We start from the raw sequence: 45,168 nt of genomic DNA, 5'->3' as shown, positions 1-45,168 counted from the left end.
CACCTCGCTGCGTTGTCGAATCGTCCGAGTAGCCCACTACGAGGACGACTCTCCGCCTTGCGATGCACCGCACCAGACGCCGCTGGGCCCGCCCTCCGGGCGGCCGACGGGCATGTGACGACACGACCTAGGACCGTGCGCGACCGGTACGGCCGGTTCGCCGGCACGCCAACGGCACAGGTGCTCGTGGCGGGGCCGGCGAGCACTCCCGGTAGCTGGGCGAGAGGCACCCGGGTAGCGTGGCACGTGGAGCGGACGAAGTGTGACGCTCACCCGTGGGGGGCCGGCGTGGCCGGAATGACTCATGGACGACCGCACTGCCCCTGACCCCGAGGCTGCCCGGCCGGACGGCCGGGAGCGCGAGGGTGCCGGGACCGGTCGCGGTGCGCTGACGGCGGTGTTGCACCGTACCGTCCACCAGGCCGCCCACCGCCTCCACGCGGTGGCGGCCGCCGTGTATCTGCTGACCCCGGACGGCGGCGAACTGCGTGCCGCCATGATCGGTGGCAGCCCGCCATCCGTGCTCACCCTGCCCGGCCGGATGGGCTTGGACTCCTCTTACGCCTCCGCGCGCGCCCTGGCCGAGCACGAGGTGGCCTTCCTCGCCGAACCGGACCCGTTCGCCGACCCGGAGCACGGCGCCCTGGCGTATCCCTACACCGTCGCCTCGATCCCTCTGGAGACCGAGGAACGCCGATATGGCGCGTTGACCGTGCTGCGCACCGAGAACCGGGGTGGCTACAGCGACGCCGACTGCGACACGCTCGCCCGGATCGGCGACCGTCTCGTCGATCTGCTGTCCGGTCTGCATGCCAGGGGCGTCGCGATCGCGCCCGGGAATCTGCCCGTGCTGATCCCCCTATTCGGCACCGAGCCACCGGCCGAGGACGGGGACCCGGTGGTCTGGGGTGTCCCGGGCCTGCCCGGCTCCGCGGGGATGAGCCTGCTGTACGCGCTCCAGCGGTTGACCGACATGCTGAACCGGGCGACCACGATGGAGCACGTCATCGGGGTGGCGGAGTTCTGCGTCATGGCTCCGCTGGGCGCTCGCGCGCTGGCCCTGGCCTCGGCCGCCGACGGCCGGATGTGGGTGCTGGGCCACAGCGGGGCCTCCGCGCGCTTGGTGCGCGAGTTGCACGGCATCGCGGTGCACTCGGGTACCTCCGCCGCACGGGCCCTGCTGGGACGGCCGCTGTTCGTCCGCGGTGCGCCGGCCACCCTGTCCGGCCCGTCCGATCGCTCCCGCTCCGGTCCGTACGGCGGTGACCGCCGTTCCGAGCGCGAGGGCAAGCCGGAGGCCGCCGCGGCCTATCTGCCGCTCGTCGGCAGCCGGCACGTCGTGGACCTGCCGATGGCGGACGCCGCACCCGTCGTCGGCGTCTGCTGTCTGTCATTCGACGGGCCGCGGACGTTTCCACCCGAGGAACGGGCCGTGCTGTCGATGATGGCCGGACGCCTGGGCTCGGCCGTCCAGCGCATCGAACTGAGCACCGGCCGTCAGGCACTCGCCGAGAGCATGCAGAAGCGGCTGCTGCCCGCGGTCCTCGCGGAGGCGCCGAGGCTGACCACCACGGCCCGCTACCGGTCGGCGCAGACCCCGGGCGAGGTCGGCGGGGACTGGTACGACGTGCTCATGATGCCGGACGACCGGGTGCTCCTCGTTCTCGGGGACGTCGAGGGTCACACGTGGGAGAGCGCCGCCGTCATGGGCCAACTGCGCACCGCGGTGGCCGCCTACGCCACCGAGGGCCACGGGCCGGCCGCCCTGCTGGGCCGCACGGACCGGTTGCTGTCCCGGCTCGGCACCGAACTCCTGACCACCTGCTGTGTGCTGGCCGTGGACACCGGGACCGGGGCGGTCGAGGTGGCGCTGGCCGGACACCCGGCACCGCTCGCCAGGTTGCCCGACGGCACCGTCCGCCGGCTGTGGGCACCGGCCAACGTGCCGCTCGGACTGCACGTGCGTGACCCCTACCGCCCCCGAGAGCACACGGTGCCGCCCGGCACCGTGCTCGTGCTCTACTCCGACGGGGTGCACGAACGGGACGACGACGACGTCCGCGAGCGCCTGGGCAGGCTCGACCGGCCGCCGGGTATCGATCTGGAACACCTGGCGGACCGGCTGCTGGAGAGCATGCCCGGCCGGCGGGACGACGCGGCCCTGCTGCTGGCCCGTTATGAGGGGACGGAGGACGGCACGGCACCGCGCGTCGCGCATCTGCACATTCACCGGCGCGACCTGAGCGGCGTCCGGCAGGCGCGTGGGTTCGTGTCCGAGTGCCTGCACGACTGGCGCCTGGCGGAACTCGCCGAGGACCTCGTGCTCATCACCTCGGAATTGGTCACCAACGCCCTCGTCCACGCGGGCAGCGACGTGGACCTGCGGCTGCGGGCGTTCGGCGACCGCGTCCGGCTGGAGGTGCGGGACTCCGGCAGCGACCCGCCCGTCCCCACCGCGTACTCGCTCACCGAGGAGGGCAGCGCGCAGGCCGAACACGGCCGCGGTCTCTACCTGGTCGACGCCCTCGCGCGGATCTGGGGCACCTCGCCCAGCGGCCGGGGCAAGACCGTGTGGCTGGAGATGGGCATCCCCGGACCGGCGGGGCGGTGAGACGGACGGTCGCGCAACGGCCGTCGTACGACACCTCCTTACGCCCCCCGACCGGTGAGGAGCCCCGGTGGATGTGCCCGGTCACCGCGACGAACCCGTCGTTCCACCGCGGCGGTCCCTGCGGCCCGGCACCCCGTCACAGCACGCGTTGCCCCTTGCCCAGCGCGATGATCCCGTTGGCCGAGGCGTGGTAGAGCTCGCGGTCGCGGTCCGGGTTGACGCCCACGGTGGCGCCCGCGGGCACGACGACGTTCTTGTCGAGGATGGCGCGGCGTACGACCGCGCCGCGCCCGATGCGCACGTTGTCGTGCAGCACCGACCCCTGCACCACCGCGCCCTCCTCCACCACGACCCCCGGCGACAGCACGGACTGCGTGACCTGCCCGGAGATGATGCAGCCCGGGCTGACCATCGACTCGCTCGCGATGCCGCCGGCCACGAACTTCGCCGGGGGCAGCCGCAGCGAGTGCGTGTAGAGCGGCCACTGGTCGTTGTAGAGGTTGAAGACCGGGTGGACCGAGATCAGGTCCTGGTGGGAGTCGTAGTACGCGTCCAGAGTGCCCACGTCCCGCCAGTAGCCGTGGTCGCGGGCGGTCTCGCCGGGGACGTGGTTGTCGTCGAAGTCGTAGACCTGGACCTGCCCCTTGGCCGTCAGCAGCGGGATGATGCTGCCGCCCATGTCGTGCACGGACGAGTCGTCCTCGGCGTCCTGCGCCAGGGCGTCCAGCAGCACCTTCGTGGTGAACACGTAGTTGCCCATGGAGGCGTACACCCGGTCGGGGTCACCGGGCAGGCCCGGCGGATCGGCGGGCTTCTCCAGGAACCGCTCCACCCGCACCCCGCCGGGGCCGGGCGTGATGATCCCGAACGAGGGCGCCTGCTCGCGCGGGATGCGGATGCCCGCCACCGTGGCCCCCGCGCCCGCCTCGATGTGCTGGCGCAGCATCTGGCGCGGGTCCATGCGGTACACGTGGTCGGCGCCGAAGACGACGATGTAGTCCGGCTGCTCGTCGTACACCAGGTTCAGCGACTGGTAGATGGCGTCCGCGCTGCCCAGGAACCAGCGCGGTCCCAGCCGCTGCTGCGCCGGGACGGGGGTGACGTAGTTGCCCAGCAGGTTCGACATCCGCCAGGTGGTGGTGATGTGCCGGTCGAGGGAGTGCGACTTGTACTGCGTCAGCACGCAGATGCGCATGATGTCGCCGTTGACGAGGTTGGACAGGACGAAGTCCACCAGCCGGTAGGCGCCGCCGAACGGCACCGCCGGTTTGGCGCGGTCGGCGGTCAGCGGCATCAGCCGCTTCCCCTCCCCGCCCGCGAGTACGATTCCCAGCACCGAAGGTCCGCCGCGCATCACTGCCCCCTCTGCCGTTACCGCCCCTGCGACGTGCAGATCTCCTCGTACACGGCGACGGTCCGGCGGGCCACCGCGTCCCAGCCGAACTCCGCCACCGCCCGTTCCCGCCCCGCCGCCCCCATCCGCGCGGCCGCCGCGGGGTCCCCGGCCAGCGCGGTCACCGCCGCCGCCAGGTCCGCCTCGAAGGCGTCCGGGTCCTTCTCCTCGTACGGCACCAGGAGTCCGGTGACGCCGTCCTCCACCACTTCCGGGATCCCGCCCACCGCGGACGCGACCACCGGGGTGCCGCACGCCATCGCCTCGAGGTTGACGATGCCCAGCGGCTCGTAGACCGACGGGCACACGAACACCGCCGCGTGCGTGAGTAGTTGCACCACCTCGGGGCGGGGCAGCATCTCCGGGATCCAGACCACCCCGCCACGCACCGCGCGCAGTTCCTCCACCAGGTCGCGGAACTCGCGGTCGATGGCCGGGGTGTCGGGCGCCCCGGCGCAGAGCACGATCTGCAGGCCGGGATCGATCCGCCGGGCGGCCCGCAGCAGGTGCGGAACCCCCTTCTGCCGGGTGATCCGGCCGACGAACAGCGCGTACGGGCGCTCCGGGTCGACGCCGTGCGCGGTCAGGGCGCCGGTGGCCGCGTCGGGGCGGTAGAGGCGGGTGTCGATGCCGTTGTGGACGACGTGCACACGCGCCGGATCGAGGGCGGGGTAGCTGCGCAGGATGTCCGCGCGCATCCCGTGCGAGACGGCGATGACGCCGTCCGCGGCCTCGACCGCCGTACGCTCCGCCCAACCGGACAGTGCGTACCCGCCGCCGAGCTGCTCGGCCTTCCAGGGACGCAGCGGCTCCAGGGAGTGCGCGGTCATCACATGGGGCACGCCGTACAGCAGCTTGGCCAGGTGGCCGGCGAGGTTGGCGTACCAGGTGTGCGAGTGCACCAGGTCCCGGCCGGCCAGCGCGGCGGCCATCGACAGGTCCACCGAGAGGCTGCGCAACGCCTCGTTGGCGTCGGCGAGCTCCGCAGCGGCGGCGTGCCGGACCACGCCGGCGGCGTCGTCCGCACCCTCCGCCGCGGCCCAGCAGTGCACCTGAAGATCCGTCAGCTGCCGCAGTTCGCGGGCGAGGAACTCCACGTGGACGCCGGCGCCCCCGTAGACGTAGGGCGGGTACTCCCGCGTGAGCAGTGCCACCTTCACGGGCGCCTCCCGGGTCCCGTCGCCGTGTTGGGACATCCATGCCCCGCAAAACGGTGTTCGATCCGTCTTCCCCGCCTTTCGCCGCGTGATGCGCCGCGCGGAATTCCCTCGACGTCGCGGTCCGCTTCGTGGATCGTCGGCCACATGCGACAGGACGAGATCTGGGGCGAGGAGACCGCCCGGAACTACGACACCCCCGGCACCGGCATGTTCGCCCCGGACGTACTGGGCCCGGCCGTGGACCGCCTCGCCGAACTGGCCGACGGCGGGCGGGCGCTCGAGTTCGCCATCGGCACCGGCCGCGTGGCCGTGCCGCTCGCGCGGCGGGGCGTGGCCGTCAGCGGCATCGAACTGTCACCGCCGATGGTCGACCGGCTGCGCGCCAAGGCGGACGACGCGACGATCCCGGTCGTCACCGGCGACATGGCCACCGCCCGCGCCCCGGGCACCTTCCGGCTCGTCTACCTGGTCTACAACACCATCTCCAACCTGCTCACCCAGGCCGAGCAGGTCGCGTGCTTCCGCAATGCCGCCCGGCATCTCGAGCCGGGCGGGCGCTTCGTGATCGAATTGTGGGTCCCCGAGCTGCGCAAGCTGCCACCCGGCCAGGAGGCCGTCGTCTTCCACTCCGAATCCGGCTACATCGGCCTGGACACCTACGACGTGCTACGGCAGCAGGTCGTCTCGCACCACTTCCGGTTCGCCGAAGGCGGGCGGACCCGGCTGTTCCGCACCCCGCACCGCTACATCTGGCCCTCCGAGCTCGACCTCATGGCCCAGCTGGCGGGCTTCACGCCGGAGTCCCGCCACGCCGACTGGCGCGGCGCCGAGTTCACCGCCGAGTCACGCTCCCACGTCTCCGTCTACCGGCTTCCCGCCTCCGAGCGGTGACCGGGCCCGCCTGGGCGCTGCGTCCTTTGGTTCCTCTGCAGTGTGCCGGTGATGTCCGCGATGACGGCGGTCGTCAGCACCCAGCCGAAGGCGATGAGCGGCACGCCACGGCGCCCGGCTGTGCGGAGTTCGCGCCGAGGAGGAGTGCCACGATCACCGCGGCGCGAACCGTCCGCCCGGGTCCCCACAGCGCACCCTCGGCTGCACGGTCCTCCCCGGGCTCACCGGTGCGCAGGTCGACGCGGCGCCCTTCCGGGAACCCGTTCCAGAGCTCGCGCTCCGGGGGAGCCAACTCGTCGTATGAGAGCACTCGGGCAGGGTGGTGACCGGCTCATCCCGTGAGGGAGCCCTCAGTCCTCCTCGCCGCTGAGGGAGCCCGCCGCGGTGAGGGTCGCGGTCTCCTGGGCCGGGGTGGGTGAGGGGGCCGGGTCGGGGGCGGTGGTCGCAGGCGGGGCGGAGGCCGGGGGGACGAGCTGTGAATTCGTGCCGCCCTTCGGGACGGTCCGGGTCAGGGAGACCGTCGTGGGCCCGGAGGGCGGGGCGAGGGAGCCGGCGAGGTCGCGGTCGAGGCGGCGCATCTGGGACTGCAGATGGGTGGTCAGACGGGCGCGGTAGGCACTCTCGAAGGTGCGGAGGTCCTCGACCTTGCGCTGCAGCGTGGTACGGGCGGAGGCCAGGGAGACCATCGCCTGGCGGTGCTTCTCGCGGGCCTCGTGCTCGAGGGCCAGGGCGCGGTCGCGGGCGTCGCGGCGCAGGCTCTCGGCCTGCCCGAGAGCCTCCCCGACGATCTTGTGGGCCTCGGCGCGGGCCTCGGCGACGGCCTGCTCGGCGGTGCGCTCGGCCAGGGCGAGCAGGCGGGCCGTGCTGTCGACGGCGAACCCGGACCGCTTCTCCTCGGCTTCCCCGGCCTCCTCGATCTCGGCCGCATCCCCGGGCGCCTCGGGTTCCGCGGGCTCCGCCACCTCGGCGGCACGTACGAGGGCGGGAGCCGGTTCCGGCTCCGGCACCTGCTCCGGCTCCCGTTCCCGTTCCTGCTCCGCTTCGGGTTCCGGTTCGGACGCCACCTCGAGCTCGGGCTCCTCGTGCCGACGGGCCGCGGCGGCCTCGGCGGCGGAGAGCTCGGCGCGCAGGTCCTGGTTGATCCGCAGCAGCCGGGTCAGCTCGGTCTGCACCTCGTCCAGGAAGTCGTCGACCTCGCGTTCGTCGTAGGCTTCGCGGAGGCGGACGGTGGTGAACTGCATCCTGCGCACGTTCTCGGGGGTAATCGGCGTCTGTGCCATCTGCTCACCTCGAGGGGTTCGTCGACAAGTCCTGACCGCATCCGTCAACTCCAGCTTGGGCGGCGGGCCGGGCCGGGGCAGCCCGGGAATCCCGCGCGGGGCGGTGCGAGCGGTGCCACCAGCGCCGATCGTGGGACCCGGGCGAGCGGCGTGCATGGGCGCAACTGCGGGCGGCGCAGTGGCATCTGTGATCATCCGCGCTGTCACCGCGTCCGCTGACAGCGTGGATTTCCCTCCGCGCCCGGCGAAAGAGCCGGACGGGTGAATATCGGTCCCCGGGGCGTGGGTACGGACGTGCGCACGGAGACGCCGGGCGGGGACGAAGTGGTCTGGTTCTCTCCTCTCGGGATGGACCATCAGCTGTACGGGGCGCTGCGCGGATACGGCGCCGGCCGGGGAGGGCACCGCCGACGGGAGCGGCGGCGGGAGCCCCGGAAGGTCCTGGACGCGGCCGGGGTGGCGAGTACCACGGGTGCGCCGTCGCCGTCGGTTCGGGAGCCGGCCGACGCCCGTGGTCGCGGCGGGGCGATACGACGGGTGGGCCTGTCGCAGGAGGAGGAGTGGGAGGCCGGGGCCCGTATCGCCGGGCAGGTGTGGCTCGGCGTCCACCTGCCGGACGGCAGCGGTGGCCTTCCCGACGAGGGACCGTACTCGCCGGCACGCGTACGTGACGCGGATCCGTGAGGCGTTGTGCGCCCTGGCGGCAGCCCCCGGCCCGTGATCGGCGCCGCGGGGCACCGGGTTAGGCTCTCGGCCATGTCGGATGTGCTGCGGGGGGCTGGTGCGGGCGGTCCGTGCCGTGGACCGTCTCCTCGGTGGCGAACGGCCGCCGGCCCGCACCCGGAGATTCGCGGCGCGGCATCCGGTCGCTCTGGGGCTGGGCTCGGGCGCGGTCTGGACGGCGTATTCCCTGCTGCTTCCGGAAGCGCGGTCGTCGGACCCGCCCCTCGCGAGCGCCTGTGGCGTCCTGCCGGGCATGATCGTCGGCGCCACGGCCGGCTGCGAGAGGCGGCGCCGGCGACGGCTCCTGCGCCTGGGGCTCCGGGACGGGCGGTGCGCGCCCCGGCCCGCGTCCGCCCGCACGGCACGACACACCACCGAAGGGAGCGTCGATGACGCAGCCTGTCATCATCGGAAGCGAGCGCAGCGAGGTCGGTCTGCCGGCCGGGATGGAGCTACTGCGGCGGGGTGGGACGGCGCTCGACGCCGTCGAGGCGGCGATGCGCCGCTGCGAGGACAACCCCGCCGACCACTACGTCGGCACCGGCGGGCTGCCCAACGCCCAGGGCGATGTCGAGCTGGACGCTTCGGTGATGACCGGCTCGGACCGCCGGTTCGGCGCCGTCGGCGCGCTGCGCGGGTTCCCGAACCCGATATCGGTGGCGCGGGCGGTGATGGAGCGGCTGCCGCAGCACTGCCTGCTGGTGGGGGAGGGCGCGGCCCTGTTCGCCCGTGAGAACGGGTTCACCGAGGCCGAGTTGATCACCGAGGAGTCCCGTGCGATGTGGCGGGAGCAGCTGCTGACCGCCGCCGAGGCCGTGGAGGGGGAGAACACCCGGGCCGTCGACGGTGACCACCGCTACCGGCGGGCGGCGCTGGAGCTGGTGCGCCGGATGGCGCCGCACGAGGGGCCGTGGGGGACGATCAACATCATCGCGCTGGACGCGCACGGCGAGATGTGCGTGGGCGTCTCGACCTCCGGCTACCCCTTCAAGTACCCGGGCCGGGTCGGCGATTCCGCCGTTCCGGGCGCGGGCAACTGGTGCGACCTGCGCGGCGGCGGCGCGGCCTGCACCGGTCGCGGTGAGCTGAGCCTGCGCGGCGGGACCGCGCGTACGGTGGTCGACCTGCTGGCGCTGGGCAAGGAGCCCGCCGACGCGTGCCGGATCGCCCTGGAGGAAACGGCGGGCCTGCCGGACGCGTACCGGTCCGAGCTGCGGGCGCTGGCGCTCACCCCGGACGGCCGGCACGGTGGCGCGGCCGGGCAGGAGGGCAGCGTCTACGCCATGATGACCGACGCCTCCACCGAGCCGGAGCTCCGCCCGCGCACGCTGGTCTGAGGGCCGCCCGGGCTCGCGGCGGGCCCGCGCCGTGCCCACGACGGTCCGGCGACGTGCCTACGACGTGCCTACGACGGTCCGGCGCCGTGCCCACGACGGTGCGGCGGCGGGCTGATGGCGGGCCTCCACGACGGGCCTCCTCGACGCGCCTACGGCTGGGGCGCGATCAGTTCCCCGCTGGCCGCGTCCCGGATGGTGATGGCCTCCACCGGGCAGGACTCCGCGGCGTCGACCAGGAGTTCGTCCGGTTCTGCCGTCGGGTGCAGGGGGCATGACGTACGGTCGCGGAGCTCGAAGTGCTCGGGGGCGATGCCGGCGCAGGAGCCCGTGCCGATGCAGGTGTGCGGGTCCACTTCGATCTGCCAGGTCATGATGTGTGTCCTCCGGTCTCGTCACGGCCGGTCCCAGGTGACCGGCATCCGTTCGGGGCCGCGCAGCGCGACCCCCGACTTCCACACGACGGCCTCCTCGGGTCCGGCGAGACGGAGCCCGGGCAGCCGGCCGAGCAGGGTGGCGAGGGCCACCTGCAGTTCCATGCGGGCCAGTTGGGCGCCCAGGCAGTGGTGCGGTCCATGCCCGAACCCGATGTGGGAGGCCTCCTGGCGCAGCAGGTCGAGCCGGTCGGGGTCGGTGTACACGGACTCGTCGCGGTTGGCCGACACGGGGCAGACGACCACCGCCTCCCCGGCCCGCACGGTGCCGCCGCTGAGCTCGACGTCGTCCACCGCGTAGCGGGGCATCCCGGCGCCGTTGCCCAGGGGGACGTACCGCATGAGTTCCTCGACGGCGGCGGGCACCAGGCCCGGGTCGGCGCGCAGTGCGGCGAGCTGATCGGGGTGGGTGAGCAGGGTGTAGACGAAGTTGGGGATCTGGGTGGCGGTGGTCTCGTGGCCCGCGACGAGCAGCGACACCGCCAGGACCCGCAGTTCCCGCTCCGACAGCCGCTCGTCGCTGTCACGGGCGTGGACGAGCGTGCTCAGGAGGTCGTCGCGGGGTGCGGCGCGGCGTTCGGCGATCAGCCGGGCCATGTACTCCATGAGCCGGTCCGTGCAGTCCTCGACCTCTTCGGGGGTGTACTTGGTGGTGGAGAGCAGCGCGTCGGACCAGGTCCGGAAGTCGGCGCGGTCGGTCACGGGGACGCCGAGCAGTTCGCAGATGACGGTGACGGGCAGCGGCAGGGCGAAGTCCGCCACGAGGTCGGCCGGGGCGCCGCGGGCGGCCATGCCGTCGGCCAGTTCGGTCGCGATCCGCTCGGTGCGGGGTCGCAGCCGTTCGATGTGCCGGGCGGTGAAGGCCTTGGCCACGATGCGGCGCAGCCGGGTGTGGTCCGGGGGATCGAGGTCCAGGATGCTGCCCTCCAGCCCCCGGTGCGGCCGCAGGCGCGGCTCGTCGCGGCGGGCGGCTTCGGCCCGGCTGAACCGGGGGTCGCCCAGCACGGTCTTGACGTCCTCGTACCGGGTGACCAGCCAGGCGGCCTCACCGTAGGGGAACCGGACCCGGCACAGCGGGTCGGTCCTGCGCAGTTCGGCGAACGCCGGGTCGACGGTCAGCCGGTCGGCGTCGGTGAAGGGGTAGTTCCGGGGCTCGGTCGCGGCCATGGTCGATACCTCCACAGGACTCGGGATCTTGGCACCGGTTCCTCACGACGGTCCGCGGGGAAGGCGCGGACGGGCGGAATCAGCGGAATCAGCGGAATCGGCGGAATCGGCGGGCCGGGCGGTGTGCGACGGAGTCGCCGCCCGGGGGGCCAGGGCGGGGCCGAGCAGGTGGCACAGATCGTCGGTGAGGAGTTCCAGCGGGTCGTCGGTCTCGACCGGCAGGCCGCCGGCGATCCAGGCGGTGAGGAACGAGCCCGTCTGCAGCACCGCCATCAGGGCCCGCTGCCGTGCCTGCGCGGCCGGTACGCCCCGCCAGCGCCGTGGCTCGGCGGTCAGCAGGGTCACATAGCGCTGGTGTGCCGCCAGGTACCGGTCGCGGGCACTGCCGTCGTCACCGGCGGCCGACGGGGTGGCGGCCAGCAGCACGCGGATCGTCGGGGAGAGCGCCCGCCACCCCGCCGCGGCGCGCTCCAGCCAGGCGCGGACGCCGGCTCGGGTCCACTCCGGGGCGGCGGCCAGTTCGGCGTACAGGCCGTCGGTGACCTGGTAGACCCGGTCCGTCAGGGCGGCGATGACCTCCGCCTTGCCGCGGAAGTGCGCGTACACCGTGGCCCGGGTGACACCGGACGCGCGGGCGATGTCCTCCATGGTGGCGCCGACGAACGACTTGCCGGCGAAGACCTCGACCGCGCCGTCCAGGATCCGGTTGCGCGTCAGGTCCCGCTGCTCCGCGCGCAGGCTCACCCGCGGTGTGCCCACCGCGGACCTCGGAACGGCACCGGCCGGTTGACGGCGATCCATAGGGAAAGCATACAAAAGGGATCGAGTCTGTACATTTTGTGTACGCGCGCCAGTGGGGCGCGGCGCGGCCGCTCAGCCGCGGTTGCGGGCGTGGGTCCGGGCGGTGCGCTCGTTGCCCCGCCTGTAGTTGCCGGTCCAGCGGGCCATCACCAGTTGGGCGTCACCGCGCTCGGCCTCGGCCAGGAACCGCTGCGCACGGTCCCCGCGCAGCACGGCCGCGGTGTGGGCGCCGTGGGTGATGACGACGGTGCCGTCGGCGCGCTGCCGGAAGCTGAATCCGTGGGGTCGGGGCATGACCGCGAGCGTAGGGCCGCGCCGCGCCCGCGCGACAGCGAATTTGAGGCCGCGCGGAGAGGCGGGGCGGAGCGAGGAGCGCGTCGAGGTCCGGGCCTGGCGAGGCGGAGGAGGGAGGCGCAGCCGAGCCGCGGTGACCGACGGCAACGCCGCCGGGCCGGAGGTGTCGGCGAACGACGCCGTCCCGCCCGTCCGCGCGGTCTCTCACCCGGGGTCGCGGGCGATGACGCGCGGGCAGCGCACCGCGAGCGCGGCGATGTCGTCGTTCAGCCGCCCGCCGCTGTAGTGCACCAGCTCGCGGTGCAGTCCGTCCAGCAGTTCGCGGGGCGACGCCGGGCTCTGCTGCCGCAGCCATTCCGGCAGGGGGAAGAACGCCCCGGCCCGGTCGCGGGTCTCGGTGACGCCGTCGGTGTACAGCAGCAGCTGGTCGCCGGCGGAGAAGGCGAAGGTGTCCACGTGGTACCGGTCGCCGATGAGGTCGGCGAGGTGCAGCGGCGGGGAGGCGCGGGACGGCTCCAGGGCCTGGACGCGGCCCGCGTGCACCAGAAGCGGCGCCGGGTGCCCGCAGTTCAGCAGCCGCAGGCCGCCGCCGTGCGGGATCTCGGCGATCACCGCGGTGGCGAAGCGCTCCGGGAGGTCCTGGCCGGGATAGCCGGAGCTGTGGCGGACGATGCTGGTCTCCAGGCGGTGGATGATCCCCCTGAGGTCCGGCTCGTCGTGCGCGGCCTCGCGGAAGCAGCTGATCAGCGCGGAGGCCGCCCCGACCGCCGAGAGGCCCTTGCCGCGCACGTCGCCGAGGAGCAGCCGGACCCCGTACGGCGTGTCGGCCACCTCGTAGAAGTCGCCGCCGATCCGGGCCTGCTCCTGTGCCGCCAGGTACAGCGACTCGATCTCCACGCCCTGGATGTGCTTCGGCAACGGCCGCAGCAGCACGGTCTGCGCCGCGTCGGCGACCATCCGGACGTGGAACAGCGCCTCCTCGCGCTGGATCCGCACATGGCTCGCGTACGCCGCCGCCAGGGTGACCGCGATGATCGCGGCGCCGGTGTACGGGGTGCCCAGGTCGGTGTAGACGAAGCTCAGGCCCACCATGACCAGCAGGCAGAACAAGCCCAGCAGCACGGTCGGCAGCACCGGCCACATCGCGGCGGCCAGGGCGGGCGCGACGGGCAGCAGGCGGCTGATCGCGATCTCCCGCGGGGTGGAGAACGCCAGGGCGGCGATGAGCACGGTCAGGATCACCGGGGCCAGGGAGGTGGCCTCCCGGCGGCCGTCGCGGTGAGCGGGACGGCGCCGCGGCCATCCGGACATGATCACGAAGCGCATCATACCGGGGCAAAAGGGATGCCCGGTGGTCGTTCCGGCCGGACGGACCATCCGGCACCGGAACACCCCGCCCCGCCCCGGCCACCCCGGGGCCGCGTGCCCGCCTCGGGGCGGCCGTGGGCGGCCGGGGCGGAGCGGGGCGGTCGGGGAGGCGCCGGCCCGCGTCAGTGGTCGCCGCGGCGCCCGGGCAGGACCTGGATGGTGTCGCCGACGGCCCGCTCACCGGTCGCGTCGGAGGGGACGTTGACCAGGGCGCCCTTGACGACCATCGCCGACGAGCCGCCCCCGTCGAGGTTGAGGGCCTGCACGGCGCCCAGCGACCGCATGAACCGGGCCGCCTCGCCGAGGGTGAAGCCCTCGCTCACCCCGGGCTGCCGCCCGTCCACGGTGACCAGCAGCAGGCGCCCGTGCCGGTCGACGCCGGCCATCGTGCGCGGCTGGCGCACGTTGGACCACGCGAACCCGAACGACAGGTCGAGTGGGTCCAGGGTGCCCTCGGTGGCGGCGTCGATGTGGACGCGTCCGTCCTCCACGAGGGTGGGCGCGGCGCTCACGATGCTGTCGTCGGGGCCGAGCCGGACCCGACGGCCCTCGGCGTCCCGCACCACCTCGCTCAGGGCCAGCCGCTCGCCGACCCGCGCGTGCTCGGTGAGCCACGTCGCCGCCGCGCCGGTGCCCTGCAGGACCGCCCCGCGCTCGGGCGCCGAGCCGCCGCGGGCACCGGCGGAGAGCACGGTCCCGTGTGCGTCGAGCACCACCTGGACGCCGCTCCCCGTGGGCAGCGCGGCGCGGAAGGAGGGGGTGAACTCGACCAGGTCGTCCGCCAGGGTGCAGGTGGTGTCGTGGCGGGGCTGCTCGGTCGGGACGCCGCCGGGGCGACCGCAGTTGCGCACCTTGCCCGGCAGGCGGTTGATGCCCTGCACCGCGTAGGTGGCGGCGCCGGCCCGGACGGTCACGGTGGTGGACAGGTCGGCGATCCGCGGCCGCCGCCCGCCGTCGCCCAGGATCAGCGCGGCACGCGAGCCGACCGCCATCGACTCCAGCCGGCCGTCCACGGCCGACACGCCCGCCACGGTGCCCTGGACGCCGTCGGAGTCCGAGGTGATGAAGAAGCCGCCGTTGACGCCGAGGAGCGACCCCAGCCGGCCGGCGACCGCGGAGGTCTTCTCCCGGTCGGCCACGTTGCCGCCGTCGCTGACCGCGACCGACCCGCGCAGCCGCGCCGGGTCCACCACGGCCACGTGGATGCGCTCGCCGTCCGCGGCCTGCCGGCCGTCGTAGCCGGTCCACTCCGCCGACGTACGGAACCCGGCGGCCGCGACCGCGGCGTTCGCCGTGCCCGCCTCGGCCTGCGTGGCGTAGCGGCCGACCCGGACCTGCCACCCCATCACCCCGCGCGGGGTGTCGGCGTAGGTGTCCCACTCCACCGCCTCCAGTCGCGGCTCGAACCCGGCCTCGCGCAGCCGCCCTGCGGTCGCGTCGGCCCAGGCGCGGTCGCCCAGCGGTGCCCATGTGGCGGCGCCGGTCAGCCGGTTGACGGCAGGCGCCTGCACGGTCACCGTCCACACCCCGGTCGCCTCGGCGTCCCGCAGCACGCCGCTGCGGACCTGCAGGCCGGGCGCCACCTGCTGCGTCGTCCACACGATTCCGCTCGGGCCGGGGCCGGCCGGGGAGTGCGCCCCCGCGACGGCCGGCGGGACGACGGCGACCAGGGTGAGTGCGGCGGCGAACACCGCACCCCTGCGCGCGGTCTGCCTCGCCCGGTCGGTCCTGCTGCGCGGTGCGGCGGCTGTGACGGACATACCTCTCCCGACGTTCGTTCCTCCCGGGCGGCGCGTCCGGCCGCCCGGTGTTTCGATGCGCCATCCCAGACCGGTCCGGGGACGATCACCCCACGCCGCAACGGCCCCTCGGGGAACCCTTGATGACAACCCGACGCGGGCGCCGGACGGTCGCCCGCCGCCGGGCGGCGCCACCTCACGACGGACGACAGGACCGACCCCGGTCGCCGGGCCGGAGCGGCGGCCAGGTATGAACATGGGCGTGACCTCCGCACTCTCCGATCCCCGGTGCCCCTGATGCCGTCGCTCGACACCGCTCAGTGGGCCGTGGCGCTGCTCGCCCTCTTCCTCGTCGGCTACTCCAAGACCGGGGTGTCCGGGGCCGGGACGGTGGGAGTGGCGCTGTTCGCGCTCGTCCTGCCGGCCAAGCTGTCCACCGGTGTGCTGCTGCCGCTGCTGCTGGTCGGCGACGTGGTGGCCGTGGCCGCCTACCGCCGGCACGCCGACTGGGGCCGGCTGGCGCGCCTGTTCCCGTGGGTGGTGGCGGGGGTGGTGCTGGGCGCGGTGGTCGTGGACCGGGTCGACGACGCGCGGATGCGGGAACTCATCGGCGGGCTGCTGCTGATGATGCTCGCCGTCCACTGGTGGAGCCGGCGGCGCGGCCCGGACGACCCGGTCGCCCAGCACCGGGCCGTCGCGGCGGCAGCCGGGATCCTGGCCGGGTTCGCCACGATGACGGCCAACGCGGCGGGGCCGATCATGACGCTGTACTTCCTGGCCGTGGGGCTGCCGATGCTGGGCTTCCTGGGCACCAGCGCCTGGTTCTTCCTGCTGCTCAACGCCTTCAAGGTGCCCTTCAGCGTCGCCCTGGGGCTGATCACGCCCGCCACGCTCGCCTTCGGTGCGATGACCGTGCCCGCCGTCCTGGCCGGTGCCGCCGCGGGCCGTGCGACGATCAGCAGGATCAGCCCCAAGGTCTTCGAGCGCGTCACGGTCGCCCTGACCCTCCTCGCGGCGGTGCGGCTCGTCACGCTCTGAGCCCGGTCCCGCGCAAGCGCGCCGCGCGGGACGTCTCCGCGGATCTCAGGTGACGATCGCGGTGATCAGCCGCCGGCAGCGCTCCGCCATCTCCGGTGCGGACACCTCGGGGTGGTGGATCCACCAGGTGACCAGGGTGCTGACGGTGCCGGTCCACAGGTGCTTGAGCACGTCGGAGTCCAGGGCGTCCTCGATCCCGCGGGCGGCGAGGAACTCCGCGCTCCCGGCGGCGGCGAGTCCGTCGATCGCTTGGCGGTGGCGCTCGGCGGCATCGCGGAGCGGGCCGGCGGCGGGCAGCGTCCGGTCGTACAGCACGAACCAGGCGTGCCGCCCGCCGTCGAGCGTGGTGAAGATCGCGCGCAGCACGGACAGGGGGGTGCCGAGCGAGGTGGCACCGGTGGCGGTCGCCTGTGCGAGCGCCCGCGTCAGCGAGCCCGCCACCCGTTCCAGAGCGGCGGCGTACAGCGCGTCCTTGGACCCGAAGTACTGGTAGAGCAGCGGCTTGGTCACCCCGACCCGCTCGGCGATGGCGGCCATCGACGCTCCGCCGTAGCCGCGGCGCCCGAACTCCTCGACGGCCGCGGTGAGCAACTGCTCCTCGCGTTCCGCGCGGGGGACGCCCTTGGTTCCCGCCGTGCGGGTTCTCGCGCTCGCCACGACGGCGATTGTAGGCAATGAACTGACCTCGGGGTCAGTTAACCTCTCCCCATCAATATGACCGAGTGGTAATTTACCCATCAGTCATATCGATCACGTGAAGGGCGGACGCGCATGCCGGCAGCGGGCACACGGTCGTGGTGGGGATGGGGCACGGTCGGGCAGGCGGTCCAGGGCGCCGAACGCGCCGCGCTGACCGACCGGGTGGCCGGCCTGCTGCCGGACGCCGACCTCACCGTCCACCTCCCCCCGGACGTCGCCTCCCTCACCCTGCCGCCCGTGCGGGTCCGGGCCCCGCGGTCCCTGGCCCACCTGTGCTCCGCCACCCCGTACGACCGCGCCGCCCACACCCACGGCAAGGCCTTCCGGGACGTCGTCCGCAATCTCCACGGCGACCTGCGCCACGCACCGGACCTGGTCGCCCGCCCCCGCACCGAACAGGACGTCGTCGACCTCCTCGACTGGTGCACCGGAGAGCGGATCGCGGTCATCCCCTTCGGGGGCGGCAGCTCCGTCGTCGGCGGCGTCGAACCCCGGCTGGACGACGGCCGTCCGGTGGTGACCGTCGACCTGGAGCACCTCGACCGCGTACTGGAGATCGATCCCGTGAGCCGTTCGGCCCGCGTCCAGGCAGGGGTGCTGGGACCGCACCTGGAGGACCAGTTGCGGCCGTCCGGGCTGACGCTGCGCCACTTCCCGCAGTCCTTCGAGTTCTCCACCCTCGGCGGCTGGCTGGCCACCCGGGCCGGCGGGCACTACGCCACCCTCCACACCCACATCGACGACCTGACCCAGGCGCTGCGCGTCGTCACGCCCTCCGGCACCGGTGAGTCCAGGCGCCTGCCGTCCTCGGGTGCCGGGCCCTCTCCCGACCGGATGTTCCTCGGCTCCGAAGGCACCCTCGGGATCATCACCGAGGCGTGGATGCGCCTGCACGCCCGGCCCCGGTGGCGGGCGAACGCCTCCGTCCACTTCTCCGACTTCACGGCCGCTGTCGCCGCCACCCGCGCCCTGGCCCAGTCCGGACTGCACCCGTCGAACTGCCGGCTGCTGGACCCCGCCGAAGCCCTGATCAACGCGGGCGTCACCACCGGCGGCAGCGTCCTGATCCTGGCCTTCGAGTCCGCCGACCACCCGCTGGCTCCCTGGATGGACCGCGCGCTGGAACTGTGCCGCGACCACGGCGGGCACCTGACCGAGCCCGCCCGCCACAGCGACACGGCCGACGCCGCGGACTCCCGCCCCGCGGCCGACCGGTCCTGGCGCTCGTCCTTCCTCCGCATGCCCTACCAGCGCGACGCCCTGGCCCAGCAGTCCCTGGTCGTGGAGACCTTCGAGACCGCCTGCACCTGGGACCGGTTCGCGGAGCTCCACGCCGCCGTCACCCACGCCGCCGACCAGGCGATCCGCACCATCTGCGGCACCGGCGTGGTCACCTGCCGGTTCAGCCATGTCCACCCCGACGGGCCGGCGCCCTACTTCGGGATCTACGCCGCCGGACGCTGGGGCAGCACGGTCGCCCAGTGGGACGACATCAAGGCCGCCGTCTCCCAGGCGATCGCCGACCACGGCGGCACGATCACGCACCACCACGCCGTCGGCCGCGACCACCGCCCCTGGTACGACACGCAGCGCCCCGATCCCTTCGCCGCCGCCCTGGCCGCCGCCAAGGCCGCCCTGGATCCGGCGGGCATCCTCAACCCGGGCGTTCTCCTGCCCGCCGGCTGAACGCGGCACTCCCCAGGCCACGGGGGGAGACCTGGGGAGTGTGCGGAGATCTTGGCGCTTCGAACGGCCGTACGTCAAGTCGGGTGTGCGGGGGACGTGTTCGCCATGGAACCGCCACAGCGGTCGTTGAAGAATTCAACCTTCCCGGGAGTCGGCAGAGTTGATAGCGTCCGGCTTGCCGGAGGTCGGCAATGTGGCAATGCCGGAGGGGGAGACACGGCCATGCAGGGCTTGCCCGAGGAGGACCTCGAGGCGTACGCGCGGATGCTGGACGACGTCGCGGGGACGGGCCGGCGGCTGCGGCGCGAGGAATTGGAGGCGCTCAGGGAGTCCGGCGAGCGTGCGGCCGGGGCGGGCCGCGGGGTGCGCGGACTCGTCGGCTCCTACCTGACGGCGACCCGCGACGCCTGGCCCGCGCTGCGGGGGGTGGCCGGGGCGGGTACGCCGAAGGACGTGCAGAGGGCCGGCGAGGCGGTTCTGACCGCCCTCGACGCGGCGGTGGCCGCGCTCGGCGAGGGTCATGAGCGGGCCCGCCGGCTCGTGGTCCGGCAGGACGAGGCGGCTCGCGGGGAGTTCGTCGACGACCTGCTGTACGGGCGCAGCGACCCGGGAAGGCTCGCCGAGCGCGCCCAGCGCTTCGGGCTCCGGCTGGGCCGCGGCCACGCCGTGGCGGTGGCGCGCGGCGTGGACGCCTACGAGGACGGCCGTCCCGTGCTGCGGCGCATCGAGCGGGAGTTGGTGGCCAGGTTCGGCGGACGCGACGTCCTGATGGCCGGCAAGGACGGCCGCCTGGTGTGCATCGCCCCCGGCAGCGAGCGTGCCGTCTTCGAGGTGTTCGCCGAGACAGCGCTGCGCCCCGGGGCCGGCTACGGAGCCGCCCGGAGGGTGGCGGTCGGGCGCGTCCACTCCGGTACCGGCGGCATCGTGCGCAGTTACGAGGAGGCACTCGGGGCCCTCGACGTCGCCGACCGGCTGCGGCTCCATCCCGAGGTCCTGCGCGCCGAGGAACTGCTGGTCTTCCCCGTGCTCATGCGGGACCGGGCCGCCATGTCCGACCTCGTCCACAGCGTGCTGGGGCCGCTCGAGCAGGCGCGCGGCGGGGCCGGTCCGCTGCTGGAGACCATCTCCGCGCACGCCGAGGCGGGGCACGTCAACGCGGAGGCGGCACGGCGTCTCGGCCTGGGGGTACGGACGTTCACCTACCGCCTGGAGCGGATCAAGGTGCTGACCGGCTACGACCCCGGCGACCCGCTGCACCGGTACACCCTGGAGACCGCGGCGATGGGCGCCCGACTGCTCGGCTGGCCGGAACGGCCGCTGTAGCGCCCGAGGTTGTGCCGTCAACAGGCCGTCAACATCACGTCAAGATTGCCGGGAACCGGCAATGTGCGCGGGCCATCCGCCCTGCCACCATCGTCATGGCACCGACAACGGGGCCAGAGTACGAAGCGGGGGAGGGCCGGGGTGCGCGAATTCGTCGATGCCGCGCTCGGATACCCCACCGCCCTGTTCAGCTTCGCGCTCGTGGTGGTCATCGGGTACTGGGGGAGTGTCCTGCTCGGTGGCTTGGACGTCGACGCCCTCGACGGGGGACACGGGGGACACGGGGGAGAGGGCGTCGACGCCCACGAAGGCGGGCACAGGGACACGGGCGGTTTCGCCGGCGTCCTGGCCGGTGTCGGGCTGGACGGCGTACCGGTCACCGTCACGGTGTCGCTGCTGATCGGCATCGCCTGGTTCGCCGCCCTGGCCGGGCGGGTCCTCGCCGGGGGAGGCCCGCTGACCGGCACCGCGGTCCTGGCGGGCGCGCTGCTGTGCTCCTGGGCCGGTACGCGGACGCTGCTCCTGCCGCTGCGCCGACTGGTACCCCGAGAACGGGCGCCCTCGCGCTCCGACTTCGTCGGCAGGGTCTGCGTCGTCCGCACCGGCCGCGTCGGCCCCGACTTCGGGCAGGCCGAGGTCACCGCCGCCGACGGATCGGCCGCGGTGGTCCAGGTACGCGTCCTCGGACCCGACGAGGGTCTGATCAACGGCAGTGCCGCGCTGATCTTCGACTACGACGCCGTCCGGGAGTGCTTCCTGGTCGCGCCGTACGACGCCGCGCTCGATCCGGATCGCCGCCCGGCCGGCTGAGCCACCGCGCCCACCCGGACTCCCCCTTCACCTCCTTCACCCCTTTCCACCTCTTCTCCGAGGATTGCTGATGGACGCCATCACCATCGGGATCGGCGTGCTCGTCGCCGTCGTCCTGCTCGTCACCCTGGGCATGCTCCTGATCGTCGGCCGGCTGTTCCGCAAGGTCGAGCAGAGCAAGGCGCTGATCGTCTCCAAGACCAAGAAGGTCGACGTCACCTTCACCGGTGCCGTGGTCCTTCCGGTGCTGCACAAGGCCGAGGTCATGGACATCTCGGTCAAGACCGTCGAGATCCGCCGGACCGGCCGCGAGGGCCTGATCTGCCGGGACAACATCCGCGCCGACATCCACATCAACTTCTTCGTACGCGTCAACAAGACCGTCGAGGACGTCATCAAGGTGGCCCAGTCCATCGGGACGCAGCGTGCCAGCAGCCAGGAGACGATCCAGCAGTTCTTCGCCGCCAAGTTCTCCGAGGCCCTGAAGACCGTCGGCAAGCAACTGGACTTCGTCGACCTCTACACCAAGCGGGAGGAGTTCCGGGACCGCATCATCGCGGTCATCGGGACCGATCTCAACGGCTACCACCTTGACGACGCGGCCATCGACTTCCTCGAGCAGACCCCGATGAGCCAGTTGGACGCGGCCAACATCCTGGACGCCCAGGGCATCCGGAAGATCACCGAGCTGACGGCGATCGAGCATGTGCGGACCAACGAGTACCAGCGCACCGAGGAGAAGGAGATCACGCGGCAGAACGTCGACGCCCGCGAGACGATCCTGGAGCTGGAACGCCGCCAGGCCGAGGCCGAGATCCGGCAGCGGCGCGAGGTCGAGACCCTGCGCGCGACGGAGGAGGCCACCACCGCCCAGGTGCAGGAGGAGCAGCGGCTCAACGCCCAGACCGCCTTCCTGCGCACCGAGGAGCAGTTGGGGATCCAGCGCGAGAACCAGGCCCGCGAGGTCGCCGTCGCCCAGAAGAACCGCGAGCGGGTCATCGCCGTGGAGAACGAGCGGATCGAGAAGGACCGACTGCTGGAGGTCATCGCGCGCGAACGGGAGACCGAGCTGACGCGGATCGCCAAGGACAAGGAGGTCGAGGGCGAGAAGCGGCAGATCGCCGAGGTCATCCGCGAGCGGGTGGCCGTGGACCGCACCGTCGCCGAACAGGAGGAGAGCATCAAGCGGCTGCGCACGGTCGAGGAGGCCGAACGCGCCCGCCAGTCGGTCGTCATCCACGCCGAGGCCGAGGCCCAGGAGAAGCTGGTCAAGGACATCAAGGCGGCGGAGGCGGCCGAGGCGGCGGCGCACCACAAGGCACGCGAGGCGCTGACGCTGGCGGAGGCCCGCCGGCAGGCGGCCGAACTCGACGCCCAGGCCAAGGTCCGGCTCGCGGAGGGTGTTCAGGCGGAGGCCGCCGCCGAGGGGCTGGCCGCGGTGCGGGTCCGCGAGAAGGACGCCGAGGCCATCGAGAAGACCGGCCGGGCGGAGGCCGCCGTGGCGGTGGAGAAGGCGCACGCGGCGGCCACCGAGATCGGCGAGAAGCTGAGGGCGGAGGCGGCCGGCCTCACCGAGAAGGCGGCCGCGATGGCCGCCTTGGACGAGGCCTCGCGCGGGCACGAGGAGTACCGGCTGCGGCTCGCCGCGGAGAAGGACATCCGGCTCGCGGGACTCGACGTCCAGCGGCAGATCGCCGAGGCGCAGGCGGCGCTGGTCGGCGCCGGACTGGAGAAGGCGAACATCGACATCGTCGGCGGGGACAGCGTCTTCTTCGACCGGCTGGTGAAGTCCGTCTCGTACGGGAAGAGCGTGGACGCCTTCGTCGAGCACTCCGACACGGCCCGGGCCCTCGCCCGGCCCTGGCTGAGCGGCGAGTCGAACATCGCCGACGACCTGGCGCGTGTGCTCGGCTCCGTCGACGCCGCCGACGTCCGCGACCTGACGGTCTCCGCCCTGCTCATGCGTCTGATCAGCGCGGGAGGCACCCAGAGCGGGCAGTTCCGGCGACTGCTCGACACGGCGCGGGAGCTCGGCCTCGACCAGACCCCGGTCGCCGGCCTCAACGGCACGGCACACGTCTGACGACCGTCCGGGGACAGTCAAGGAGCGCGCACACCATGCCCATCGAGCAGCCGCAGCCGCAGCCGAAGCCCGAGCCGCAGCCGCAGCCCGAGCCGGAGGCCCTTGTGGAGGCCGGCACCCACGAGGTCCTGCGCGGCCGCCTGATCGCAGCCGCAGGCGAACTCAGGTCCCGAGCAAAGGAATTGAACACCCGGCGCATCGAGACCTTCGGCGGCGGCGAACTGCGGCCGACCGGCAGCGGCCACGCGCTCACCGGCCGGGCGGGCGTACCGGGCGACATCGTCGCGGTGGGCGGCCTACTGCTGCTCGGACTCCACGCGCCGGGCGGCGGCACGATCGAGGACGTGTTCTCGCTCCACGAGGCCACCGGCTTTGAGCGCGTCGGCAGCGACGCCGTCCCCGGACTCCTGGACGACCCCGCCTTCCGGCGGGACCTCACCGAGTTCCACCGCTACTACCGCGACGCGCGCCTCGACCGGCTGCGCGTCGTGGACGGCACCCTGCTGGCCGTCTTCCGCACCGGCCCGGCCGCCACCGACGTACGGGCCCTGCGCTGGCGGCTGGGCGCCGACGGCACGGTCGCCTATCTCGACGCCCGCGGCGAGCGCGACCACGTCCGGCCGCCCGCCCACGACCTGGTCTGGCGGGAGACCACCCGCGACGACCACGTCCTGGGACGCCACCCCCATGTCTCGGTCGAGGGCGAGGTCTTCGTCTCCGCGGTCGGCGGCACGCTCACCGTCAAGGCCGAGAACGACACCGGCTCCCCGGAGGGCGTCCACCGCGAACCGGTGGACGAGCCGTTGCAGTCACTGGCCGACGCCGACATCGCCCACGCGCGCGCCGGGGCGCTGATCCTGCTGCGGGTGCGCCCGTACAACGAGGCCCGCGCACGGCATCTGGTCTTCGACACCCGCACCCGCGGGGTGACACGGCTCGACGCCGTCGGACAGGCGTGCCTCACGCTGCCCGGCGAGCAAGGCGTCGTCTTCCCCGGCGGCTACTGCCGTGCCGGCGGCGCCGTGCGCACCTTCGACATCCCCACCGACGGCCTGGAGTTCGAGCGCCTCATCCGGTCGCCCAACGGTGAGGACCTGCTGTACGTCTTCCACTCCCGCACCGGGGGACGCGCCCTGCTGCAGCCGTACAACGTGATCCGCGGGGAGGGCGCCGGCCCCCTTTCCTGCCGGGGGTGGACGCTGCTCGACGACGGCACCCTGGTGCTGCTGCGCCCCGAGTCCGGTGAGCCCTCCCGCCGCCACCCGCTGCAGGTCTGGCGGACTCCGTTCACCTCCGACGCCCACGCCGCCGCCCGCCCCGCCGCCCCGGGACCGCTCGGCCGCGTGGGGAACGCCGATCTGGTCGCCGGGATCGCCGACTGCCTTTCGGCCGCGCGGCTGGCGGAGGAGACGGGAGCGACCGCCTCGGTGTACGAGGCGATCGCCGCCGCCTGCGAACGGAGCACCGACCGTCACCCGTGGCTCGCCGGGAACGGCCTCGGAGCCCTGCACGAGCCGCTGGAGGAGCTCCGCACCACCGCGCGGCAGGCGCTGAAGGAGTTCGAGGCGGTCACGGCGCTGACCGCGCAGGCGGCCGGCGCCCTCGACGAGGCCGCCGGGCAGGTCGCCGCCCTCGTGCGCGGCGGTCGAGACCGGGAGCCGGACAGCGCGGCCGGCTGGGTGCGGCGGCTCGCCGAACTCCGCCGCGCGCAGGGCCGGTTGCAGTCGCTGCGCGACATGCGGTACGCCGACACCGGCCGCATCGAGCGGCTGGCCGCCGGACTCGCCGACGACCTCGCCGACGCCGCCCGCCGGGCGGTCGCCTTCCTGGCCCGGGAGGACGCCTTCGACGGCCACCACAGGGACGTCAGGGCGCTCGCGGGCGCGGCGGCGGCCATCGCCACCACCGCCGAAGCGGCGCCGGCGGCCGCGCGGCTGGCCGAGCGGACCGAGGACCTGCGCACCGTCGGCGAGGTGGTGGCCGACCTGGACATCGCCGACCCGTTGCTCCGCACCTCGGTCCTGGAACGGATCGGCGCGGTCCTCGCCGAGGCCAACCGGGTCCGGGCCGTCCTCGACGCCCGGCGGGCGGAACTGCTGGAGCGGGAGGGCCGCGCCGGGTTCGCCGCGGAGTCGGCCCTGCTCGCCCAGGCCGTCGCCGCGGGGCTGGCCGCGGCCGGCACCCCTGAGGGATGCGAGGAGCAGCTCGCCCGTCTGCTGCTGCGGATCGAGACGCTCCAGGCCCGCTTCGGCGAGTCCGACGACTTCGCCACCGCACTGGACGACCGGCGCACGGAGGTCCAGGAGGCGTTCTCCGCCCGCCGGCAGCTTCTGCTGGACGAACGCGCCCGCCGTGCCGGGCGACTCGCCGCATCCGCCGGCCGCATCATGGACGCCGTCCGGCGCCGCCTCGCCTCCCTGACCTCACTCGACGAGGTGAACGCCTACGTCACCTCCGACCCCATGGCCGTCAGGCTCGGCCGGGTCTGCGACGAACTGCGCGCACTCGGCGACCCCGTGGGGGCCGAGGAATGGGCCGGCCGCCTCCAGGCCGCCCGCGGGCAGGCGGTCCGGGCGCTGCGCGACCGCGCCGACCTCCAGGACGCGGCGGACGGCGGCGCCACCGTCCGCTTCGGCCGCCACCGCTTCGCGGTCGCCGGCGGGCGCGCCGAGCTGACGCTCGTACCGCACGAGGGGACGATGGCCTTCGCCCTCACCGGCACCGACTACCGCGCCCCGGTCCTCGACCCGGCGTTCGCGGCCACCCGGCCCTTCTGGGACCAGCACCTGGTCTCGGAGACCGCCGAGGTCTACCGCGCCGAGTACCTGGCCGCGGCCCTCCTCGCGGACACCGATCCGCCGGACGCCCTGGACGAGGCCGCGGCCTCCGGCCGGCTCCTCGACGTCGTACGGGAGGCCGCCGAGTCCCGCTTCGACGAGGGCTACGAGCGCGGCGTCCACGACCACGACGCCACCGCCGTCCTCGGCGCCCTGCTGCGGTTGCGGGCCGAGGCCGGGCTGCTGCGCTACCCGGCGGCGGCCCGCGCCGCGGCCCGGTTGTTCTGGGCGTACGGCGCCGACGACACCGCGCGCGCCGCCTGGACCACTCGCGCGGCATCCCTGGGACAGGCGCGCGCCGCGTTCGGACCCGCCCCGGCCGTCGTCGCGCTGTCCGGCGAACTGGCCCGGTCGGTCGCCGGCTTCGCCGCCGCGGCCGGACTCGACCCGGGGGACACGGGGCCGGCGGGGGAGTACCTCTTCGAGGAGCTCGCCCGGACCGGGGACTCCGGGGACTCCGGGGCGGCCGGGGGCTCCGGGGCGGCCGCGGACTCAGAGGACTCGGAGGACTCGGAGGACGTGGGCCGGACGGCCACAGCGGGGGAGGTCTCCTTCGTCACCGCCGCCACCGCGCGCACCCTGCTGGAGAAGTTCCGGACCGCCGCCGACGGCCGGGGTCCCGACGCGGCTCTCGCCGCACTGCCCGACGACCTCGCCTCGCTGCCCGTCCGCCACCAGCTCGCCGAGGCCTGGCTGGGTTCGTACCTCGCCTCCTGCGGCGATGACGCCGCCCCCGGCGACCTGGCCGAGGCCGTCGCCCTGCGGCTGCTGGACGAGCGGCTGCCCCGCCGCGACAGCGGTGCCGACCCCACCGCCCGCGTCGACGGACTGCTCGGCCGCCACCCCCGCCTCCGCAACGGCGCCCTGACCCTCCGCCTCGACGAGTTCCTCGCCCGCACCACCGCCTTCCGCGCCGAGCGCGTGCCCGCCTTCCGGGCCTACCGGCGGCTGCGCACCGACCTGCTCGCGCGGGAGCGCACACGGCTGCGCCTGGACGAGTTCCGGCCCTCGCCGCCGACCACCTTCGTCCGCAACCGCCTGCTGGACGAGGTCTACCTCCCCCTGGTCGGCGACAACCTCGCCCGGCAGATCGGCGCCGCGGGCGAGACCCGGCGCACCGACAACTCCGGCCTGCTGCTGTTGATCTCGCCCCCCGGCTACGGCAAGACCACGCTGGTGGAATACGTGGCCGAACGCCTCGGCATGCTGCTCGTCACCGTCAGCGGCCCGGCGCTGGGTTCCTCGGTCACCTCGCTGGACGACGACCACCCCGAGATCCGCAAGATCCACTTCGCGCTCGCGGCCGCGAGCAACGTGCTGCTCCACCTGGAGGACATCCAGCACGTGTCGCCGGAACTGCTCCAGCGCTTCATCCCGCTCTGCGACGGCCAACGCCGCCTCGGCTCCCACGACCTGCGGGGCAAACGCTTCGCCGTCGTCATGTCCGGCAACCCGTACACCGAGTCCGGGGCGCGCTTCCGCGTTCCCGACATGCTGGCCAACCGCGCCGACGTGTGGAACCTCGGCGAGGTCCTCACCGGGCACGACGACCTCTTCGCCCTCAGCTTCACCGAGAACGCCCTCACCGCCAACCCCGTGCTGGCCCCCCTCGCCGGCCGGGACCGCGCCGACCTCGAACTCCTCCTGCGCCTCGCCCGGGGCGACGGCACCGCCCGCGCCGACCGGACGGCGCTTCCCTACCCGCCGGCCGAACGGGAACGGGTCGTCGCCGTCCTGCGCCTGCTGCTGCGCGCCCAGCGCACCGTACTGGCCGTCAACCGCGCCTACATCGCCTCCGCCGCGCAGTCCGACGACTCGCGCACCGAACCGGCCTTCCGGCTGCAGGGCTCCTACCGGAACATGAACCAGCTCGCCGAGCGCATCTCCCCGGTCATGAACGACGCGGAGCTCGACGCCCTCGTCGAGGACCACTACCGCGCCGAGGCGCGGACCCTCACCTCGGCCGCCGAGGCCAACCTCCTCAAACTCGGCGAACTGCGCGGCACGCTGACGGCCACCCAGGCGGCCCGCTGGGAGGAGGTGAAGGCCGCCCACCGCGGGGACCGCGCCGCCGGTCAGTCCACGGCGCGCGCCGACGCTCCGGGCCGGGTATAGGCCTGCCGCGGGGTGAGCGCCTCGTGCCCGCAGGCGCAGACGACCGCGGCCTCGACGGGTTCCCCGCAGTCACGGTGGCGCACCTCCAGGGGCGGGCCCTGCGGGTCCGCGGTGTAGCGGTCGCCCCACTGCTTGAGGGCGATCATCGCGGGCCACAGGTCCCAGCCCTTGGACGTGAGCCGGTACTCGTTCCGGGTGCGGCTGCCCGGCTCGCGGTAGGGGACGGTGTCGAGGATCCCCGCGGCGACCAGCTTGCGCAGCCGGTCCGCCAGCACCGCCTCGGAGAGCCCCATGTGGCGCCGGAAGTCGTCGAAGCGGCGCACCCCGTTCATGGCGTCGCGCAGCACCAGCAGCGACCACTTCTCGCCGACGAGGTCGAGCGTGCGCTGCACCGTGCAGTTCTCGGTACTGGTCTCCAGCCAGGTCATGAGGTCATCGTAGGCTGGCTTCGGCATTGACATCCAGATGTGCGAGTGGCTAGCTTCGAATGGAGAAGTCAGAGAGTCCGGGAGGAAGCGTCCAATGGCGAGGTCACGCACGTTCGAGTGGGGGGATCCCGGGATCTCCGCGGCCGCGGTCGGCCGGGCGAGCGGTCTGGAGTTCCTCCGGGACGTGCTGGCCGGGCGCCTCCCGGCGCCACCCATCGCCGCGACGCTCGGGTTCACCCTGGAGGAGATCGAGGCGGGTCGCGCGGTCTTCGCGATGGAACCGGGCGAGGAGCACTACAACCCCATCGGCAGCGTCCACGGCGGCGTCTACGCCACCCTGCTGGACTCCGCCGCCGGCTGCGCCGTGCAGTCCGTCCTCCCGGCCGGCATGGGGTACACCTCGCTGGACCTGAACCTGAAGTTCCTGCGTCCCGTCACCGTCGAGACCGGCAAGGTCCGCGCCATCGGCTCCGTGCTCAACCAGGGCCGCCGCACCGCCCTCGCGCAGGCCGAGCTGTACGACGCCGCGGACCGGCTGCTCGCCCACGCGACCAGCAGCTGCATGCTCTTCCCCGTCCCCGCGCACGGTTGAGGAATCGCGCCGCCGCACGGGAGTGGTGATTCCCCGAAAAAAGACAAGCCCCGGATGAATTGACATCCGGGGCTCTGCCCTGCGTATATTTAATCCTTCATGTCTTCGCTCGAGAAAGGCATGAAGGAAAGCCTTCGTTGAGAAGCATATCGCGTCAGGAGTGGAATTGTCAACCGAGGAAATCCGGCGGGAGCAGCAATTCATCACCGGCCTCTACGCCCGGCTCGATCGGCTCAGGGAGCAGGCCGAGGATTCGGTGCGCGGCGCGCTCGTGCAGGTCGGGAACGGTTTTCAGGCCAGGCTTGAACGGGATGTGCTGGTCGCGGAGCAGTCCGGGCTCCTCAGTGCGATCAACGCGGGGGAGAACGGGCTGTGCTTCGGGCGCCTCGACTTCCGGGACGGCCGCACCCACCACATCGGGCGCATCGGAATTCGCGAGGACGACCCGTCCCGTACGCCCATGGTGATCGACTGGCGGGCGGACGCGGCACGCCCCTTCTATCTCGCCACCGGGCATTCTCCGATGGGGCTGCGGCGCAGGCGGCACATCACCACCGAGGGGCGTACCGTCACCGCGCTCCACGACGAGCTGATGGACCTCGGGGACCCGACCCGGACCGGCCACGAGGGCGCGGACGCCGACGAGGTCCTGCTGGCGGCACTGGACGCGGCCCGCACCGGGCGGATGCACGACATCGTCCGGACCATCCAGGCCGAGCAGGACCGCATCATCCGGGCGCCCCACCGAGGCGTCATGGTGGTCGAGGGCGGTCCCGGCACCGGCAAGACCGTCGTCGCGCTGCACCGGGCGGCCTTTCTGCTGTACGAGCACCGGGAGCTGCTGGCCCGCCGTGCGGTGCTCATCGTCGGTCCGAACCCGGCCTTCCTGAGCTACATCGGCGACGTGCTGCCGTCCCTGGGCGAGACGGGAGTGCTGCTGGCCACCATCGGCGAGCTCTTCCCCGGCGTACGCGCCACCGGCACCGACAGCCCGGCCGCCGCCGAGGTCAAGGGGCGCGCCGAGATGGCCGACGTGCTGGCGAAGGCGCTGCGGGACCGGCAGACCGTGCCGGAGCGGGCGATCGAGATCGACCACGAGGGATACGGGACGCTCCTGCTCGACCGGGCGATGGCCGAGGACGCACGCCACCGGGCGCGCGAGAGCAGGCTCCCCCACAACCTGGCCAGGCCGGTCTTCGCGTTCCACGTCATCGACGCGCTCACCGCGCAACTGGCCGAGCGGATCGGCGCCGACCCGTTCGGCGGACCCAATCTGCTGGGGCCCGACGACATCGCCCAGATGGGCAAGGAGATCGCGACGAGCCGCGAGGTCCACGCGGCCGTGGAAGTGCTGTGGCCGCAGCTCACCCCGGAGGAGTTCGTCACCGGCTTCCTCGCGGAGCCGGCCCACCTCGACGACGCGTCGGCCGCGCTGATCCGGCGTCAGGCGGGGGCGTGGACCCAGGCCGACGTACCGCTCCTCGACGAGGCCGCCGAACTGCTCGGCGAGGACGACAGCGCGGCCCGCGCCGCCGCCGAGGCCCAGCGCCAGGAGCAGATCGCCTACGCGCAGGGCGTGCTGGAGGTGTCCGCCGGCTCTCAGACGTACGAGTTCGAGGACGAGGAGTCCGAGGTCCTCGCCGCGCACGACATCATCGACGCCGAGCGGATGGCCGAACGCCACGAGGAGGCCGACGGCCGCAGCGCGGCCGAGCGGGCGGCGGCCGACCGGACCTGGGCGTTCGGCCACATCGTCGTCGACGAGGCGCAGGAGCTCTCGGCGATGGCCTGGCGGCTGCTGATGCGGCGCATCCCCACCCGCTCGATGACGCTCGTCGGGGACCCGGCGCAGACCGCGGAAGCGGCCGGACTCGGCTCCTGGGAACGCATCCTGGAGCCGTACGTGGGCGACCGCTGGGAGCACGTACGACTGGGCGTCAACTACCGCACGCCCGCCGAGATCATGGAGGTGGCGGCCGGATTCCTGCGCGCGCACGACCCCTCGTTCACACCGCCCGGCTCGGTGCGGTCGACCGGGGTCGAGCCCTGGGCGCTGCGCGTCGCCGAGGGCGGCCTCGCCGCCGCCGTGGCGCGGGAGGTGGCGGCGGCCCGGGACGGGGGACGCCTCGCGGTCGTCGCCCCGGCGCCGCTGCACGCGTCGCTGCTCGCGGAGCTCCCGGACGCGGCCCACGGACCCCGGCCCGACCTCACCCGGGACGTGGTGCTGCTGGACGCACGGCAGGCGAAGGGCCTGGAGTTCGACACGGTGCTGGTCGTGGAACCGGCCGGGTACGGGGTGAGCGACCTCTACGTCGCACTGACCCGCGCCACCCAGCGCCTCGGGGTGCTGCACACCGGCGATCTGCCCGCGGCGCTCGGCGGACTGCGGCACGCGGAGGGCGGCTAGACCAGGCCCGGCCTGGCAGCGGACATGTCGGGGGCGAGTGCGGGCGGCGCGCCGTGCGGCGCCACCCCGCCTCCGCGGGGCCGGGCGGGGTGGTCGCCGAGTGTGCGGCCGCGGAGCCCGCGGGTGGCGGCGCCTCCGGCGGGCCCGACGTGCGCCGGAACACCACGGGGCCCCTCGCCGTGCCCCGTTCTCGTCGATCGATTCGCCCGTCAGCGCGGGTGCGGGGCACGGCCGGTACGGCGTACCCGCCCCCGCGGGCGCTTGAGTAGCCGTACTCATGCGTCCGCGCGCCTCCGACCGCGACCCTGGTGCCATGACCGACCTCACCGTCCCCGCCCGGCGCGCCTCGCTGCCCGTACTCGCCGCCGCCGTCGCGCTCGCGGCTCTCGCGGTGTCCGGAATCGGGCCCCGGGACCGCGCCACATGGGTGCTGGAAACCTTCTGGATCATGCTCGGGCTCCCGCTCGCGGTCGCCCTTCGCCGCCGGTTCCCGCTCACCGGGCTGCTCTGCGGGCTGCTGGCCCTGCACGCCCTGGTCCTCGCGGTGGGCGGTCACTACACCTACGCCGAGGTCCCGTTCGGGAACTGGCTGCGCGACACCCTCGACCTGTCCCGCAACCCGTACGACCGGATCGGTCACCTCATGCAGGGCTTCGTGCCCGCCGTGCTGGTACGGGAACTCCTGGTCCGTACATCCCCGCTGCGCGGCAGCCGGTGGCTCGCGCCGCTGACCGTCTGCGCCTGCGTGGCGTTCAGCGCGTTCTTCGAACTGCTGGAGTGGTGGGCCGCGCTGATCGGCGGCCACTCCGCGGACGCGTTCCTCGCCACGCAGGGGGACGTCTGGGACACCCAGTGGGACATGTTCTGCGCCCTGGTCGGGGCCGTGTCGTCGCTGCTGTTGCTCAGCCGGGCGCACGACCGGCAGTTGGCCGTCCTCGCGCCGCCCGGGGACGGGCGGCGCGGGCGAGGGTGACCGGCCGGGCCGGTCAGGCCCGCCGGGCGGGGCGGGCGACGCGGATCAGGGGGCGATTCCCGCCGAGGCGAGCCACCGGGCGGCGACCGTCGCGGGGGCCGTTCCGTCCGCGACCTGGGCGTCCAGGCGGCCCAGCACGGCGGTCGTGAGCTTCGCCGACACCTCGTCGCAGGCGTCCGCCATCGGCTGGGTCAGGACATCCCGCTTGAACAGGGGCACGACGTTCTGCGCGGCGAAGATGTGCTCGGGGTCCTCCAGGGTGACGAGGCCGTGGCGCGCGATGGCGGGGTCGGTGGAGAAGATGTCGGCCGCGTCGACGGTGCCGTTCCGCAGCGCGGTCTGGGTGATGGTCCCCGTGGGCGCCAGGGGTACGAACCGGCCGAAGACGACGCCGTAGACGCGCTTCAGGGCCGGTACACCGTAGGAGACCGTCCGCAGCGGAGCCGGGGCGCCGAGCGTGAGCTTGCCGGCGACGTCGCGCAGGTCGCCGATCGTGCGCAGGTGGTACCTGGCCGCGGTGGCCTTCGTCACCGTGATGGTGTCGGCGTCCTGCGCGGGGGCGTAGGCGGTGACGGCGAGTCCGCGTGCGGCCGCGGCCTGGCGCAGTCGCCCGTAGACCTCGGAGGGTGCCCGCGCGGGGTCCCGGGGCGAGAGGTAGTCGAGGGCGGCGCCCGTGTACTCGGGCACCGCTCCGATGGAGCCGTCCTGCAGGGCGGTCAGGTACGCGGCCCGTTCACCGATGTCGGCGTGGACCCGGACGGTGACTCCGCGCGCCCGCATGGCGCCCGCGTAGAGGTGGGCCAGCAGTTCGGACTCCGGGAAGGCCGCGGAGCCGATCGTGACGGAGCCCGGTCTCCTGGGCAGGGGTGCCTCGTCCGCGGTGGTCGGGGGCGCCGCGGACGCGGGCCCGGCCGGGGCGGACCGGGCGGAACTGCCGTCGGCACCGCAGGCGGCGAGAGCGGCGAGGGCGGTGAGCACGAGGGCTGCGGACAGAATGCGGTTCACGCGGGGTCCTTCGGTGCCGGGGCGCCTGCGGCGCCGTTCCGGCTGACGTGGTGGATGCGGGGACGGTACGACGCCGGCGCGGTGCGTCGGCGCACCGCCGGGTCGGGGGCCGGGACGAGCCCGGGGGAGACGAGCAGCCGACGGGCGCGGCCGAGCAGGGCGTCGGCCGTCACGGCCAGGACCGCGACGGCGATCCCGGCGGCGACCATGGCGGGGTAGCCGTAGCGGGGATCGGCGAGGTTCTGCTGGCCGTCGACGATGAGCCGGCCCAGCCCGCCGACCAGGGGTGCGTAGGCGGCGACGGTGACGGTGGCGATCACCTGGAGCACCGCGCTGCGGACGCCGGAGAACAGCAGCGGCAGGGCACAGGGGAGTTCGACGCCGAGCACCACCTGAAGGGGTGTCATCCCGCTGCCTTTGGCGGCGTCGCGGACCGCGGGGTCCACGGACCTGATGCCGGCGTAGGCCCCGGAGAGGATCGGCGGGACCGCCAGCAGCGTCAGTACCGCGAGAACCGGGAGGAAGTAGGGGACGGCTCCGGGCGCGACGACTCCGGCCAGGCCTGCCCCGATGTGGATGCGCGGGGAGACGAGGACGATCAGCAGGATCAGCAGTCCCAGCGTCGGCACCGCGCGCAGGGCGTTGGCGGTCCCCGCGACGAAGGCGACACCGCGGCCGGTGTGCCCGATCAGTACGCCGGCGGGCACCGCGACCACGGCCGCGAGGACCACGACGACGAGGGTGTAGACGAGGTGCTCGCGCGCGTGCGCGAGAAGACCGCCGGGGCCCCACCAGTTTCCGGGATCGTTGAACCAGATGACGACACGGTCCGGCCCGGGCAGGCCGTTGCCGAGCGCGGGGGTCATGAGCCCGCCGCCGGGCGCCACGGGGTGAGGAGACGGGTGAGGCCCGTGATGGCCAGGTCGAGGGCGAACGCGATGCCGGCGAAGCAGAGCAGACCGAGGACGACGGGAGGCACCGTCCCGGTGCTGCTTCCCGTGAGGAACAACTGGCCCAACTGGGAGGTGCCGATGACGGAGGCGACGGAGACCAGACTGACGTTCGACACGGCGGCGACCCGCAGCCCGGCGCCGATCACGGGCACCGCCAGCGGCAGTTGGACCCGCACCAGGGCCTGCCAGGCCGTGTGACCGGTGGCGGAGGCGGCGGCCGAGGAGGCCGCCGGCACCGACGCCAGCCCGTCGGCGACGCCGCGGACCAGCAGGGCGAGGCTGTAGACGGTCAGCGCGACCACGACGTTGACCGGGTCCAGGATGCGGGTGCCGAGGATCTCGGGGATCACCAGGAACATCACCAGGGACGGAACCGTGTAGAGCACGCCCAGGCCGGAGACCAGGACCGCGTGGGCCCGGCGGCTTCGGTGGGCGAGCCATCCGAGCGGTACCGCCGCGACGAGGGCGACGGCCACGGGCAGCGCCGCGAGCCATACGGTCGTCACCGTCCAGCCCTGGATCTGCCGCCGGTTGGCGGTGAAGTACTCCCACAGGGCCGTCACGACCGCACCCCGGGATCCTCCGCGGCCCCGGCGGCGACCACCCCGGCGGCATCGGCCCGCAGTCGCGCGGCGCGGCTCTCGATACGGCCGAGGACCCGGGGCGCGGTGACCGTCCCGGCGAGCCGGCCGTCCGGGGACACGACCACGCCGCGACCGCTCGGGGACGACAACGCGGCGTCCAGCGCCTCGCGGAGCGAACCGCCCTGCCGGGCGAGCGTTCCGCCGAGGTGCAGCAGGTCGGGCGTCACCGTCGTCCGCCCGCGGCCGCCGCCGGCGAGGGACGCGGCGGCGAACCATCCCTGCGGGACGTCCTGGCCGTCGACGACCAGGACCCAGCCGTCGTGCTGCCGCTCGAGGGCGTCCGCGAAGGAGGCGCCCAGCCGGACCGTGGGTTCGCCGCGCAGGGGCAGCGTCGCGGCGCCGGCGAAGGCCAGCGCGCGGTAGCCCCTGTCCCGCCCGACGAAGCCGGCGACGAAGGCGTCCCGGGGCCGGGACAGCAGTTCGGCCGGTGCGGCGAGTTGGGCGAGGGTGCCGCCGACGCGCAGGACCGCGATCGCGTCGCCGAGCTTCACGGCCTCGTCGATGTCATGGGTGACGAAGAGAATGGTCTTGCCCAGCTCCTGCTGCAGTCGCGCGAACTCGTTCTGCAGTTGCTCGCGGACCACCGGGTCGACGGCACTGAACGGCTCGTCCATGAGCATCACGGGCGGATCGGCCGCCAGGGCCCGGGCCACCCCCACCCGCTGCTGCTGCCCGCCGGAGAGCCGGTCCGGATAGCGGTGGCCCATGCCGGCGGGGAGGCCGACGAGTTCCAGCAGTTCGGCTGCCCGGCGCCGGGCCGCGCGCCGGGTCAGACCGAGGAGTACGGGGACCGTGGCGATGTTGTCCAGGACCGTCCGGTGGGGGAACAGCCCGCCCTGCTGGATCACATACCCGATGCCGCGCCGGAGTTCGTGGGGCTTGCACGTGGCGGTGTCCCGCCCGTCCAGCCACACGCGTCCGGCGGACGGTTCGGTCATGCGGTTCACCATGCGCAAGGTGGTGGTCTTGCCGCAGCCGGAGGGGCCGACGAGGACCGTCGTCCGACCGGACGCCGCCACGAGGCTGAGGCTGTCGACGGCGGTGGTCCCGTCGGGATACGTCTTGGTGACCGCGTCGAAGCGGATCATCACTTCTCCTGGCGGGAAGATGCCCGCTGTCTGGTGCCGGGGAGGGACGGGAATTGGGCGCGGGGCGTCGCCCGCGGGGCGGCGAGGCGGGTCATACGAGGGGCTGGCCGCCGTCGACGGCCAGGCAGACACCGGTCATGAAGGTGTTCGTCATCGCGAAGACCACCGCCTGGGCGACGTCCTGGGGGGATCCGATGCGCCGCACGGGATTGGCGTCGGACAGCCGGGCGAACAGCGCGTTCTTCCGCTCGTCGCCCAGCGCGTCCCATGCGCCGGTGTCGATGGTGCCGGGGGAGACGGCGTTGACGCGGATCGGCGCGAGCTCGACGGCGAGGGACCGGGTGACCGTGTTGACGGAGCCGTTCGTCGCCGCGACCGCCAGGAACCCCGGGTCGGGTTCGAGCGCCGCCACGCCGGAGAACAGCACGAAGGAGCCGTCCCGGGGCATGCGCGGGGCGAAGTGCTTGGCGAGCATGATCGGCCCGACTACCTTGGTGCGGAAGGACAGGACGATCGCCTCGGGGCTCAGTTCGGCCACCTTCCCGCGCGCCCGGGCGGAGGCCGTGGAGACCACGTGGTCGACGGCGCCGAGGTTCTCGGCCAGGGCGGCGATGGAGGCCTCGTCGGTGAGGTCCACCTCCCGGACGGTCACGTCCGTGTCCTGGTAGGCCTCGTGGAGGTCGCCGACCGACCGGCCGGCGGCCACCACGCGGGCGCCTTCCGCGATCGCGGCGTCGGCGACGGCGCGGGCGATGCCGCTGCCGCGGCCCACCACCAGAACCGTCTTGTCCCGCAGCGAAGTCGACATGGATCTCTCCCTTGATCTGTTCGCCCGCAGGCCCGGTGTGCGGCTTCCGGGCCGGCGGCGAGGGTTCTGTGAACGGCCGGTCGGCCGGCGCTCGCGCCGGCGTGTGTTCCGCCCCTACCGGGCGCGGACCTCGTCGGCGTCCAGGCCGCGGTCCACGCCGTGCGGCACGACCTGCTGGCCCGGTTCGAGCTCCAGCCGCTTGCCGTCGAGGGTGACCTCGACCTTGTCGGGTTCGAAGGAGACCAGGCCGTTCACACGGCCGACCTCGGTGTAGGCGTCGCGGTAGGACCACGCCGCCTTCCGCGCGTCCCCGATGTCGTAGTAGTCGGCCAGGCCCTTGTACGGGCAGAAGGTGCGGCCCTGAGCCGGGGTCAGCGCGGTCTCGTCGATGTCCGCCCTCGGCACGTACCACCGGGGTGCGAAACCCGACTCGTAGAGCACCACCGGGTGCTCGGACCGGGCCACGAGGCGGCCCTGGGAACGGACTTCGAGGATGCGTGAGGTGTCGCGGATGTCGATGCGGTGGTAGGCGTCGGCGGCGTGCCCGAGGATCCGTTCGTCCTCCTCGTAGAACCCGTCCATCGCCCGCCACGCGAAGGCGATCCGCCCCCGGAGCTCGCTCGCGTGCTCCGGGAGGGAGACCAGCTCCCACGCCGCCCGCTCGGCTGTGCGGCCGCCGGCCCGCACCGCGAACCAGGCGGTGTCCCCCAGGTCCTTGTGCCGGGTGACGTGGTCGCCGGCGACCAGCACCTCGGGCAGGACGTCCGCGCGCGGGAAGTACGCGACCGGGTAGCGGCCCGGTTCGTGGAGCAGCACCACGTCCTCGCTGTCGGCGATCCACTCGTCCGCGAACCTCACCCTCATGCGGCGCCGCAGCCGCTCCGCGAACAGCATCCGCTCGGGCAGCGGGTCGGGGACCAGGAAGCGTCCGAGCCGGGTGGTGGAGAGCGGTCCTTGCTGCCAGGACAGTCCCATGACCGTTCCTTTCTCGTCGGCGGATGTAATGGATGTCTCGACGCTAAAACCGTTAGCGATCCGGGACAAGCGATCAATGATTCGTCTTTTGGAGGGGACCACGTCGTTATTCGAAAGGCTCGATCGAGGTGAAATTGCGGGTTCCCTAATGCATATCCTTGATAAATGAGCGTTCACGTGCGGGTGGAGGAGCTGCAGGCGGCCGGCTTCCCGATGGGCGGCGAACCCCTGGTCGTGCTGGACCTCGCCGACACGGTGATGACCACCCGCCGGCCGGTCACCGACCTCATCGGGACCGCCGCCGCGGCCGCCGCCTGGTGGGGCATCCAGGCCCGGCGGCTTCCCCGGGGCCCCGCCCCCGACGCGGTCGCCACGCGAAGGCTCCGCGCGGCCGTCCGGGAGGCGTTCGACGCGCATCTGGAAGGCCGTCCGGTGGATCCCGCGGCCGTGGAGGACATCAACGCCGCGGCCTCGGCAGCGCCCGTCAGCCCCCGCCTGGTCGTCACCGCCGAAGGGCTGCGGGAGACCACCCGCCGGCACACCGAGTTCGGCGGCAACGCGGCCCTCGCCGTCATCGCGGCCGAGGCCGTCGCGCTGCTGGGCAGCCCCGACCGGCTGCGGCTCCTGCGGCGCTGCGCCAACCCGGAGTGCTCGATGCTGTTCCTGGCCGGGAACAGGCGCCGCAAGTGGTGCACGGGCAACATCTGCGGGAATCGCGCCCGGGTCGCCCGCCACCATCAACGTACCCGCGCCGGGCGTCCCCCGACGGGTTGAGCGGCGCGGGCCGCGCCTGCGCCCCGTTGTACCGTCGGCCCTATGCCGGGGTGGGCGTCCCGGTACGGGCCGGGCGGGAACAGCACCGCGTCCCGGGCCCCGGCCGTCTGAAGCAGGTCCACACGACCTTCCCGGCGGGCAGGCACGCGTCCACGCCCCAGTCGTCGCTCAGCGCCTGAACGATGAACAGTCCGCGTCCACCGGTCTCGTCGGCGGCGGGAAGCACCGGCCGGACGGGCCCGCCGGAGCGCTCGTCGGACACCTCCAGGTGGACGCAGTGCGCGTACAGGGCGATGCGGATGACATACCCCCGGCCGTCCCGCGCGCCGTGGACGACGGCGTTGCCGGCCATTTCCGACACGCAGACGCGGATGTCCTCGCGCCGCGCGCAGCCGCCCCAGGAGTCGAGGACGCGCATGGCGAAGTCCCGTGCGGTGCGCACGGTCCGCGCGGTGGGGCAGAAGGAGTGCTGGGCAAGCTGGATCATGACGTTACCTCGGCCGGAACGGCGGGGAATTCCGGTGGCGTCCGGCGGCGTCCCGTTCCGTTCCCGCCCGCCGGTCCGCCGGCCGTTCAGGCCGGCACGCGGCCCAGGAAGCCGCGGATGTACTCGGTGATGGGGCGGAGGTGGCTCTCCAGCGCGAAGTGCCCGGACTCCACGAGATGGATCTCGGCGTCGGGAAGGTCGCGCCGGAAGGCGCGGGCGCCGTCGGGGCCGAAGATCTCGTCGCGTTCCCCCCAGACCGCGAGCAGCGGCACCTGGGAGTCCCGGAAGTACGCGTGGACCGCCGGGTACATGTCCACGTTGCCCGGGTAGTCGCGGAACAGGCTGAGCTGGATCTCGGCGTTGCCCGGCCGGTCGAGGAGCGCCTGGTCGTGGACCCAGTTGTCGGGGCTGACGAGGCTGGGGTCGGCCACGCCGTTGAGGTACTGCCAGCGGGTGATCTCGAGCGTCAGGGCGCCGCGGACGGCTGCCTCGGTCTCGGGGCCGGGGTCCTTGGCGTAGGCGAACAGCCCGTCCCAGAAGGGTCTGGCGAAGCCCTCGGTGTACGCGTTGCCGTTCTGGCTGATGATCGCGGTGATCCGCCGCGGGTCCGCCAGGGCCAGCCGCCATCCGATGGGGGCGCCGTAGTCCTGTACGTACACGGCGAACCGGTCCACGCCCAGGTGTTCCAGCAGGCCGGAGGTGACCTCGGTGAGGGCGTCGAAGGTGTAGGGGAAATCCGTCACCGCGGGCATGGCCGACTGGCCGAAGCCGATGTGGTCGGGGGCGATCACGCGGTGCTGGTCGGCGAGGGCGGGGATCAGGTTCCGGAACATGTGCGAGCTCGTCGGGAATCCGTGGAGCAGGACCAGGACGGGGGCTTCGGGGTCACCCGCTTCCCGGTAGAAGACGTTCAGGCCGTTGACCTTGGTGGTCCGGTGGTGGACGGTGACGGTCATTTCTAACCTCCTTGGGCTGTGTGATGGGTTACACATCCAGTCGACCACCGCACTCCTAACCTGTCAAGAATCTCTTACCGGTTAGGTGAGGGATCGGGTCCCGGAGTCCGTGGGCAAGGGTCGGCGGCAGCGGGCCCGAGGCGCCGGGCGCCGCCCGCTGTTCACGGTTCCCGGCGCGGCGAAGAGCTGCCACGCGGCCGGGGCCGTCCGTGTGCCCAGGCGGAGGCGGCGGCGGTGCGTCATCCGGCGGTGGCCGGGTGCGCCATGGACGCGTCCTCCCGGGTGCGAGCCCGGCCGGGTCTACCCGGAGGGAAGGGTGGCGCCCGTGTCGACCCGGGGGATCCCGCGGCTGCGCAGGTCGGCGACGAAGCGCCGGACCAGCGCGTCCGAGGGGGTCATCGTGAGCGCCACGATGTCGCGGTGCACGCGCGGCTCCAGGCGGCGGACCACCGCCGAAGGGCGGCCGGCCAGGGCCGAGACGGGTACCAGGCTCACCCCCATCCCGGCGCCCGCCAACTGGGCGGCGGTACGAGGGCTGCGGGTCCGCAGCACAGGGCTGAGCGTCACCTGGTGCGAGGCGGCGAACTGGTCCACCCAGACGGCCATCCCGTTGTCGGGGTCATAGTGCACGAAGGGCTCGCCGGCGAGCTCGTCGACCGGGACGCAGGCCCGCGAGGCGAACGGATGGGCGGCGAAGGTGACCACCACCATCTCCTCCTGTCCCAGCATCTCGGCGTGGGCCGTGGTGGCGGTCGGCCGGGGCCCGACGACCAGGTCGGTCGCGCCGGCCATCAGATGTTCCACCATGCGGTCGGCGCTGGTGAACTCCGCGAGTTCCAGGCGCACCTCGGGCCGACGCGAGCGCCAGCGCCGAAGGACCGGGACGAGGATCCAGGCGGTCATCGTCTCCGCGCAGGCGATCCGCAGCCGGCCGCCGCTGCCCGCGCCGATCTGGCGCCCGATCCGGACCGCCCGGTCCGCCGCCTCCAGGGCGAGGCGGGCCTCCTCCGCCGCGGCCCGGCCGGCGGCCGTGACGCGTACACCGCGGGCCAGCCGCTCGACCACCGGCGTGTTCAGTTCCCGCTCCAGAGCCGCTATCTGGTGGGAGAGAGCGGGCTGGGACATGTGCAGGGAGGCCGCGGCCCGGGTGACCGAGCCCTCGTCGACCAGAGCCACCAGGCACTCCAGTGCCCGCAATGTGGTCATATGTAAAATCTATCCGAACTGTTCGAAACATTCATAAGTCGAAAATCGCACCGGCACCACCGGCACCACCGGCACCACTGGCACCACTGGCACCACCGGCACCACCGGCACCACCGGCACCACCGGCACCGGCACCGGCGCCCCCATTCGCGCAGGGGTGGGGTGCCGCCGCGCTCACATCACCGGGCGGAAACCGCGCTCCTGCACCACCCAGGTGTTGTCGTCCGGGTCGGCGAAGTCGAAGAAACTCGCGTAGTCGCGGCGCTCGGGGTCCGTGCCCGGCCGGAAACCGCCCTGCCAGTCGTCGGTGGGCGACTTGTGCCGCGGTTCGCCGACCGCCACACCGCGTTCCGCCAGTTCCCGCCTGGCCCGTTCGACGTCGCCGACCACCAGATGGAGGTTGCGCAGCGACCCGGGAACGGCATCGGTGAGGCCGACGCCGATCTGCACCGAGCACGCGGATCCCGGCGGCGTCAGTTGTACGACGCGGAAGCCGTCGGAGGGCGCGTAGTCGACGTCGAGGCTGAACCCGGCCTGCTCCGTGTAGAACGCCAGCGACCGGTCGACGTCGGTCACCGGCACCATGACCACTTCCAAGCTGTAATCCATCAGCCCATCTTTGATCAGCGCCTCCGTCATTCGCCAGCGATGAGGCATGCGCGGATCGAATGGGAATGGAAGAAATAGGGAATCCATTGCCGTGGCATTCGCCGGCGGCCCGGGCAATTCATGCGTGAAATCTCGCGGAACCCACCGGAATCCGCATGGCCCGACGAGATCACCGGACCCGCCGCGACCCTAGAGTCGATCCGCGCGGGCCGCGGCCGGTCTCCGTCTGCCGTGACGGCCGGCGCGCCCGCACCCGTACCAACCGCTCACGCCAGGGAGGCCCGCGATGGCCACGTTGACATCGGTGAACGTCGGCAAGCCCAAGGACGTGTCCTGGGGCGGCAGAACCGTACGCACCGGCGCGTGGAAGGCTCCGGTCGACGGCCCCCGCATGGTGCGGCGGCTCAATGTCGAGGGCGACGGGCAGGGAGACCTCCAAGGACACGGCGGAGAGCACCGTGCCGTTCTCGTGTACCAAGTCGAGTCCTATCGGCACTGGCGGAGGCACCTCGGACGCGACGACCACGCATCCGGCGACTTCGGTGAGAACTTCACCGTTGACGGACTTGCCGACGAAGAGGTCTGCATCGGTGACCGGTACCGCATCGGCGAAGCCGAATTCGAGGTCACCCAGCCGCGGGTGACCTGCTACCGCCTGGGCCTGCGACTCGGGGAACCCGCCATGCCGTCCCTGCTCGTCGCCCACCGGCGGCCCGGCTTCTACCTCAGGGTCGTCACCGAGGGCCGCGTCGAGGCCGGCGACGAGATCATCCGCACCCGCACGGGGCCCGGAGCGCTCAGCGTCGCGGACGCCGACGCGCTGCTGTACCTGCCCGGCCGTGATCCGGCGAAGCTGCGCACGGCCCTGACCCTCACCGCCCTCAGCCCCGGATGGCGGCGCTCCTTCCAGGAGATGGCCGCGGCGCGGGACGGCACGAGCGCGGCGAGCCGGGAAACCCGTCCCCCCGCCTGGCAGGGCTTTCGTCCCCTGCGCGTCACACGCGTCGTCCGCGAGACCGCGACCGTCAGCTCGTTCCACCTGGAAGCCCCCGACGGCCGGCCCCTTCCCACGCCCCAGGCGGGCCAGTATCTGACGCTCCGTGTCGCGGACGGACCGGCGGCACTCGTGCGCAGCTACTCGCTGTCCTCCGCGCCCGGCGCCCGCGACTACCGCATCAGTGTCAAGCGCGAGGCACACGGCCGGGCCGGCACCTATCTGCACACCAGGATCCACCCGGGCGCGACCCTCGAAGCGGCCGCGCCCCGCGGGGACTTCGTCCTCACCGAGGGCACGGCCCCGGTCGCCCTGATCTCCGCGGGTGTCGGGATCACCCCCGTGCTCGCGATGCTCCACCAGCTGTCCTCGCGGCGCAGCGCCCGCCCCGTCTGGTGGATTCACACGGCCCGCGACCCCGGCGCGTACGCCTTCGCGGACGAGGCGCGCCGGCTGCTCGCCGCACTGCCCCACGCCCACGAGCACATCCACTACACACGCACGGAACCCGGTGGAGCGCGCGGGCCCTCCGACACCGACGGCCGGCTCACGCCCTCCGCCTTCGCCCGGTTCGGGATCCCCGCCGACGCCGACGCCTATGTCTGCGGGCCGGCGCCCTTCTCGGAATTCGTGCGACAGGTCCTGACCACCCGGCTCGGCCTCTCCGTGGACCGTGTGCGCACCGAACTCTTCGGCGCTCTGGACCCTCTCAACCCGGGTGTCACCGGCGCGAAACGGTCCGTCCCCCACCAACCGCCCGGCCCCGCGGGGCACGGGCCCCTCGTCACCTTCACCAGGAGCGGCGTCTCCACCCGGTGGGATCCTCGGCACGGCACCCTGCTCGAGCTCGCGGAAGCCTGTGCCATCCCCACTCGCTGGGCCTGCCGGGCCGGGGTCTGCCACACCTGCGTCACCCCGGTCGTCTCGGGCCGGGTCCGGTACGAACGGCCGCCGCTGGAACCCCCTGCCGGCGACGAGGTCCTCATCTGCCGTGCCGTCCCGGCGACCGACATGCTGCTCGAGCTCTGATGGCCCTTTCGTTCCGGCATTTAGGATCAAACCATGCCCCTCCCACCGGATCGTGACGTCTCGTCAGTCCCGTCAGTCCCGTCAGGCCCGTCCTCCGACGACGGCATGCGGCTGTCGGACACCAGCCGGGTCGAGGGCTTCAGCGACGCGGTCTTCGCCATCGTGATCACCCTGCTCGTCCTCGACCTCTACCACCCGGGCCACCGCCCCGGCGCACTGGCCTCGGCGCTGGCCGGCGCATGGCCTGCCTATGTGGCGTTCATCGTCTCCTTCGTCTACGTGGGCGTGATCTGGCTCAACCACCACGGGCTGTTCCGCCGGATCCGCAGCATGGACGCCGGCCTGCTGTGGATCAACCTGGCGATCCTGTTCAGCGCCGTCATCGTGCCGTTCCCGACCGCGGTACTCGGGTACGCCCTCGCCGAATCGGGGGACCTCCACGACCAGCGCGTCGCGGTGGTCCTCTACGCCCTGGTCGCCGCCATCATGTCGGCACCGTGGTGGGGGGTCTTCACCTATCTGCGCGAACACCCCCACCTGCTGGAGCCCGGTGTCTCCCCGCGCTATCTCCACGCGCAGCGGATCCGGCCGCTGACCGGCCTCGTCCTGTACGTGGCCTGCGGCCTCGGGGGCTGGTTCATCGCTCCCGCCGTGGGGCTGGTGTGCATCGCCGCGGTGATCCTCTACCACGCCCTCACCAGCGAGGGCCTCCGCGAGGGGCCGCTCGGCCGTCTCTTCGGGGCCGTCAAGCACTGATCGGCACCGCTCGCCGCGCGGGCGGTCCGCCCGGCCGCCGGCTCAGGCGCCGCTCATGGGCTGGAGCGGCCCGATCCGGGGGACGGAGGCCTTGCCGGTGTTGGAGACCTTCCCTCCGGTCCACGGCACCTTCAGGGCGAGGGTCTCGTCGGGCGGCGTGACGAGCACCGCGGCCGGCGTCACCGTGGTCACCCCCGTGATCGCCGGGTTGGAGAAGGACATCGCCGACCAGGCGCTCGCGCCGGGTGCCAGGGAGACGCGCTGCCTCGGCAGGTCCGTGGCGCGCTCCGGGTCCACGGTGACCTGCCGCCCGGCGCCGTCGACGAAGGCGACGCCGGGGAAGCCGTAGACCGTGCAGGTGTGACCGGAGCGGTTGGTGAGGACGATCGGGAAGTTCTCCTGGCCCGCGCCGGGGTTGTTCGCGCCGATGGACGCCTTCAGGTCCGTGGTGTGGCAGCGCCCACCGGGCACCGACCCCGAGCCGGTGGTGGGGGTGGTGCCGGAGGCCGGGGGACGTGTCGACGCGGCGGACCCGCTGAGCGGGGTCCCCTTTGGGGGTCCGGCGGAGGCCGCCGGGCTCCCACCCGGGTCCCCACTCGCCGGGCCCCCGGTCACCGGGTCCCCGCTCGCCGGAACGGCCGAGCCCGGGAGCGTGTGCGGGGCACTCGCGGCGGCACCGCCGCCCGCGTGGCCGCAGC

Annotated in this window: 38 protein-coding genes and 1 pseudogene (1 of these 39 only partly in view); 16 read left to right on the top strand and 23 right to left on the bottom strand. The window is 73.4% G+C overall.

Annotated elements, in window-relative coordinates; all coding sequences use genetic code 11:
- The first annotated feature begins 304 nt into the window (after nt 1-304).
- The gene (locus AB0F62_RS11155) at nt 305-2,611 is read left to right on the top strand and encodes a SpoIIE family protein phosphatase (protein ID WP_361795380.1); all 2,307 of its coding nucleotides are present in this window, start codon (nt 305-307) and stop codon (nt 2,609-2,611) included.
- Between the two features lie 136 nt (nt 2,612-2,747).
- Here AB0F62_RS11155 and glgC read toward each other — a convergent pair whose 3' ends face one another.
- Both glgC and glgA read right to left on the bottom strand, forming a co-directional pair.
- Entirely contained in the window at nt 2,748-3,968 is a 1,221-nt protein-coding gene (glgC, locus tag AB0F62_RS11150) for a glucose-1-phosphate adenylyltransferase (RefSeq protein WP_361795377.1), read from the bottom strand.
- 14 nt (nt 3,969-3,982) lie between these two features.
- Nucleotides 3,983-5,164 carry a glycogen synthase gene (gene glgA / locus AB0F62_RS11145; RefSeq protein ID WP_361795374.1) on the bottom strand — a complete coding sequence of 394 codons (1,182 nt, stop codon included), beginning with the start codon at nt 5,162-5,164 and terminating at the stop codon, nt 3,983-3,985.
- Between the two features lie 144 nt (nt 5,165-5,308).
- Between glgA and AB0F62_RS11140 the strand changes: the two genes are divergently transcribed.
- A complete protein-coding gene (locus tag AB0F62_RS11140; RefSeq protein WP_361795371.1) occupies nt 5,309-6,055 on the top strand; it encodes a class I SAM-dependent methyltransferase in 747 nt (248 codons plus the stop codon).
- 103 nt (nt 6,056-6,158) lie between these two features.
- Here AB0F62_RS11140 and AB0F62_RS11135 read toward each other — a convergent pair.
- Together AB0F62_RS11135 and AB0F62_RS11130 are read right to left on the bottom strand one after the other, a co-directional pair.
- A pseudogene (locus tag AB0F62_RS11135) lies at nt 6,159-6,365 on the bottom strand (oxidoreductase); the annotation flags it as partial.
- Between the two features lie 40 nt (nt 6,366-6,405).
- A complete protein-coding gene (locus AB0F62_RS11130) occupies nt 6,406-7,335 on the bottom strand; it encodes a DivIVA domain-containing protein (RefSeq protein WP_361795368.1) in 930 nt (309 codons plus the stop codon).
- Nucleotides 7,336-7,683: 348 nt separating this feature from the next.
- Between AB0F62_RS11130 and AB0F62_RS11125 the strand changes: the two genes are divergently transcribed.
- Together AB0F62_RS11125 and AB0F62_RS11120 are read left to right on the top strand one after the other, a co-directional pair.
- Nucleotides 7,684-8,019, top strand: a complete 336-nt coding sequence (locus AB0F62_RS11125; RefSeq protein ID WP_361795365.1) for a hypothetical protein — start codon at nt 7,684-7,686, stop codon at nt 8,017-8,019.
- A gap of 428 nt (nt 8,020-8,447) precedes the next feature.
- Nucleotides 8,448-9,395, top strand: a complete 948-nt coding sequence (locus AB0F62_RS11120; protein ID WP_361795362.1) for a N(4)-(beta-N-acetylglucosaminyl)-L-asparaginase — start codon at nt 8,448-8,450, stop codon at nt 9,393-9,395.
- A 149-nt stretch (nt 9,396-9,544) separates the two neighbouring features.
- Here AB0F62_RS11120 and AB0F62_RS11115 read toward each other — a convergent pair whose 3' ends face one another.
- From AB0F62_RS11115 to AB0F62_RS11090, 6 genes are all read right to left on the bottom strand, one after another.
- A complete protein-coding gene (locus AB0F62_RS11115) occupies nt 9,545-9,766 on the bottom strand; it encodes a ferredoxin (protein ID WP_361795359.1) in 222 nt (73 codons plus the stop codon).
- 21 nt (nt 9,767-9,787) lie between these two features.
- Nucleotides 9,788-10,993, bottom strand: coding sequence for a cytochrome P450 (locus AB0F62_RS11110; protein ID WP_361795356.1), 1,206 nt, complete (start codon nt 10,991-10,993; stop codon nt 9,788-9,790).
- 42 nt (nt 10,994-11,035) lie between these two features.
- A complete protein-coding gene (locus AB0F62_RS11105; protein ID WP_361795353.1) occupies nt 11,036-11,794 on the bottom strand; it encodes a helix-turn-helix domain-containing protein in 759 nt (252 codons plus the stop codon).
- A 72-nt stretch (nt 11,795-11,866) separates the two neighbouring features.
- A complete protein-coding gene (locus AB0F62_RS11100) occupies nt 11,867-12,088 on the bottom strand; it encodes a hypothetical protein (protein WP_361795350.1) in 222 nt (73 codons plus the stop codon).
- Nucleotides 12,089-12,292: 204 nt separating this feature from the next.
- Nucleotides 12,293-13,399, bottom strand: coding sequence for a PP2C family protein-serine/threonine phosphatase (locus AB0F62_RS11095; protein WP_361795386.1), 1,107 nt, complete (start codon nt 13,397-13,399; stop codon nt 12,293-12,295).
- A gap of 179 nt (nt 13,400-13,578) precedes the next feature.
- Nucleotides 13,579-15,216 carry a phosphodiester glycosidase family protein gene (locus AB0F62_RS11090; protein ID WP_361795347.1) on the bottom strand — a complete coding sequence of 546 codons (1,638 nt, stop codon included), beginning with the start codon at nt 15,214-15,216 and terminating at the stop codon, nt 13,579-13,581.
- A 276-nt stretch (nt 15,217-15,492) separates the two neighbouring features.
- On the opposite strand from AB0F62_RS11090, the gene AB0F62_RS11085 reads away from it, so the two are divergent.
- Nucleotides 15,493-16,233, top strand: a complete 741-nt coding sequence (locus AB0F62_RS11085; RefSeq protein WP_361795344.1) for a sulfite exporter TauE/SafE family protein — start codon at nt 15,493-15,495, stop codon at nt 16,231-16,233.
- A gap of 45 nt (nt 16,234-16,278) precedes the next feature.
- Here the strand turns inward: AB0F62_RS11085 and AB0F62_RS11080 are convergent, their stop codons facing one another.
- Nucleotides 16,279-16,890 (bottom strand): TetR/AcrR family transcriptional regulator, encoded by a 612-nt coding sequence (locus tag AB0F62_RS11080; RefSeq protein ID WP_361795341.1) that lies wholly within the window; start codon nt 16,888-16,890, stop codon nt 16,279-16,281.
- A 114-nt stretch (nt 16,891-17,004) separates the two neighbouring features.
- Here AB0F62_RS11080 and AB0F62_RS11075 point away from each other — a divergent pair, with 114 nt between their 5' ends.
- The 5 genes from AB0F62_RS11075 (at nt 17,005) to AB0F62_RS11055 (ending at nt 27,786) form a co-directional block, all read left to right on the top strand.
- Nucleotides 17,005-18,618: an FAD-binding oxidoreductase gene (locus tag AB0F62_RS11075; RefSeq protein ID WP_361795338.1), complete on the top strand. Its 1,614-nt coding sequence runs from the start codon at nt 17,005-17,007 to the stop codon at nt 18,616-18,618.
- A 222-nt stretch (nt 18,619-18,840) separates the two neighbouring features.
- Entirely contained in the window at nt 18,841-19,941 is a 1,101-nt protein-coding gene (locus AB0F62_RS11070; protein ID WP_361795336.1) for a helix-turn-helix domain-containing protein, read from the top strand.
- Nucleotides 19,942-20,082: 141 nt separating this feature from the next.
- Nucleotides 20,083-20,751: a hypothetical protein gene (locus AB0F62_RS11065; protein WP_361795333.1), complete on the top strand. Its 669-nt coding sequence runs from the start codon at nt 20,083-20,085 to the stop codon at nt 20,749-20,751.
- Between the two features lie 70 nt (nt 20,752-20,821).
- Complete coding sequence (locus tag AB0F62_RS11060; protein WP_361795330.1) at nt 20,822-22,834, top strand: flotillin family protein; 2,013 nt, start codon at nt 20,822-20,824, stop codon at nt 22,832-22,834.
- Between the two features lie 35 nt (nt 22,835-22,869).
- Entirely contained in the window at nt 22,870-27,786 is a 4,917-nt protein-coding gene (locus AB0F62_RS11055) for a DNA repair ATPase (RefSeq protein ID WP_361795327.1), read from the top strand.
- Here the strand turns inward: AB0F62_RS11055 and AB0F62_RS11050 are convergent.
- Nucleotides 27,747-28,214: a helix-turn-helix domain-containing protein gene (locus AB0F62_RS11050; protein WP_361795324.1), complete on the bottom strand. Its 468-nt coding sequence runs from the start codon at nt 28,212-28,214 to the stop codon at nt 27,747-27,749. The two genes, AB0F62_RS11055 and AB0F62_RS11050, sit on opposite strands and share 40 nt — an antisense overlap.
- 94 nt (nt 28,215-28,308) lie before the next feature.
- On the opposite strand from AB0F62_RS11050, the gene AB0F62_RS11045 reads away from it, so the two are divergent.
- From AB0F62_RS11045 to AB0F62_RS11035, 3 genes are all read left to right on the top strand, one after another.
- Nucleotides 28,309-28,806, top strand: coding sequence for a PaaI family thioesterase (locus tag AB0F62_RS11045; protein WP_361795321.1), 498 nt, complete (start codon nt 28,309-28,311; stop codon nt 28,804-28,806).
- A 166-nt stretch (nt 28,807-28,972) separates the two neighbouring features.
- Complete coding sequence (locus AB0F62_RS11040; RefSeq protein ID WP_361795318.1) at nt 28,973-31,213, top strand: AAA family ATPase; 2,241 nt, start codon at nt 28,973-28,975, stop codon at nt 31,211-31,213.
- Between the two features lie 313 nt (nt 31,214-31,526).
- Nucleotides 31,527-32,186, top strand: coding sequence for a DUF2238 domain-containing protein (locus AB0F62_RS11035; RefSeq protein WP_361795315.1), 660 nt, complete (start codon nt 31,527-31,529; stop codon nt 32,184-32,186).
- 45 nt (nt 32,187-32,231) lie between these two features.
- Here the strand turns inward: AB0F62_RS11035 and AB0F62_RS11030 are convergent, their stop codons facing one another.
- The 6 genes from AB0F62_RS11030 to AB0F62_RS11005 form a co-directional block, all read right to left on the bottom strand.
- On the bottom strand, nt 32,232-33,191 hold the full coding sequence (locus AB0F62_RS11030; protein ID WP_361795313.1) for an ABC transporter substrate-binding protein: 960 nt from the start codon (nt 33,189-33,191) through the stop codon (nt 32,232-32,234).
- A complete protein-coding gene (locus tag AB0F62_RS11025; RefSeq protein WP_361795310.1) occupies nt 33,188-34,078 on the bottom strand; it encodes an ABC transporter permease subunit in 891 nt (296 codons plus the stop codon). The genes AB0F62_RS11030 and AB0F62_RS11025 overlap by 4 nt, the downstream gene beginning before the upstream one ends.
- Nucleotides 34,054-34,707, bottom strand: a complete 654-nt coding sequence (locus AB0F62_RS11020; RefSeq protein ID WP_361795307.1) for an ABC transporter permease subunit — start codon at nt 34,705-34,707, stop codon at nt 34,054-34,056. Before AB0F62_RS11020 ends, AB0F62_RS11025 begins: the two co-directional genes overlap by 25 nt.
- The gene (locus AB0F62_RS11015; protein ID WP_361795305.1) at nt 34,704-35,876 is read right to left on the bottom strand and encodes an ATP-binding cassette domain-containing protein; all 1,173 of its coding nucleotides are present in this window, start codon (nt 35,874-35,876) and stop codon (nt 34,704-34,706) included. Before AB0F62_RS11015 ends, AB0F62_RS11020 begins: the two co-directional genes overlap by 4 nt.
- A gap of 91 nt (nt 35,877-35,967) precedes the next feature.
- On the bottom strand, nt 35,968-36,684 hold the full coding sequence (locus tag AB0F62_RS11010; protein WP_361795302.1) for an SDR family oxidoreductase: 717 nt from the start codon (nt 36,682-36,684) through the stop codon (nt 35,968-35,970).
- A gap of 114 nt (nt 36,685-36,798) precedes the next feature.
- A complete protein-coding gene (locus tag AB0F62_RS11005; RefSeq protein WP_361795299.1) occupies nt 36,799-37,659 on the bottom strand; it encodes a DUF427 domain-containing protein in 861 nt (286 codons plus the stop codon).
- A 165-nt stretch (nt 37,660-37,824) separates the two neighbouring features.
- On the opposite strand from AB0F62_RS11005, the gene AB0F62_RS11000 reads away from it, so the two are divergent.
- A complete protein-coding gene (locus AB0F62_RS11000; RefSeq protein ID WP_361795296.1) occupies nt 37,825-38,433 on the top strand; it encodes an ABATE domain-containing protein in 609 nt (202 codons plus the stop codon).
- 40 nt (nt 38,434-38,473) lie between these two features.
- Here the strand turns inward: AB0F62_RS11000 and AB0F62_RS10995 are convergent, their stop codons facing one another.
- The 4 genes from AB0F62_RS10995 to AB0F62_RS10980 form a co-directional block, all read right to left on the bottom strand.
- Entirely contained in the window at nt 38,474-38,920 is a 447-nt protein-coding gene (locus tag AB0F62_RS10995) for an ATP-binding protein (protein WP_361795293.1), read from the bottom strand.
- An 86-nt stretch (nt 38,921-39,006) separates the two neighbouring features.
- Nucleotides 39,007-39,876 carry an alpha/beta fold hydrolase gene (locus AB0F62_RS10990; RefSeq protein WP_361795290.1) on the bottom strand — a complete coding sequence of 290 codons (870 nt, stop codon included), beginning with the start codon at nt 39,874-39,876 and terminating at the stop codon, nt 39,007-39,009.
- Between the two features lie 300 nt (nt 39,877-40,176).
- Nucleotides 40,177-41,082 carry a LysR family transcriptional regulator gene (locus tag AB0F62_RS10985; RefSeq protein ID WP_361795287.1) on the bottom strand — a complete coding sequence of 302 codons (906 nt, stop codon included), beginning with the start codon at nt 41,080-41,082 and terminating at the stop codon, nt 40,177-40,179.
- Nucleotides 41,083-41,256: 174 nt separating this feature from the next.
- On the bottom strand, nt 41,257-41,691 hold the full coding sequence (locus AB0F62_RS10980) for a VOC family protein (protein ID WP_361795284.1): 435 nt from the start codon (nt 41,689-41,691) through the stop codon (nt 41,257-41,259).
- Between the two features lie 286 nt (nt 41,692-41,977).
- Between AB0F62_RS10980 and AB0F62_RS10975 the strand changes: the two genes are divergently transcribed.
- Nucleotides 41,978-43,714 (top strand): MOSC domain-containing protein, encoded by a 1,737-nt coding sequence (locus AB0F62_RS10975; RefSeq protein ID WP_361795281.1) that lies wholly within the window; start codon nt 41,978-41,980, stop codon nt 43,712-43,714.
- Between the two features lie 105 nt (nt 43,715-43,819).
- Nucleotides 43,820-44,470, top strand: a complete 651-nt coding sequence (locus AB0F62_RS10970; RefSeq protein WP_361795278.1) for a TMEM175 family protein — start codon at nt 43,820-43,822, stop codon at nt 44,468-44,470.
- A gap of 42 nt (nt 44,471-44,512) precedes the next feature.
- Here the strand turns inward: AB0F62_RS10970 and AB0F62_RS10965 are convergent, their stop codons facing one another.
- Nucleotides 44,513-45,168, bottom strand: partial view of a DUF4232 domain-containing protein gene (locus tag AB0F62_RS10965; RefSeq protein ID WP_361795275.1) — the 3' portion only. The gene runs 133 nt beyond the window's last position; 656 of the gene's 789 nt are visible here — the last part of the coding sequence; its start codon lies off the right edge, out of view; the stop codon is at nt 44,513-44,515.

The sequence above is a fragment of the Streptomyces sp. NPDC026673 genome, from assembly GCF_040638135.1.
Lineage (GTDB): Bacteria > Actinomycetota > Actinomycetes > Streptomycetales > Streptomycetaceae > Actinacidiphila.
The sequence above is the reverse complement of the archived record's forward strand: the minus strand, read 5'-3'. Positions and strand labels throughout refer to the sequence as shown.

What these genes read in the sequence shown, in the direction of transcription:
- AB0F62_RS11155 (WP_361795380.1), top strand. Translation starts at nt 305, where the DNA reads ATGGACGACCGCACTGCCCCTGACCCCGAGGCTGCCCGGCCGGACGGC.
- AB0F62_RS11140 (WP_361795371.1), top strand. Translation starts at nt 5,309, where the DNA reads ATGCGACAGGACGAGATCTGGGGCGAGGAGACCGCCCGGAACTACGAC.
- AB0F62_RS11130 (WP_361795368.1), bottom strand. Translation starts at nt 7,335, where the DNA reads ATGGCACAGACGCCGATTACCCCCGAGAACGTGCGCAGGATGCAGTTC.
- AB0F62_RS11125 (WP_361795365.1), top strand. Translation starts at nt 7,684, where the DNA reads ATGGACCATCAGCTGTACGGGGCGCTGCGCGGATACGGCGCCGGCCGG.
- AB0F62_RS11120 (WP_361795362.1), top strand. Translation starts at nt 8,448, where the DNA reads ATGACGCAGCCTGTCATCATCGGAAGCGAGCGCAGCGAGGTCGGTCTG.
- AB0F62_RS11115 (WP_361795359.1), bottom strand. Translation starts at nt 9,766, where the DNA reads ATGACCTGGCAGATCGAAGTGGACCCGCACACCTGCATCGGCACGGGC.
- AB0F62_RS11110 (WP_361795356.1), bottom strand. Translation starts at nt 10,993, where the DNA reads ATGGCCGCGACCGAGCCCCGGAACTACCCCTTCACCGACGCCGACCGG.
- AB0F62_RS11105 (WP_361795353.1), bottom strand. Translation starts at nt 11,794, where the DNA reads ATGGATCGCCGTCAACCGGCCGGTGCCGTTCCGAGGTCCGCGGTGGGC.
- AB0F62_RS11100 (WP_361795350.1), bottom strand. Translation starts at nt 12,088, where the DNA reads ATGCCCCGACCCCACGGATTCAGCTTCCGGCAGCGCGCCGACGGCACC.
- AB0F62_RS11095 (WP_361795386.1), bottom strand. Translation starts at nt 13,399, where the DNA reads ATGTCCGGATGGCCGCGGCGCCGTCCCGCTCACCGCGACGGCCGCCGG.
- AB0F62_RS11090 (WP_361795347.1), bottom strand. Translation starts at nt 15,216, where the DNA reads ATGTCCGTCACAGCCGCCGCACCGCGCAGCAGGACCGACCGGGCGAGG.
- AB0F62_RS11085 (WP_361795344.1), top strand. Translation starts at nt 15,493, where the DNA reads ATGCCGTCGCTCGACACCGCTCAGTGGGCCGTGGCGCTGCTCGCCCTC.
- AB0F62_RS11075 (WP_361795338.1), top strand. Translation starts at nt 17,005, where the DNA reads ATGCCGGCAGCGGGCACACGGTCGTGGTGGGGATGGGGCACGGTCGGG.
- AB0F62_RS11070 (WP_361795336.1), top strand. Translation starts at nt 18,841, where the DNA reads ATGCAGGGCTTGCCCGAGGAGGACCTCGAGGCGTACGCGCGGATGCTG.
- AB0F62_RS11060 (WP_361795330.1), top strand. Translation starts at nt 20,822, where the DNA reads ATGGACGCCATCACCATCGGGATCGGCGTGCTCGTCGCCGTCGTCCTG.
- AB0F62_RS11055 (WP_361795327.1), top strand. Translation starts at nt 22,870, where the DNA reads ATGCCCATCGAGCAGCCGCAGCCGCAGCCGAAGCCCGAGCCGCAGCCG.
- AB0F62_RS11050 (WP_361795324.1), bottom strand. Translation starts at nt 28,214, where the DNA reads ATGACCTGGCTGGAGACCAGTACCGAGAACTGCACGGTGCAGCGCACG.
- AB0F62_RS11045 (WP_361795321.1), top strand. Translation starts at nt 28,309, where the DNA reads ATGGCGAGGTCACGCACGTTCGAGTGGGGGGATCCCGGGATCTCCGCG.
- AB0F62_RS11035 (WP_361795315.1), top strand. Translation starts at nt 31,527, where the DNA reads ATGACCGACCTCACCGTCCCCGCCCGGCGCGCCTCGCTGCCCGTACTC.
- AB0F62_RS11015 (WP_361795305.1), bottom strand. Translation starts at nt 35,876, where the DNA reads ATGATCCGCTTCGACGCGGTCACCAAGACGTATCCCGACGGGACCACC.
- AB0F62_RS11010 (WP_361795302.1), bottom strand. Translation starts at nt 36,684, where the DNA reads ATGTCGACTTCGCTGCGGGACAAGACGGTTCTGGTGGTGGGCCGCGGC.
- AB0F62_RS11005 (WP_361795299.1), bottom strand. Translation starts at nt 37,659, where the DNA reads ATGGGACTGTCCTGGCAGCAAGGACCGCTCTCCACCACCCGGCTCGGA.
- AB0F62_RS11000 (WP_361795296.1), top strand. Translation starts at nt 37,825, where the DNA reads ATGAGCGTTCACGTGCGGGTGGAGGAGCTGCAGGCGGCCGGCTTCCCG.
- AB0F62_RS10995 (WP_361795293.1), bottom strand. Translation starts at nt 38,920, where the DNA reads ATGATCCAGCTTGCCCAGCACTCCTTCTGCCCCACCGCGCGGACCGTG.
- AB0F62_RS10990 (WP_361795290.1), bottom strand. Translation starts at nt 39,876, where the DNA reads ATGACCGTCACCGTCCACCACCGGACCACCAAGGTCAACGGCCTGAAC.
- AB0F62_RS10985 (WP_361795287.1), bottom strand. Translation starts at nt 41,082, where the DNA reads ATGACCACATTGCGGGCACTGGAGTGCCTGGTGGCTCTGGTCGACGAG.
- AB0F62_RS10980 (WP_361795284.1), bottom strand. Translation starts at nt 41,691, where the DNA reads ATGGATTACAGCTTGGAAGTGGTCATGGTGCCGGTGACCGACGTCGAC.
- AB0F62_RS10975 (WP_361795281.1), top strand. Translation starts at nt 41,978, where the DNA reads ATGGCCACGTTGACATCGGTGAACGTCGGCAAGCCCAAGGACGTGTCC.
- AB0F62_RS10970 (WP_361795278.1), top strand. Translation starts at nt 43,820, where the DNA reads ATGCGGCTGTCGGACACCAGCCGGGTCGAGGGCTTCAGCGACGCGGTC.